The organism is Pedosphaera parvula Ellin514, assembly GCF_000172555.1.
Taxonomy (GTDB): domain Bacteria; phylum Verrucomicrobiota; class Verrucomicrobiia; order Limisphaerales; family Pedosphaeraceae; genus Pedosphaera.
Genome location: NZ_ABOX02000010.1, coordinates 1 through 57,671, shown reverse-complemented (window position 1 = coordinate 57,671; position 57,671 = coordinate 1). Strand labels below are relative to the sequence as shown.

The 57,671-nt window shown below is 51.4% G+C and carries 43 protein-coding genes (1 of these 43 running past the window's edge); 23 read left to right on the top strand and 20 right to left on the bottom strand.

All coding sequences use genetic code 11. The features are described from left to right. On the top strand, positions 1-489 hold the 3' portion of the coding sequence (locus CFLAV_RS09890) for a DUF3891 family protein (RefSeq protein WP_007414566.1). Its footprint begins 291 nt before the window's first position; the window shows 489 of its 780 coding nt (coding positions 292-780); its start codon lies beyond the left edge, outside the window; its stop codon occupies positions 487-489. Between the two features lie 32 nt (positions 490-521). Here CFLAV_RS09890 and CFLAV_RS09885 read toward each other — a convergent pair whose 3' ends face one another. Continuing rightward, positions 522-2,774: a protein-disulfide reductase DsbD family protein gene (locus CFLAV_RS09885; protein ID WP_007414565.1), complete on the bottom strand. Its 2,253-nt coding sequence runs from the start codon at positions 2,772-2,774 to the stop codon at positions 522-524. Between the two features lie 151 nt (positions 2,775-2,925). On the opposite strand from CFLAV_RS09885, the gene CFLAV_RS09880 reads away from it, so the two are divergent. Continuing rightward, complete coding sequence (locus CFLAV_RS09880) at positions 2,926-3,996, top strand: phospholipase D-like domain-containing protein (protein ID WP_160164548.1); 1,071 nt, start codon at positions 2,926-2,928, stop codon at positions 3,994-3,996. Between the two features lie 295 nt (positions 3,997-4,291). Here CFLAV_RS09880 and CFLAV_RS09875 read toward each other — a convergent pair whose 3' ends face one another. The 4 genes from CFLAV_RS09875 to CFLAV_RS09860 form a co-directional block, all read right to left on the bottom strand. Further along, positions 4,292-5,164 carry a SirB1 family protein gene (locus CFLAV_RS09875; protein ID WP_007414562.1) on the bottom strand — a complete coding sequence of 291 codons (873 nt, stop codon included), beginning with the start codon at positions 5,162-5,164 and terminating at the stop codon, positions 4,292-4,294. Between the two features lie 73 nt (positions 5,165-5,237). Continuing rightward, positions 5,238-5,507 carry a hypothetical protein gene (locus CFLAV_RS09870; protein WP_150107348.1) on the bottom strand — a complete coding sequence of 90 codons (270 nt, stop codon included), beginning with the start codon at positions 5,505-5,507 and terminating at the stop codon, positions 5,238-5,240. 77 nt (positions 5,508-5,584) lie between these two features. Beyond that, positions 5,585-5,866 (bottom strand): hypothetical protein, encoded by a 282-nt coding sequence (locus tag CFLAV_RS09865; protein ID WP_040547838.1) that lies wholly within the window; start codon positions 5,864-5,866, stop codon positions 5,585-5,587. Between the two features lie 17 nt (positions 5,867-5,883). Further along, positions 5,884-6,261, bottom strand: coding sequence for a hypothetical protein (locus tag CFLAV_RS09860; RefSeq protein ID WP_007414559.1), 378 nt, complete (start codon positions 6,259-6,261; stop codon positions 5,884-5,886). A 475-nt stretch (positions 6,262-6,736) separates the two neighbouring features. Between CFLAV_RS09860 and CFLAV_RS09855 the strand changes: the two genes are divergently transcribed. Continuing rightward, positions 6,737-7,651 carry a hypothetical protein gene (locus tag CFLAV_RS09855; protein ID WP_150107347.1) on the top strand — a complete coding sequence of 305 codons (915 nt, stop codon included), beginning with the start codon at positions 6,737-6,739 and terminating at the stop codon, positions 7,649-7,651. A gap of 193 nt (positions 7,652-7,844) precedes the next feature. Next, entirely contained in the window at positions 7,845-8,081 is a 237-nt protein-coding gene (locus CFLAV_RS09850; protein ID WP_007414557.1) for a hypothetical protein, read from the top strand. Positions 8,082-8,311: 230 nt separating this feature from the next. Here CFLAV_RS09850 and CFLAV_RS09845 read toward each other — a convergent pair whose 3' ends face one another. Continuing rightward, positions 8,312-9,346 (bottom strand): HEAT repeat domain-containing protein, encoded by a 1,035-nt coding sequence (locus CFLAV_RS09845; protein WP_150107346.1) that lies wholly within the window; start codon positions 9,344-9,346, stop codon positions 8,312-8,314. Between the two features lie 625 nt (positions 9,347-9,971). Further along, positions 9,972-11,111 carry a hypothetical protein gene (locus tag CFLAV_RS09840; RefSeq protein WP_083808748.1) on the bottom strand — a complete coding sequence of 380 codons (1,140 nt, stop codon included), beginning with the start codon at positions 11,109-11,111 and terminating at the stop codon, positions 9,972-9,974. Between the two features lie 168 nt (positions 11,112-11,279). Here CFLAV_RS09840 and gltB (CFLAV_RS09835) point away from each other — a divergent pair, with 168 nt between their 5' ends. The 12 genes from gltB (CFLAV_RS09835) (at position 11,280) to CFLAV_RS09770 (ending at position 35,233) form a co-directional block, all read left to right on the top strand. Beyond that, entirely contained in the window at positions 11,280-15,833 is a 4,554-nt protein-coding gene (gltB, locus tag CFLAV_RS09835) for a glutamate synthase large subunit (protein WP_007414555.1), read from the top strand. Positions 15,834-15,930: 97 nt separating this feature from the next. After that, entirely contained in the window at positions 15,931-16,323 is a 393-nt protein-coding gene (locus tag CFLAV_RS09830) for an ACT domain-containing protein (RefSeq protein ID WP_007414554.1), read from the top strand. A 43-nt stretch (positions 16,324-16,366) separates the two neighbouring features. After that, the gene (locus CFLAV_RS09825) at positions 16,367-17,863 is read left to right on the top strand and encodes an alpha-amylase family glycosyl hydrolase (protein WP_007414553.1); all 1,497 of its coding nucleotides are present in this window, start codon (positions 16,367-16,369) and stop codon (positions 17,861-17,863) included. A gap of 674 nt (positions 17,864-18,537) precedes the next feature. After that, the gene (gene gltB / locus CFLAV_RS09820) at positions 18,538-23,166 is read left to right on the top strand and encodes a glutamate synthase large subunit (protein WP_007414550.1); all 4,629 of its coding nucleotides are present in this window, start codon (positions 18,538-18,540) and stop codon (positions 23,164-23,166) included. Positions 23,167-23,223: 57 nt separating this feature from the next. Beyond that, the gene (locus CFLAV_RS09815; RefSeq protein ID WP_007414549.1) at positions 23,224-24,705 is read left to right on the top strand and encodes a glutamate synthase subunit beta; all 1,482 of its coding nucleotides are present in this window, start codon (positions 23,224-23,226) and stop codon (positions 24,703-24,705) included. Between the two features lie 384 nt (positions 24,706-25,089). Next, positions 25,090-28,899 (top strand): hypothetical protein, encoded by a 3,810-nt coding sequence (locus tag CFLAV_RS09810; RefSeq protein WP_007414548.1) that lies wholly within the window; start codon positions 25,090-25,092, stop codon positions 28,897-28,899. A gap of 123 nt (positions 28,900-29,022) precedes the next feature. Then, the gene (locus CFLAV_RS09805; protein ID WP_007414547.1) at positions 29,023-29,871 is read left to right on the top strand and encodes a type II secretion system protein; all 849 of its coding nucleotides are present in this window, start codon (positions 29,023-29,025) and stop codon (positions 29,869-29,871) included. A gap of 116 nt (positions 29,872-29,987) precedes the next feature. Beyond that, entirely contained in the window at positions 29,988-30,302 is a 315-nt protein-coding gene (locus tag CFLAV_RS09800) for a transposase (RefSeq protein ID WP_007414546.1), read from the top strand. A gap of 509 nt (positions 30,303-30,811) precedes the next feature. Then, entirely contained in the window at positions 30,812-31,591 is a 780-nt protein-coding gene (locus tag CFLAV_RS36090) for a prepilin-type N-terminal cleavage/methylation domain-containing protein (RefSeq protein ID WP_007414545.1), read from the top strand. Positions 31,592-31,692: 101 nt separating this feature from the next. Further along, entirely contained in the window at positions 31,693-32,022 is a 330-nt protein-coding gene (locus CFLAV_RS09790) for a hypothetical protein (RefSeq protein ID WP_040547832.1), read from the top strand. Between the two features lie 236 nt (positions 32,023-32,258). After that, complete coding sequence (locus CFLAV_RS09780) at positions 32,259-33,959, top strand: FlgD immunoglobulin-like domain containing protein (protein ID WP_007414543.1); 1,701 nt, start codon at positions 32,259-32,261, stop codon at positions 33,957-33,959. Between the two features lie 902 nt (positions 33,960-34,861). After that, positions 34,862-35,233 (top strand): hypothetical protein, encoded by a 372-nt coding sequence (locus tag CFLAV_RS09770; RefSeq protein ID WP_007414539.1) that lies wholly within the window; start codon positions 34,862-34,864, stop codon positions 35,231-35,233. A gap of 290 nt (positions 35,234-35,523) precedes the next feature. Here the strand turns inward: CFLAV_RS09770 and CFLAV_RS09765 are convergent, their stop codons facing one another. After that, complete coding sequence (locus CFLAV_RS09765) at positions 35,524-37,872, bottom strand: DUF3857 domain-containing transglutaminase family protein (RefSeq protein ID WP_007414538.1); 2,349 nt, start codon at positions 37,870-37,872, stop codon at positions 35,524-35,526. 841 nt (positions 37,873-38,713) lie between these two features. Between CFLAV_RS09765 and mnmA the strand changes: the two genes are divergently transcribed. From mnmA to rplI, 7 genes are all read left to right on the top strand, one after another. Beyond that, entirely contained in the window at positions 38,714-39,802 is a 1,089-nt protein-coding gene (mnmA, locus tag CFLAV_RS09760; protein WP_040547824.1) for a tRNA 2-thiouridine(34) synthase MnmA, read from the top strand. A 210-nt stretch (positions 39,803-40,012) separates the two neighbouring features. Beyond that, a complete protein-coding gene (locus CFLAV_RS09755) occupies positions 40,013-40,957 on the top strand; it encodes a ribose-phosphate diphosphokinase (protein WP_007414535.1) in 945 nt (314 codons plus the stop codon). 39 nt (positions 40,958-40,996) lie between these two features. Continuing rightward, positions 40,997-41,734, top strand: a complete 738-nt coding sequence (locus CFLAV_RS09750; RefSeq protein WP_007414534.1) for a 50S ribosomal protein L25/general stress protein Ctc — start codon at positions 40,997-40,999, stop codon at positions 41,732-41,734. 48 nt (positions 41,735-41,782) lie between these two features. After that, positions 41,783-42,376, top strand: a complete 594-nt coding sequence (pth, locus tag CFLAV_RS09745; RefSeq protein WP_007414533.1) for an aminoacyl-tRNA hydrolase — start codon at positions 41,783-41,785, stop codon at positions 42,374-42,376. Between the two features lie 14 nt (positions 42,377-42,390). Beyond that, positions 42,391-42,702, top strand: a complete 312-nt coding sequence (locus CFLAV_RS09740; RefSeq protein WP_007414532.1) for a 30S ribosomal protein S6 — start codon at positions 42,391-42,393, stop codon at positions 42,700-42,702. A gap of 8 nt (positions 42,703-42,710) precedes the next feature. Continuing rightward, positions 42,711-43,172, top strand: a complete 462-nt coding sequence (locus tag CFLAV_RS09735; protein ID WP_007414531.1) for a single-stranded DNA-binding protein — start codon at positions 42,711-42,713, stop codon at positions 43,170-43,172. 53 nt (positions 43,173-43,225) lie between these two features. Continuing rightward, a complete protein-coding gene (gene rplI, locus CFLAV_RS09730; protein ID WP_007414530.1) occupies positions 43,226-43,822 on the top strand; it encodes a 50S ribosomal protein L9 in 597 nt (198 codons plus the stop codon). A gap of 88 nt (positions 43,823-43,910) precedes the next feature. Here the strand turns inward: rplI and CFLAV_RS33680 are convergent, their stop codons facing one another. The 12 genes from CFLAV_RS33680 to nusA all read right to left on the bottom strand — a co-directional run bounded on the left by CFLAV_RS33680 (position 43,911) and on the right by nusA (position 57,156). Continuing rightward, positions 43,911-45,830 (bottom strand): VWA domain-containing protein, encoded by a 1,920-nt coding sequence (locus CFLAV_RS33680; protein WP_202796873.1) that lies wholly within the window; start codon positions 45,828-45,830, stop codon positions 43,911-43,913. Between the two features lie 50 nt (positions 45,831-45,880). Next, a complete protein-coding gene (locus CFLAV_RS09720; RefSeq protein WP_007414528.1) occupies positions 45,881-46,897 on the bottom strand; it encodes a vWA domain-containing protein in 1,017 nt (338 codons plus the stop codon). Further along, positions 46,894-47,469 (bottom strand): hypothetical protein, encoded by a 576-nt coding sequence (locus CFLAV_RS09715; RefSeq protein WP_007414527.1) that lies wholly within the window; start codon positions 47,467-47,469, stop codon positions 46,894-46,896. Before CFLAV_RS09715 ends, CFLAV_RS09720 begins: the two co-directional genes overlap by 4 nt. Continuing rightward, positions 47,466-48,422, bottom strand: a complete 957-nt coding sequence (locus tag CFLAV_RS09710; RefSeq protein ID WP_007414526.1) for a DUF58 domain-containing protein — start codon at positions 48,420-48,422, stop codon at positions 47,466-47,468. Before CFLAV_RS09710 ends, CFLAV_RS09715 begins: the two co-directional genes overlap by 4 nt. Before the next feature lie 57 nt (positions 48,423-48,479). Next, the gene (locus CFLAV_RS09705) at positions 48,480-49,469 is read right to left on the bottom strand and encodes an AAA family ATPase (RefSeq protein ID WP_007414525.1); all 990 of its coding nucleotides are present in this window, start codon (positions 49,467-49,469) and stop codon (positions 48,480-48,482) included. 191 nt (positions 49,470-49,660) lie between these two features. After that, complete coding sequence (locus tag CFLAV_RS09700) at positions 49,661-50,584, bottom strand: bifunctional riboflavin kinase/FAD synthetase (RefSeq protein ID WP_007414524.1); 924 nt, start codon at positions 50,582-50,584, stop codon at positions 49,661-49,663. 13 nt (positions 50,585-50,597) lie between these two features. Beyond that, entirely contained in the window at positions 50,598-51,308 is a 711-nt protein-coding gene (truB, locus tag CFLAV_RS09695; protein ID WP_007414523.1) for a tRNA pseudouridine(55) synthase TruB, read from the bottom strand. Positions 51,309-51,352: 44 nt separating this feature from the next. After that, positions 51,353-51,742 carry a VOC family protein gene (locus CFLAV_RS09690; protein ID WP_007414522.1) on the bottom strand — a complete coding sequence of 130 codons (390 nt, stop codon included), beginning with the start codon at positions 51,740-51,742 and terminating at the stop codon, positions 51,353-51,355. A gap of 20 nt (positions 51,743-51,762) precedes the next feature. Next, positions 51,763-52,749 carry a DHH family phosphoesterase gene (locus tag CFLAV_RS09685; RefSeq protein WP_007414521.1) on the bottom strand — a complete coding sequence of 329 codons (987 nt, stop codon included), beginning with the start codon at positions 52,747-52,749 and terminating at the stop codon, positions 51,763-51,765. Beyond that, entirely contained in the window at positions 52,724-53,101 is a 378-nt protein-coding gene (rbfA, locus tag CFLAV_RS09680; RefSeq protein WP_007414520.1) for a 30S ribosome-binding factor RbfA, read from the bottom strand. Before rbfA ends, CFLAV_RS09685 begins: the two co-directional genes overlap by 26 nt. Before the next feature lie 20 nt (positions 53,102-53,121). Continuing rightward, complete coding sequence (gene infB / locus CFLAV_RS09675) at positions 53,122-55,782, bottom strand: translation initiation factor IF-2 (protein ID WP_007414519.1); 2,661 nt, start codon at positions 55,780-55,782, stop codon at positions 53,122-53,124. A gap of 96 nt (positions 55,783-55,878) precedes the next feature. Further along, on the bottom strand, positions 55,879-57,156 hold the full coding sequence (gene nusA / locus CFLAV_RS09670) for a transcription termination factor NusA (RefSeq protein ID WP_007414518.1): 1,278 nt from the start codon (positions 57,154-57,156) through the stop codon (positions 55,879-55,881). Positions 57,157-57,671 lie beyond the last annotated feature (515 nt).

Sequence of the window (57,671 nt, the reverse complement as noted above, 5' to 3'; positions counted from 1 at the left end):
TATGCCGCGCTTTTGGTATCGATGCATTTCACCTGGCTATGTGAAAGCCAGCCTTCACAAGTAGACGAAGACAGGTCGCTCGAGAAAAAATTCAGAGGTGAGCAGGAGCAGTTGCAGACCTCCATAATTACCTCGCTGGAAAATGATTATTATTATGGACCACTGAGCGGAGAGGGGATGATTCAACGCAACCGGGAATTGGTTTCGTTGTGGGATTGGCTGTCCTTGCTTTTATGCATGGGATTGCAAGAGGAGCGGGTGATCGAGAATGTGCGTACGGCGGGTGGAGTCACCCATCTCAAACTCTGTCCAAAGGATGAAAGTGGGACCAGAGTGTCAGTGGAGCCGTGGCCATTCCAAGATGATTCAGTGAGCCTCAGATGTGAAGGGAGGCAACTTGTCCAAACCTATTCGCGTCGAGGCGAATTGCAGGAGGCACTTCGGGCAGCTTCACCGGTGACGCTTAAATTTGAGCTCGTCCGCAGATAGGGCAACGGCATTACCAGGCAGGAACTCTGTAATTATTTCTGAACGGCCTTATCCAGAGCCTTGAGCACGACGCCGGGGCCCAGCGCCCAAAGATTTTCAGGAAGGATTTCCGGTGGCCGGTTGGTATTGGCAGAAAAGACCAGGACCAAGGGCACAGCGCTACGTTCATAACGATTCAATTCCTCGGTGATTTCGGGAGGAGTTTTCGTATAATCGGCAACGAAAGCGAGCCCATTGAGCTGCCTCAACTTTTCGCGAACGCTGGGAACATCAATGCTGGCAGATTTGTTTGCCTGACAGGTGGCGCACCAATCGGCGGTGAAATCGACGATGACAGGACGGCCGGCGGCGCGTGCCTGGGTGACTGCCTGTGAACTCCAACGTTGCCAGTCAATTCCATCCGGGCTTTCCTTGAGCGAAGCTGTGTTGCCGGTTTCCACGATGGGGGAGCGCCATTGCAATTTGCCCTCAACGACGAAGGTATAACCGAAGATCAGGAGCGCGAGCGCCAGGGCCGCAGCGATTCCTTTTCGTTTGCGGCCTCGTTGGATAAAGTCACCGTAAATCCAGGCGGCCATTCCGACGAGCACGAGGAAGATGCCGAGCCACCAGACGCGCTTTCCATAATGTGTGAACGTCAGGCTGAAGAGCCAGAAAGCGGTGGCGAGCATAGGAAAGCCCATGGCAATCTTGAATTTTTCCATCCAGATGCCGGGCTTGGGGAGAAACTTCAACCATTGTGGGAAGAAGCTGAGGAGGACATATGGAAAGGCAAGTCCCACGCCGATCGTAAGAAAGAAAAGCACAACGATTAAGTTGGATTGTTGAGGTGCCAAGGCGAAACCGAGTGCCACGCTCAAGAATGGCGCAGTGCAGGGAGTGGCTAAGACCGTAGCCAGGATACCGTTAAAGAATGCACCCGAGGTCCCTTCTCGAGCGGCCAGGGTTCCCGCAGCACTCATGACTTTTGAACCGGGGGTAATCTCGAATAAGCCAAACAAATTTAGTGCAACCAAAGTAACCAGGATGGTCATTATGACGATGAATTGCGGGTTGCTGAATTGCATGCCCCAACCCGCCCGATGGCCGGCCAGCTTTACGCCAATGATCAAACCAGCAAGGACTAGAAACGAAGTCAGAACACCGGCGGCATAGACCAAGCCCAGCTTTCGGACCTCACGGGGATGGTCGTGAGCCTGACTCACGAAGCCCAAAATTTTCAGGGCAATCACTGGGAGCACACAGGGCATGATGTTGAGAATCATTCCTCCAAGAAACGCGTAGAATAGCTTCATCGGCATGGATTGAGTTCCGGGAGCGGCGAGCGCATCAGCATTGTCGGAATTACGAGTTCCAGAGGTAGTTGTCGGCGGTGGAGTAGGGGCAATTTGAGGGTTGGAAGAACTCGTGATGGCCAAATCGGCTTCGTAGGCGATAGGCGCTTCGCCGGTCTGTTCCACCAATAAACCTGAAAGTTTTGCAGGCCAATCGCCTGCTGTCTTTTTAAGAATCTTCTGAACCCTTAGTTTGCCCGCTGCTAGTGGCAGGATGTGTGCATTCGTGAGGAACTCGTATTTGGTGTTGTCGAAAGGAAAGAAATCTGGATTGGCGAAACCATTGTTGGAAGCCCATTCGAACACGATTGGACGGGTATTGGTGGTGACATTGGCTTCCCACGAAGCGCTGGCAGCAAGGTCGGGTTTAGATTGCGGGAGTCGCTTCTTGAAAGTTTCAATCAATGTGGCTTCGGGAGAAGGGGCGGACTCGCCGCTGATATTTAGAGAGGCTTCCACTGTTTTTCTGCCAGGAACGCAGGAGGTTTCACTGCATTCAAGCCAGGAGAGATCGGCTGCGAGTTTTAGGGGGCCGGGTTTAACGTCGGAGGAAATGGTGAGAGGAACGAGCAGGACGACATCATCGTTATAAACGTGGGCGGTAAGCGCCCCAATGAACATCTTCTCGGGAACCGGCCATTGTATTTCACCGACTGTGACTCCAGCGGGCAACTCCCATTTCTTGATTTTGGTGGGAATGCCGGAATCCCCGGGATTGCGCCAGTAAGTGTGCCAGCCCTGGTCCATGTGCAGGTGGATGCCGGCCATGATTGAGGAGCCGGGACGAGCGGTGCTTTCAGACAAAATCAAGGAGGCCTGAGTATGAGCTGCCTGAGCCTTGGTCGCGAAAGCACCCAGTAGAACCACCCCTATTAAAGCCAGTAATGTTCGCACATAGGTATAGATGCACGAACCAATGAAAAATTTGAAACTATTTCGCTTCTTTTGCACTTTCGTCCAATATAGGGCCAATTGCCCGCTAGCGCGATGGTTTGGCCGTATTGCAAACTAAGTGGACTGGGAATAATATTCTTGAAAGATGCTATTGCTTAACTCCAATTGTTACAACTGGTTATGCACTGGAAATGATGTTTTTCCGGCCATGTTGGAGGCAATCCATTCGGCCCAAAAGTCCATCCGGCTGGAAACGTACATTTATTCTGACGATTCAGTGGGCGAAAAGTTTCGACAGGCTTTGATCCAGGCATGTCAGCGGGGCATAAAGGTAAAAGTCATGGTGGATTCGCTGGGGTCGCAGCGACTTCGATCGGATTATTGGCAGCCACTGATCGCCGCTGGAGGAGAAGCGCGGTGGTTTAATCCGAACCGGCTTAAACGGTTTGGATTTCGCGACCATCGTAAAATGCTCGTGTGCGATGAAGAGGTCGCGTTTGTGGGAGGGTTTAATATTGCGAAGGAATACGAGGGAGATGGTATCAAGACAGGATGGTATGATTTGGGACTGCGAATCGAGAATTCCCTGGCTGCGGATCTGGCAGCCACATTTGATGAGATGTTCGGGCGCGCTTATACATCGCACAAACGGTTTGCTCAGTGGCGAAAATCTTCGGCCAAGAAAGACATCATCAAGCAGGATGGGGAATTATTGCTGAGCGGTCCCGGACGCGGAAGTCCTTTTAAGAGGGCGTTACGGACGGACCTGATGCACGCGAGGAGCGTTCAAATCATTGCCGCCTATTTTGTGCCGACGCGCAAGATTCGCAGGGATTTGTTTCGCATTGCGAGACGCGGTGGAAGAGTGCAATTAATCCTGGCCGGAAAATCGGATGTAACGTTGTCGCAACTTGCGGGCCAAAGTTTGTATCGACGCATGCTGAGGGCGGGAATTGAGATTTACGAATATCAGCCACAAATCCTGCATGCCAAAATGATTTTGGTGGATGACGTGGTTTATGTTGGGTCATCAAATCTGGACCCGCGCAGCTTATATATAAACTATGAGTTCATGCTGCGTTTTAAAAACGATGATCTGGCAGATGAGGCGAGAAGTTTGTTTGAGAATAATCTTCAAAACTGCCGGCAAATCGAGCTGGAAGCCTGGCGGAAATCGAGGAGTTGGTGGGAACGTTTCAAACAGAGATGGGCTTACTTCATCATCGCCAGAGCTGACCCAATTATCGCGCGATGGCAGGCCAAGTGGATTCCGAGTTGAGAGCCTGATTAAAGATTATGGAGGGTGCTGCGGCTGGGGATTTTGGCTGCGGCCAAGGCGGCGAGGTGCTTCCGCACGGGCACCAAGCATCCCCCCAAGCGGGCTGTGAGGGCCGAGCCAACGCAGGCTGCGGCCAAAAGCACTGCCGCCCGGAGGGTTTTCGCGCAAAAGGCCGCCTGGCGGCGTTGCTCCTCAGTCGAAGATCCACCAGGGATATTCTCCTTCGTCGCGCCTTGCCATCCAGCCTTTTGCCCGAAAACAGCACCCTCCAGAATTTTAAAACAGGCTCTGAAAGCTATTTTGCGAGAGCGATGAGATACCTTTGAAGACGGGTGGTTTCATCGTGCCGGTCCAGATTGTGATAAATCTGGTGAAGGTTTCCGCACATGCGTATTAACATCCGACGAGAAGTGACCGGGGCAAGGTGTTCATCGGAGACCGGATAGTTTCCGTAGAGGAGGTACTGGATGCAGTTGGCCTTGGTCCACAATTTCCCTTTATTAAAGACGTCGATGTAATATTCCTCGGATGAGGACTGGAAACGGCAGATAAAATGACCAGGCAGCCCGATGCCTACAATGGGGAGGCGAAGACGTTTCGCGAGCAGCAGATAAACCAGACAAAGATTTATGGGATTGCCAGTCCGACGATCCATGACCCGGTTTAAGTAGTTATTTTCGGGTTCGTAGTAGTTCTGTTCGTTTCCAGTAAAGCCAAGGACACCGAACAGGTAGTCGTTAAAATTACCGATGATATGTTCCGCCTCACCGCGTGGATCAATGCGTTCGCGAAGTTCACCGGCATAGCTGTCAAGCAGTGCCTGATAAGCCTCGAGGTTCGTATCAGGAAATTGAGTCTGAGTCAGGAGCCAGGCGCCTTGTTCCAAGTTTAAATCTTCTCCCTCCGTCAGGCAGAAAGCGAGAAAACGATTATCGGCCTCTTTACGAGCGAAATGTTGAACAATCTCCTGAACACGGCGGCGCAACGCGGGGTTGCTGCTCAAAGTATGGGGACGCAACCAGAAGAGGGATTCGTGGCCGAAGGATAGAATTTTATCGCGAATCGTTTGGTACACTCCGGGATCCTCATCTGACAGGAGGGTGATTAGGGCTGCTTTCTGGCTTTCCGAGGGCATCTCAGGTGTTTGGGCGGCGGTGGAAGAATTCATATGCTGCCAACTGCAAAAGGATGCTTCAGAATTTTACGAAATACAATCAGAATCAACGCTTTAAATGAACAGCCTATTCGAACTGATCCGGCCGATCCTTATGGCCGTCCCGATTGGTTTTATCCAAGTCCAGCAAAGCCTTGCGAAGCAGGTCCTTTTGTTCTTCCCGTGAGCGGCGGCGGACAGAACGCAAGTCGATCAGGGCGGCAATGAAAGTGAGGGCGGTGAAAGTGAAGCAAATCAACCAATAATAAATGAATGCCTGCTGTTGCAGATGCGATTTAAGGACGGTTTGACCAGCAATGAGCATGGTGGCCGTAATACCGAGAAAAATTAGACTCAAGCGCCGGCTTAAGTTCATGGCAGACAATCCCATGCCTCCAGATTAGCAGGCAGGTCTGAATTTTTCCACGGCCATTTTCAAAAGTTTGGGGAAAAGAGCTTAGAGCCTGCTTTAAAATTATGGAGGGTGCTGCGGTTGGGGATTTTGGCCGCGGCCAAGGCGGCGAGGCCGGAGCATCCCCCCAAGCGGGCTGTGAGGGCCGAGCCAACGCAGGCTGCGGCCAAAAGCACTGCCGCCCGGAGGGTTTTCGCGCCAAAGGCCGCCTGGCGGCGTTGCTCCTCAGTCGAAGATCCACCAGGGATATTCTCCTTCGTCGCGCCTTGCCATCCGGCCTTTGGCGCGAAAACAGCACCCTCCATAATTTTAAAACAGGCTCCTAAAGCCATTCCTCCCAATCGGTGGGTAGTCGACTCAAGGTTGCGGGCTCTTGCGGGTTGTTAATTTCCGTTTGCACGATTTCGGTTTGAGGCTCAAACATGCGCATAAACTCCATGGGTTCGGAGGTGCGCAGGAGAGGAAATCCATGCCTGGTCAATCTCATTCCTTCGATGTAATCCGAGTTGCGACAGGAGGCGATGGCTTCGATGCGTTTCACCAGTACAGTTTTATCTTTGAAGCCATGCCAGGTGAGCTCCTTCTTTAGCTCTTCGGGAACCTGTCGCCAGCAGATGGCGCAGACGTAATTGCCTAATGGCTTGGGATTGCCGCAGAGGCAAACTGCACTCAGCTGGCAAGCGTAAAACTCTTCGACCACAACGAAGCCCTTCTGCCCTTTCGAGGCGATTGGAAGAAAGTGGGATGTTCGCTTGAGGTACTTGGATAGCCGGGTCCATATTGGCCATGTTTTATACCATTGTTACCGTCGATTCTGGAATAGGGTGTTTACCTCAATTATTTCTAAAGTACGAAAAAGCGCGGAAAGCTGGAAAGCCCTCCGCGCAAAGTGTGATTCAGAAGTGCGCATGGCAACGAGACAAGGAGTTTAATAGGTTGGTTTACGGGTGACAGGGCAGACCGGCTGACGTAGTTTGGTGCCAATGCAACTGTCTCTCGTACGACTGTTTCGAAAATATTCACGAACTCGTCCTGTTGTCGGTAAGGCGGTTCTGTGTCTCTTCCTTTCCTGCGCCGTTTTTTGTTGCGGAGGTTGCAGCACAAACAAAGCGAGCGACAGTCCCATTGCGCCACCGCAACCGTATACGCGGATTGGGCACCCCGATACAAACACCGTGGCATTGCAGATTGCAGTCAGAAAACTTGTGCCGATGAGAGGCAAGGGTCCCGCGGTCTGGTTGGTGGGGACCTCGCATGTTGGAGAGACGAATTATTATGCGGATTTGCAAACACTACTGAATGGGAGCACGGTGGTGCTTTATGAAGGTGTGAATGCCGATGTCCATAAGCGACGTGTGCGGGGAGGCAACAATGAACTCGCATTAACCAATCCGCTGAAGGATAAGGAAGCCGGGTCTGGCAAACCGGAAGAGGAATCGATTCAACAGACACTGGCGCACTCTCTGGGATTGGTTTTTCAACTGGATGCCATCGATTATGATCGGTCCAATTTTTTCAATAGTGACTTGTCGATCCAAGAGATACAAAAACTGATGGTGGCCCAGGGTACCAACGCAACAACTTCAGTCGAAGGCGGAGGGCGGGGGAATTCCTCATTTGGTTACCTGATGCAAGTCATGGATGGGAGTTCCTTCCTGGGAACGGTGATGAAGATGGGCATGCAATTCATGGGGTCGAGTCCGAAATTACAGGCGATTGCCAAACTGACCTTGATTGAAACACTGGGGGGTTTAAAAGGAGAACTCACCGACGTCAAGGGGTTGCCGGAGGATATGAAGCAACTGGTGAAGGTGCTGATCGAGTCACGCAACAAGGTCGTGGTGGAGGATTTGCAGGCGGAGGCCAGGAAGGTGAAGAACTCCGGATCGCTCGCGGTTTTTTACGGGACCGGTCACATGCAGGACATGGAACGACGCATTACGCAGACAATGAAGTATAAACCGGCGGAGGAGATTTGGTACACTGCGTTCGCGGTTGATACCAAGAAGGCGAAGCTTTCTGAAACTGAAATACAGATGGTTCGGAACATGGTTAAATGGCAGGTGGATCAATTGCAGAAGGGGGAGTAGGGCGGAGGATTGAGGATTTGCGACTTTTGATTTTTGAATTGCGATTGGCGAACTTCGGGATGTGGTGAACTGATCGCGGATGGAGCAAATGGGAGTTTTGATTGGCGAGGGAGGGAATCAGTGAATTGGGGCGAACAACCCATTGAGGAGAATTCGGCTCAGAGTACATTCAAGCAGAGAGCGCACCCAACCAATGAAAATTCTTCTTCAAGATACCAGGACGGGACTCTACTTCAGGAGTCTGGATGCGTGGACGAACAGCATGGCGGATGCATACGACTTCAAATTTTCAGAGAAGGCGATTTCGTTTGCCGTGGAACATCATATTCCCGACGTTCAGATTGTGATGATATTCCGCGCCAGCGGACATGTGGAGACGGTGCCATTCCCAAAGCAATTGGCGGTTCATTCCGGATACTTGCGGCATTGAAATTTTCCGGTCGAAAGGTCAGGCGGGAGATTCCGGGCCAGCTGAATTGCGCCGGTGGGTTGTCCAGCTCTGGAATTCTAAAACCGGAGAGCCCATTCGTCACAATGAGATCGCTTAAGCCGAGGGTTGTGCGTGTCCGGTTTGATGAGGTTGCAAGTGATTCCCAAGTGGCGTTCCTGAATCATGTTCCGGAGCCACACCTTGCAGTTGTCTTCTGAGTTTGGGCTGGGTCAATTTGGATCTGCTTTTTGCGGAACTTCAAAGTCAATAGTGAGCAGGGCATTGGAGGATGCAGCGCGAACGCCGATGGACGGGTCTTCGCGCACGGCTCTTAGCAGTGCTGGAACTGCTTCGTGAGCGGGGTGTCCAATTTCACCAAGAGTAGCCGCTGACAGCTGTCGGACCGTCGGATCCTTCCCATTTTCGAGGCCTCCCATCAGAGCTGGGATGGCTGAACTGGAGTCCTTGCTTAACTCCTTCAGGAATTTGGCCGCCAAATGGGCGGAGCGGAATGGACCGTTTGATTTCAAAGCATCGGCGGCAACCGCAACAACGCCGGCTTTGGCGGCCAGTTGCGGATCGATTTTATTCAGGGAAACGGCAGCGCGAATGCGGATGTCGGCATCCCTCTCGTTCAAGGCTTTGGTAAGGACAGGAACCACTGTTTGGGCGTTGCTGGGAAAGTATTGCAGTGTTGCGGCTGCGTTCATCCTTACCTCTGTATGCGAATCGTTCATGGCGCGAATCAAGGCGGGGAGAAGCTTTTCCTTTTCGGGTCCCAGCGTTGGCAGGACGTTATTGCCTAAACAACTGAGGGCATTCATTCGCATCTCCCAATGGCTGTCTTCGAGTGCTTGAACCAAAGGTGGCAGGGGAACCCGGTGACGCCGCCCAACGGAGTTCAACATAATCAAGGCACCTATGCGAATCTGCGAGTAGTTCACTGGAGCGGGGAGTAGGTTCTGCGCTCGTGCCGGCAGCTTGTTCCAGTATTTGGAATAGGCTTTTTGCGCCGGGCTCTCCTGTAATTGCATGGCTTTGACCAGCAGTGGAACGGCTTCGGGACCAAACTCATTCCAAGTTCGCTGGTGGGCACTCCAGGCGGACACCAGTGCGGGATTAAAGGTGTTGGTCAGGCCATATAGCCAAAAACTTTCCGGCTTGCCGTGAAACATAGGTTCACGTGGATGCAGCACTGGCCACAATAGCCCGGCAACAAGCAGGGTGACCAGAGCGACGATGATGATTCCCGGTTTCTTCCTCACCGGCAAGGTATAGAACGCAGGCCGGTGACAGGCGAGAAAAAAGGAGGAAAGAAAAACGCAGTCCAAGAACGTCAATGAAGCGGCACCCTGGCCTTGATTGTCCGAGGTGCGGTGATGGGTTGCGAGTTAGCTGATTGGCAGGCTCGGGCGAAGACTTCGGGTTTTTCCCCATATCGGAATAGGGGAAAGCGAGCAATGGGTGTAATACGTAACATGAATCAGCCCCGCTATTCCAAGGAGGAGCGGGGCTTTCTTCTTAAGATGATCTGAACATGCTTCTTTGACTCCGAGTAAGTTAAGTAAAACTTCTGGCGGATCGACTGTGGAGTGAGTGGCAGAATGGAATTTACAAACCCGGGTTCCGTGACGACGAAGGAGGGTAAGAATAGGTGACAACTAAATACCCTCCGTTCAGAGCCTGAAAGCAGGATCAAACCTCAATCAAGAAGACACCTGTTGCCTCAAGGATAAATGACACCGGGGATTGGACCGGATTTGGGTATTCGTTGCCTCACATTAAATGACACCGACGTGTTTATTGTTTTTCCCTCCGTCAGGAGGGTCCTTTTGCCCCTGCTGCTGCAGCAGCAGGGGCAAAAAAATTTCTCATTCTTCCATCCCGTCCTCATTTTAAGATCGGTCTGAGTTGTTTATCCGTTTGCCTGGCCAGTTCAAAGGGATCGACGGCGTAATACCAGTCGCGCAACCGTTGCGCCTGTTTCCTACCCAGTTGTCCGCTGCTCACCAGCCGCTGGTAGGCCGTCTGCGGACGGTCGTGACGGCGAACCCAGCGGCTGCCTTCCCGATGCTTGGCCACCAGCTTGGCTGAGGGCAGAAAAAAGTTCTGCAATGGCCCCCAGGTTTCCTTGTAAAGCTGGTTGATCAAGGGCACCGCTGCCGGAGATTCCAACCGGGCATAGCCCAGAACCTGCCGCGGCCACATCCAGTTCTTCTGCTCCACATGCGCATTGTCATCTTTATGATAAGGGCGTGAGCGGGTGAGTTTTACGGGCACCACGCGCTCCTGCAGGTAACGCACCAGATGCCAGTTCAGCCATTCGCTCCCATTGTCAAAATCCATCCCCAGCAAAGGAAATGGCAGGTTTTTTTCCACGTCCCGGGTTTGCTCCAACACCCCTTGGGCACCCTTGTTCCACACGGCCCGACCTTCCGTCCACCCACTCCCCAAACACGTGTAGGTCAGGCTCCAAATGAAATCACCCGCCAGGCTGGAACCGCAATGCGCCACGCTGTCCGCCTCCAAAAATCCCGGACGTTGCTCATCCCACACTTCCCCCTGAATGGGAATCTGGGTCCGCAACAGCGTGCCGGGCCGGGTGCCACATAACCGGCGAGGGACTTCCGCTTTGAGCGGCGCCAGCAGCCGGTCCAGGGTCGCGGCACTGACCTTTCCCAAGAGCTTCTTCTGTGCTGGCAAAAGACTGCCGTAGTGCTTGCCATAATGCGGCAACCACAGGGCCAGCGCCGGTTCCAGCCGCTTGCCACAAAGCTGTTCACTGGCTTTCCAGATCCGCTCGACCACCTCACGCACCGGCTCATAGACCGGTTCGGCCCCGGGGCGCACTCCGCCCTTGGGCTTGGGCAATTGATCCCCCAACAACTTGATCGCATGCTTGCGATCATAGCCATGATGTTCACAAAACTCATCGAGCATCCGCGTTTTTCCTTCCCGCCCTCGACCGGCATACCGCCTCCGCAAACGTTCCAACTCTTCCGTCCGACAACTGCTCTTTGGCATCTTCATTCTCCAAGTTTGTCGGTGTCATTTTCCCGTGAGGCAACGTATTCCTTCAGTCCGGCTTCCCAACCTCTCTCCGGTGTCATTAATTATGAGTCAACTCGGACACTTCCGAAGGTATTTCGAAATCATTGCAGTAATAGTAAAATCTGTTAGTTTGGAGACGATTTGAATATGTATCCGAACCTGCCCAATTCACTGTATAATCCGAAGTTCGAACATGATGCCTGCGGCGTTGGTTTTGTCGCCAACATCCATGGCAAGCGGGAGCATCGTATTTTGGAATATGCGATTCAGGCGTTGTGCAACCTGGCGCATCGCGGCGCGCTCGACGCCGATGCGAAGACGGGTGACGGGGCGGGCGTGTTGACGCAGTTGCCGCGCGAGTTTTTCCGTCGTGAGGTGGAAAAGCTGGGTGGCAAGTTGATGAATGATGCGGACCTGGCGGTGGGATTTATTTTCATGCCACGCGGGAACAAGTATGCGATCAGCAACAGCCAGCGGATCGTGGATGAAGCGGTGGCGCAGTTTGGGATTCATAGTTTCGGCTGGCGCTTGGTGCCGACGAATGCGCGGTGCCTGGGCGACAAGGCGAAGGATACGATGCCGGAAGTTCAGCAGGTTTTGCTGGGACGCACACAGGGTTGGAGCGATGCGGAATATGAACGCCGCTTGTTCCTGGCCCGGAAAGTGGCGGAGAAACGCGCCAATGAGGAGAAGATCGAAGGATTTTACATTCCATCATTTTCGAGCCGGACGATTGTCTATAAGGGATTGTTTAATGCGCCGCAGTTGCAGAAATTTTATCCCGATTTGAAGGACCCGTTGTTCACGACGGCACTGGCGATTTTTCATCAACGATACTCAACAAACACGTTTCCAAACTGGCAATTGGCGCACCCATTCCGCATGTTGGCGCATAATGGTGAGATCAATACATTGCTGGGCAACAAGAATTGGACTCGGGCGCGGGAGAAGGAACTGACATCGAAAGTTTGGAAGGAGCAGGTGGATTTGCTCAAGCCAATCATTCAGCCCGGCGGTTCCGATTCGGCGGCGCTGGACAATGCGCTGGAAGTTCTGGAGTTGAGCGGGCGGGATGTATTGCACAGCGTGATGATGCTGGCACCGGAAGCCTGGGAGAAGATGACTGACATGAAGCCGGATTTAAAGGGCTTTTATCGGTTTCATTCCTGCTTGAATGAACCTTGGGATGGACCGGCGGCGGTGGTGTTTAGTGATGGACGTTTCATTGGCGCAACCTTGGATCGCAATGGACTGCGGCCGGCGCGTTACAAGATTTATGAGGATGGTTTGATGGTGATGGGCAGCGAGGCGGGCGTGGTGCATCTGAATGAAAAGGATGTCGTTCAGAAAGGGCGACTCGGGCCGGGCAAGATCATCGCCATCGACACCAAAGAAGGCAAGCTGCTCGACAACGATGAGGTGAAGGCATACGTGGCGGGGCTGAAGCCGTATGCAGATTGGTGCAAGAAGAACATGTTGCTGTTGACGGAGCATGCAAAACCTTTCGAGGTGAATCATAATCCGGTAAACATCCTGGACTTGACGTTGCAGCAGATTGTTTTCGGTTGGGACCAGGAAGAGTTGCGCGAGGTTTTGAAGCCAATGGCGACGACGGCGAATGAGCCGGTTGGTTCGATGGGTGATGACACGCCGCTGGCGGTGCTCTCGAAGAAGCCGCGTTTGCTTTACGATTATTTCAAACAGCTTTTTGCGCAGGTGACGAATCCGCCGATCGACAGCATTCGCGAGAAGATCGTGATGTCGTTGTCCACTTACATCGGACCGCGGAAGTCGTGGCTGGAGGAGAGTCCAGAGCATGCGAAGGTATTGCGCGTGGATAGTCCATTCCTGCTTGATTACGAGCTGAAGGCGTTGGAGAACATTCCTGATCCGGCGTTCAAAAGTGAGACGGTGTTTTGTCATTTCAGCGCGGAGCAAGGTGCCTCTGATTTTGAAGCAGCGTTGCAATCCATTTGTGAGAAGGCATCGCTGGCAGTGGAGAATGGCAAGGCGATTCTGGTGTTGAGTGACCGTTTTACCGATGCGGCCAAGGTGCCGATTCCCTTGTTGCTGGCAGTGGGAGCGGTGCATCATCATTTGATTCGCGAAGGAAAGCGCATGCGGATTTCCATCGTGGTGGAATCAGGCGCGGCGCGTGATGTGCATCATTTTGCGTGTCTCATGGGATACGGGGCATCGGCGGTGAATCCATATATTGCGATCGATACGATCCGGCAATCGGTGGAGAGTGGTGAATACGGAGATATTTCCCTAGAGAAGGCGATTGCGAATTTCCGCACGGCGATAGAAAGCGGGATGCTAAAGATCATGTCGAAGATGGGAATTTCAACTATTGCGAGTTATCGCGGTGCGCAGATTTTCGAGGCGATTGGATTGTCCGACGAAGTGGTAGACCGATGCTTCTTTGGGACGACTTCGCAGATTGGCGGGATTTCACTGGCGCAGATTGCGGAGGATGCGTTACGCCGTCATCAGCAGGCATATGGAACTCCTGAGTCTGCGTTCCTGGATGATGGCGGGAATTACCGGGTGGCCAAGGGCGGTCGCGGAGAATTTCATGCTTACAATCCGCAGGTCGTGCTGACGCTGCATCGTTTCATCAAGAGTGGCAAGCGCGAGGAGTTTTTGAAGTTCATGGAGACAGTGCAGAAGCGTGAGCCAGTGGCTCCTCGTGACCTGCTGCGCTTCAAACCGGGGATGCCGGTGCCGCTCGAAGAGGTGGAGCCGGTCGACAATATTCGCAGCCGTTTTACGACTGCCGGAATGAGTTTGGGTGCGTTGTCGCCAGAGGCGCATGAAGCACTGGCAATCGCGATGAACAGCATCGGTGGCAAATCGAACTCGGGTGAAGGCGGCGAGGATTCGGTCCGTTACTCGGTTCGTCCCAATGGGGATAATCCGAATTCGGCGATCAAGCAGGTGGCGTCAGGACGTTTCGGGGTGACCCCGGAATATCTGGCGAGCGCAACGGAGTTGGAAATCAAGATGGCGCAGGGATCGAAGCCCGGTGAAGGAGGTCAGTTGCCGGGGCACAAGGTATCGCCGTTGATCGCGCGGTTGCGTCACAGCGTGCCGGGAGTGCCGCTCATTTCCCCGCCGCCGCATCATGATATTTACAGCATTGAGGATCTGGCGCAGTTGATTTACGACCTAAAACAGGTGAACCCTCGCGCGAAGGTTTGCGTGAAGCTGGTTTCGGAATCGGGTGTGGGAACGATCGCGGCAGGTGTGGCGAAGGCGTATGCGGACGTGGTGTTGATCAGCGGACATGATGGTGGGACAGGTGCGTCACCGTTGAGTTCCATCAAACATGCGGGTGGGCCGTTTGAATTTGGTGTTGCCGAAGCGCACCAGACTTTGATGTTGAATGATTTGCGATCGCGAATCGTGTTGCGCACCGATGGCGGCATGAAGACCGGCCGAGACATTGTGATGGCGGCGATTTTGGGCGCGGAGGAATTTAATTTCGGCACGGCGGCATTGATTGCAGCCGGTTGCGCGATGTTCCGTGTGTGTCACCTCAACACCTGTCCCGTAGGAGTGGCGACGCAGAAAGAGGAATTACGGCTGAAGTTTCGAGGCAAGCCGGAAAACGTGGTTGCGTTTTTCAATGGCGTGGCGCAGGAAGTAAGAGAGATTTTGGCCAATTTGGGATTTCGTTCCTTGAACGAAATCGTGGGACGAACAGATTTGCTGGAGCGCAGGCCAGTGGAGGATTTTCCTGAAGAGATACGGGCGAAAGTGGCTAGTTTGGATCTGAGCAAACTGCTTTACCAGGTAGATCCGAGCGGGACGGCGACGCGCATCCATACACGCGAGCGGAACGAGCGATTTGGTGACAGCTCACTCGATGACAAGATCATGCATGCCGCCAAGGATGCATTGAATGGCAATGGCAAAGTAAAGCTGTCGTATGAAGTGACCAACGTTCATCGGAACATCGGCACGCGGATTTCCGGTCACATTGGTTTTACGGTGGGGGACAAAGGGCTCGAAGAAGGAGCGATTGATATTACGTTCAAGGGCAGCGCGGGACAGAGTTTCGGCGCGTTCCTGGCCAAGGGTATCCGGCTGCGATTGGTGGGCGAAGCCAACGATTATGTTGGCAAAGGCATGAACGGCGGCGAGATCATCGTGCGGCCATCAGACAAGTGCAAGTTTGTGTGGTCGGATAACACGATCCTGGGCAACACCATAATGTATGGTGCGACCGGCGGCCGGTTGTTTGCGGCGGGGCGAGCCGGTGAGCGTTTCTGTGTGCGCAATTCCGGAGGCGTGGCAGTCGTGGAGGGCGTGGGTGATCATGGTTGTGAATATATGACCGGCGGCCTGGTGATTGTTTTGGGAACGACCGGACGTAACTTCGGCGCCGGAATGAGCGGGGGAAGGGCGTATGTTTATGATCCGGAAAATATTTTTCCAAATCGTTATAATGATGCGATGATTGGTATTGAACGGTTGAGCGATGTGGAGGAAATCAAGCGGGTGCAGTCGTTGATTTATGCTCATTTGGAGAATACCGAGTCACCGCGCGCAAACGAAATTTTGAAGAACTGGAAGGGAACCGTGACCCGTTTCTGGCGGGTAGTGCCACATCCATCCGAAGCGAAGCCTTCCGGGCGGCCGGTGCATGAACCCGCGGAGGAAAAGACCGAGCCGGCGCCAAAGGGCGGCTTCTGACAGGTAAACGAACATTCAGTTTCGGATTGCGAAGATGGGAGAAGCGGAGCACTGTTTCCTTATCGTTCGCAGTTAAATTCGGGATTCGCAACTAATTATGGAAATCACCAAACAACTCGCTATTTTCCTTGATAATCGCCCGGGCACGCTGGCGCGTGTCTGTGAAGCATTAAGCAAGGTGAAGGTCAATATTTACGCCATCACCACCAGTGATACTGTGGACCATACCGTTATACGCATGGTGGTGAGTGATTCGCGGAAGGCGATCGATGTCTTCGAGGAACATGGAACATTGGTGGTTGAGGACGATGTCATCATGTTGGAGGGCGACAATAAGTCCGGGTCGCTGGCAAATATCGCGAACAAACTGGCGGGAGCTGGCGTGAACATCGAGTACTGCTACAGCGCGACCAGTCCGAATGCGAAAAAAGGGTTGATGATCCTGCGTACATCCAATGCGCAGAAAGCTCTCAAAGTTCTGAACACATAATTTCACGCCTCGCGTTGCAGAGGGTGAGTAGTGCCTGTTTAAGATGTTGCTCTCATGTATGGGCCATCCTCTTCTCCATGAAATTAATACGCGCTGCTGGTTGCGCTCATTAGCAGAAGAGCAGGGCAGGCCAGTTACACTCGAATCAGTTCCTGATTCCGAGTTTGATCGGTGGAAGCAGCTTGGGTTTACCCATATTTGGTTGATGGGCATATGGACCACGGGGCCGAAGAGCAGATCGCATGCTTTGCATAACCCGAGTTTGCGCCAGCGATACACGGAGCTTTTGCCTGGATGGCAGGAAGAGGATGTGCCGGGTTCACCTTATGCCATAGCTGATTATGAGGTGCCTGCAGATTTGGGCGGCGAAGCAGGACTGAAGAAATTTCGCCTGAGACTGAATGGACATGGGCTCAAGCTGGTTTTGGATTTTGTGCCGAATCACGTGGGCCTGGATCATCCGTGGGTCGAGTCGTGGCCGGAGTTACTCGTTCACAGCAGCGCCAGGAGGGATGGAACCTTTCAGGAACGGACCTTACGCGGAACGCTTTGGATTGCACATGGGAAGGACCCATATTTTGGGCCCTGGACAGACACGGTGCAGTTGGATTATCGGAATCCCGCGACCCGAACAGCAATGATTCAAGTACTGAGATCAATTGCCCGTCGATGCGATGGAGTCCGATGCGACATGGCGATGCTGTTGCTCAACGGGGTGTTCCAGAAAACGTGGACTCACTTTCCCGCCAATCATGCAAGCGCGGAAGGAGAGTTTTGGTCAGAGGCGATTTCAGCTGTAAAGGCAGACAATTCCGAGTTTCTGTTTATTGCGGAGGCGTACTGGGGATTGGAAGGAAAGCTGCAATCGCTTGGCTTCGATTATACCTACGATAAGGACAGCTATGATCTGCTCGTGGAACGGAGATACAGTGAGTTTCAGAGGCATTTGTTGGACAACCCGCCTGAGTATCTGGCCAGAAGTGTGCATTTTCTGGAAAACCATGATGAGAAGAGGATCTCATCGATTTTGTCTTTGGAAGAAGAACGTGCAGCGGCACTGGTGATGATAGGGTTGCCGGGGATGCGGTTATTGTACGAGGGGCAGATGCAAGGGGTAAAAATACAAACGCCCGTGCAACTTGGGCGTTGGCCACGAGAGAAAGCGGTTCCGCAAATTGAAGAGATGTACTTCAACCTCCTCACCAGCTTAAGGAAATCCGCCGTGGGAAAGGGAGAAGGCAAAGTGCTGCAACCACAAGCCGCCTGGGATGGGAATCCAACGATGCAAAACTTCGTCGTTGTGCAGTGGAAAAAGGTGGACTGGAAAATTGATGTGGTGGTGGTGAATCTGGCGTCACATCGCGGCCAGTGTCGTATCTGGCTCGAGGAGCCCGATTTGAAAAGGCACGATTGGGAGATGCGCGATTTACTTGGCAATGAATGTCATATGCGCAGTGGAGCAGAAATGGTGAGCCAAGGTTTGTATCTCGATTTGCCGGAATACGGCGCCCAAGTGTTCAGGTTTACCGTAAAAGCCTGAGCTTTGTATATACCCAATGCCAATATTAATTTCCGAAATGGGGAAAAGAACCGGAAGGAAGGCAGAAAATAAGTCTGCAGAAAGTGGAGACTGATGAGTCATGGGCTTGGGGACGGGGAAATTCATTAGTCATTGTGAGCAGGGTGCTTTTGATTTGAGGCGGCGTTGTCGGCCTGGTCGCTATCTACTGATAGCGCCTGCGGCCTCCGCCTTGCCTCAAATCAAAATCCCTCCTGCCATTCGGAAATTTCTTTTGACATTCGGTATAGCAAGCTGGCGCTCAGCTTGTTCGTTCCTTCGCCGGGCAGCACTTATTGGACTAAATAACTCTACACAAGCTCAGGGGGCGTTTGCGGCCATCACGACTTAATATTTTGCCCAAACGACTCCACTGGAATTGCGATAGGACGGTGAATCCGATAATCAGGCCAAGCGCCGGAGTCCGGTAAGGTTCTCTGAATGGTCAAGTCATGTAGCACTTTGATTTGTTTTCTTTCTCGAAAATCGTGCAAATTCGGCTCTCACAATTGTAGTTTGCAGGCAAGCAGGAGGACTAGATTAACCACACTGGCAAAATAGTAGCAAAAAAGTTTGAACAAACTATTGCACACCGCAAGCATTTCGGTAAAAACTTAGAGAATTACATTTTTTTGGTATTAACGATGAATTAGAAGATGGACAATCAGAACCATATAGACAGCCATATTACTACTATTGGCCTGCCGCAAAAGCAGGGCCTTTACGACCCACAGTTTGAACACGATGCCTGTGGCGTCGGATTCGTCGTCAATATAAAAGGCAAAAAGTCCCACGAGATTATCCGCCAGGCAATTCAGGTGCTCTTGAATTTGGACCATCGTGGCGCTTGTGGTTGCGAAGCCAACACCGGGGACGGAGCTGGAATTCTTATCCAGACACCCCATGGTTTTTTGAAAGCGGTATGTGCCAAGGAAGGCATAGACCTTCCTGAACCTGGCCAATATGGCGTTGGTTTGCTCTATCTGCCTCCCATTGATGGCGAACGCAAAGAATGCGAACAGATTTTTGGGAAAATTGTAGCTGAAGAAGGTCAACGAATCATTGGCTGGCGCGATGTGCCGGTGGACAACTCTTCATTGGGCAATACCGCGAAATCTTCCGAGCCGCTTATGCGGCATGTTTTCATCAAGCGCGATCCTAAAATCAAGGATGACATGGCGTTTGAGCGCAAGCTGTACGTCATCCGCAAGCGTGCCACGAATGAAATTCGTCGTGCCGGGTTTCCGGGCAGCAATTATTGGTATACGGCGAGTCTTTCGTACAAAACCTTGGTTTACAAAGGAATGTTGAACACCGAGCAGGTGGACAAGTATTTCCTGGACTTGCGTGATCCGGCGATGGATTCAGCTCTGGCGCTGGTACATTCCCGTTTCAGCACCAACACCTTCCCGAGTTGGGAACGCGGGCATCCTTATCGCTACGTGGCGCACAATGGCGAAATCAACACACTGCGTGGCAACATCAATTGGATGCATGCCCGGCAGTCGATGTTTGAGTCAGAACTTTTTGGCCAGGACCTGAAGAAGATTCTTCCCATTATCAATACCGATGGCAGTGACTCCGCCATGTTTGATAACTGTCTCGAGTTACTCGTAATGGCTGGGCGTTCATTGCCCCATGCCATCATGATGATGATTCCGGAGCCATGGGCAAACCATGAAACCATGAGCGACGAGCGCAAGGCGTTCTACGAGTATCATAGCTGTCTCATGGAACCATGGGATGGTCCGGCTTCAATTGCCTTCACTGATGGCAAGATGATTGGAGCCATCCTGGATCGCAACGGTCTGCGTCCGTCGCGCTATTACGTCACCAAGGATGATTTGGTGGTCATGGCTTCTGAAGTGGGTGTATTGGATATTGCGCCGGAACGGATTTTGCAAAAAGGCCGTCTGCAACCAGGACGCATGTTCCTCATCGACATGGAGCAGGGACGCATTGTGGCGGATGAAGAGATCAAGGACAAGGTCGCCAAACAGCATCCTTATCGTCAATGGCTCAATAAGTACATGGTTGAGATGGCAAACCTGCCCGGGGTGACGCATCTGCCGGAGCCGAGCCATGAAACCGTGCTCCGCCGTCAACAGGCATTTGGTTATACCTTTGAAGACTTGCGCATCCTGATGGTTCCGATGGCACGTGATGGTGTTGAAGCTGTTGGTTCCATGGGAACTGATACGCCCCTAGCCGTGCTCTCGGATAAGCCACAGCCGCTTTACAATTACTTTAAGCAACTCTTTGCGCAGGTTACCAATCCTCCCATTGATTGCATTCGCGAAGAAATTGTTACCTCCGCGGAAACGACCATTGGTTCCGAGCGCAATTTACTCAAGCCCATTCCGGAGAGTTGCCATCTGATTGAGCTGAAATCGCCTATTTTGACGAATGAAGAATTTGCCAAGTTGAAGCACGTCGATCATGAAGGCTTCAAGTCGGTTACCATACCAATCCTCTACAGGATAAATGAAGGTGAAAAAGGTTTGGAACGAGCCATGGGTGATTTATACGCCAAGGCGGATCGTGCCATTAATGACGGTGTCAACATTCTGATTCTTTCCGATCGCGGAATTGATCGTGAGAACGCCGCAGTTCCTGCTTTACTGGCCGTTTCCGGTTTACATCATCACTTGATTCGCCAAGGGACACGCACCCGTGTCGGGCTGGTATTGGAAAGCGGCGAGCCTCGTGAAGTGCATCATTTCTCGCTCCTGATTGGTTATGGCGCGGGAGCCATCAATCCTTATCTGGCGTTTGAGACCTTGGATGACATGATCCGGCAAGGGTTGCTTAAGAACATCACGCACAAGGATGCATGCAAGAATTTTGCGAAAGCGGCGGTGAAGGGTGTGGTGAAGGTCATCTCCAAGATGGGTATCTCCACGATTCAGAGCTACCGTGGTGCACAAATATTCGAAGCGGTTGGTCTCAAGAAGTCGGTCGTTGATAAATATTTCACCTGGACACCGACACGTATCGAAGGTGTGGGTATGGACGTCATTGCCACGGAAGTGCAGATGCGCCATCAGCATGCGTTCCCTGAGCGTCAGACGAACGGCCACACACTCGAAGTGGGAGGTAATTACCAATGGCGCGCGGAAGGGGAAGTGCATTTGTTCAGTCCGCAGACCGTGCACAAGCTGCAGCAGGCGGTTCGGGCGAATAGTTATAATGCCTTTAAGGAATACTCGGCTTTGGTCAATGACCAGACGCGCAAACATTGCACTCTGCGTGGATTGCTCGATTTAAAGCTGGCGGCCAATCCGATTTCCATTGAAGAAGTGGAATCGGTGGAATCCATTTTGAAGCGTTTCAAAACGGGTGCGATGTCGTACGGTTCCATCAGCAAGGAAGCGCATGAGAGTCTGGCAATTGCGATGAACCGCATTGGTGGCAAGAGCAACACCGGTGAAGGCGGGGAAGATTCTGCCCGGTATATTCCCGATGCGAATGGCGACTCGCGTAATAGCGCCATCAAGCAGGTGGCTTCCGGACGATTTGGCGTCACGAGTTTGTATCTCGTCAATGCCAAGGAAATTCAGATCAAGATGGCGCAGGGAGCAAAGCCTGGCGAGGGCGGTCAGTTGCCGGGTGGGAAGGTTTATCCGTGGGTTGCCAAGGTGCGCCATGCCACGCCGGGTGTGGGACTCATTTCGCCGCCGCCACATCATGATATTTATTCCATCGAAGATTTGGCGGAATTGATTCACGACCTGAAGAATTCCAACACACGCGCACGAGTCAGTGTGAAACTGGTTTCTGAGGTGGGTGTGGGCACGGTTGCTGCCGGCGTGGCCAAGGCTCATGCCGATGTGGTGTTGATCAGTGGTTTTGATGGAGGCACAGGCGCCTCGCCACAGACCAGCATCAAACATGCGGGTATCCCATGGGAACTCGGCCTGGCTGAAACTCATCAGACACTATTGTTGAATAATTTGCGCAGCCGAATCGTGGTGGAAACGGATGGTCAGTTAAAGACTGGCCGCGATGTTATTGTGGCTGCTTTGTTGGGAGCTGAAGAGTTCGGCTTTGCCACCGCTCCGCTCGTGGCGTTGGGTTGTATCATGATGCGCGTGTGCCATCTGAACACCTGTCCGGTTGGGGTGGCGACACAGGACCCTGAGTTGCGAAAAAACTTTACCGGCGATCCGGCTCATGCGGTGAATTTCATGCGGTTCATTGCCCAGGAAGTGCGCGAGTTGATGGCACAACTTGGATTCCGCACTGTAAATGAAATGGTGGGGCGCACTGACTTGCTCGAGCCGAAGAAGGCGATCGAGCATTGGAAGGCCAAGGGACTGGATTTGTCCAACATGCTTTACCAGCCCAAGGTGGGAAGTGATGTGGGGCGTTATGCGCAAATGGTGCAGGACCATGGCTTGGACAAGGCACTCGACAATACCACTTTGCTCAAACTTTGCGCACCCGCTCTGGAGCGGAAGGAAAAAGTCGTCGCTGACTTGCCGATACGCAACGTAAACCGGGTGGTGGGAACGATTCTCGGCAGCGAAGTGACTCGTCGCTACGGTGTTGAAGCGTTGCCGGAAGATACGATTCAGTTGAATTTCAAAGGTTCGGCTGGTCAGAGCCTGGGAGCTTTCGTGCCCAAGGGAGTCACCTTGAGGTTGGAAGGCGATGCCAATGATTACGTCGGAAAAGGTTTGTCCGGCGGCAAGATCATCGTTTATCCGCCAAAGGGTTCCACGTTCAACCCGGCGGAGAATATTATCATCGGTAACGTGGCGCTCTACGGAGCGACCAGCGGTGAGGTTTACATCGGCGGTATGGCTGGCGAGCGTTTTTGTGTTCGTAACAGCGGTGTCAACGCAGTCGTTGAGGCTGTGGGCGACCATGGTTGTGAATACATGACTGGTGGCCGGGTCGTGGTGCTCGGACCCACAGGCCGTAACTTTGCTGCTGGCATGTCTGGTGGTGTTGCCTACGTGCTGGATGAAACAGGTGATTTCAAGAGTCGCTGCAACCAGCAGATGGTTGGCTTGGAAAAGCTGGAAGATGCGACAGAGATCGAAGAACTGCAGCAAATGATCAAGCGTCATGCTGATTACACCCGCAGCCAGCATGCCTTCAAAATACTGGCGCTCTGGGATGAAACGGTGCCGAAGTTCGTCAAAGTGATGCCCAAGGATTACAAACGTATGTTGCAATCCATCAAGCGTGTGACCGAAGCCGGTCTGAGCGGTGAGGAGGCATTGATGGCGGCCTTTAATGACAATGCCAAGGACGCTTCACGCGTCGGGGGCGGCTAAGGCAATGTGTGATTGATCAGCACCAACGAACCTACTGAAACTTTACTGAATTGAGACATGGGAAAACCGACAGGCTTCATTGAATATTTGCGCGAGATACCGCTGGATCGTCCGGCGTTGGAACGTATTCGCGATTGGAACGAGTTCCACCTGCACATGGATGGCAAAAAACTCCAGGATCAGGGCGCTCGTTGCATGGATTGTGGCATACCTTTCTGCCATACTGGCACCTTGATCAGCGGCATGGCATCCGGTTGTCCGATTAACAATCTGATTCCGGAATGGAACGATTTGGTTTATCGCGGCTTGTGGAAGGAAGCTTTGGACCGGTTGCACAAGACCAATAATTTCCCTGAGTTTACGGGGCGTGTTTGTCCCGCGCCGTGTGAAGGTTCCTGCGTGCTGGGAATTCATTCCCCACCTGTGACGATCAAGAATATTGAGTGTTCGATCATCGACAAAGGTTGGGAAGAAGGCTGGGTCACGGCCGAGCCGCCGGCGATGCGAACTGGCAAAAAGGTTGCAGTTATCGGTTCAGGTCCAGCCGGACTTTGCGCGGCGGCGCAGCTCAACAGGGCGGGGCATTGGGTAACGGTTTTCGAACGTGCTGATCGCGTAGGTGGCTTGCTGATGTATGGCATTCCCAACATGAAGCTCGACAAGGACGTGGTGCAGCGCCGGGTCGATTTGATGGCCAAGGAAGGGATCACATTTACGACCGGCACAGAAGTGGGGAAAAATTACCCGACAGAGAAGTTGATGCAGGAATTTGATGCGGTCGTGATTTGCACTGGAGCGACCAAGCCGCGTGATTTACCAATCGAAGGCCGGCAGTTAAAGGGGATTCATTTTGCCATGGAATTCCTGCACAACAACACCAAAAGTCTGCTGGATAAGCATCGCAATGGCAGCTTCATTTCGGCAGAAGGCAAGGATGTGGTGGTGATTGGTGGCGGGGACACCGGCACTGATTGTGTGGGAACTTCCTTGCGTCATGGCTGCAAGAGTTTGGTGCAGTTGGAAATTCTTCCTCAACCGCCTGTGGAGCGGGCGAAGGATAATCCCTGGCCGGAATGGCCGAAGGTATATCGTCTGGACTACGGGCAAGAGGAAGCGGCTGCGAAGTTTGGTGCAGATCCACGCACGTATCTGACCACTTCGACTAAATTTGTGGGAGACGAGCAGGGGCACGTGAAGGAAGTGCATACCATCGAGATCCGGTGGGATAAGAACGAGAAGGGGCAGTTTGTGCCTCAGCCGGTAGCCGGCACGGAAAAAGTTCGCCCGGCGCAGGTGGTTCTTCTAGCCATGGGTTTCCTTGGGCCAGAACAGCCATTGCTGGAGCAACTTGGTGTCGAGCGCGATGGTCGCAGCAATGCCAAGGCCGATTACGGCAGGTACTCGACCAATGTTAAAGGCGTCTTTGCCGCTGGAGATGCCCGTCGTGGTCAAAGCTTGGTGGTTTGGGCCTTCAACGAGGGCAGGGGCGCGGCGCGCGAATGCGATCGTTTTCTCATGGGGCGGACCAATCTACCGTAGATTTTTGCCCGTTCAGAGTTAGCATGTCTTCATTTGTCAGTCACTAGCATTAGCAGGGCTTATAGGATTCGAAGGCAGGCTAAAAAGCTGTCGTATTTTGGCTTGCCTGAGCGATATTTTGCAGCTCGTAAAAACATTGTTTTTACGGGCTTTTTTTTATGGTTTTCATGGCTGTTGGCGAATTCTTGTCATCGATTCTTAAAATCCAAAATGCCACAGCAAAATTCATAAAATCAGCCATTTTTTTGATTGCGTTTTTAACGATAATTCCTAATCATTGTTATACCTAAAAAGTTCCATTTCACATGCCTTATGTTTTAAGAATTGGGCCTTTGTTCTGTGCAGCTGCAATTGGTCCAATGACTGGACCTGCTAAAAATACCTATGAAAAAACTCAAATTAGACGGATTACTTGCCCGCGGCGTTGCTGTGGGTGCGGCAATCATGTCATTTACGACGATGGTCGAGGCCACGCCGTATGCGACAAGTTTGACCAATAATGCTGGTACTGTTTCCTTCCGGCTTAACCAGACTACAACGACCAACGATACAGTGATGGTCATTTCCAGCGGTGGGTCGGTCACTAACATTTTGCAAGCGCCCGGAAATAACATCATCACTCGTGGCTTGGTGGTAACCAACCTGGCGATTGCCCCGGGTACTTTTAAGGTTCGAATCAAGCACCTCGGTAGTGGTGTGATCTCGCCGAACAGCCCGACGGTGCCGTTTGGCGCTCCGCGCGGCGTGGCCGCAAATCGAAATCCGGCCAGTCCTTATTTCGGTTGGGTGTATGTTTCAAACTCAGGGACAAACGCAGCACACGGGCAGGGTATCTTTGCACTTTCTTCAGAACTTGCCGATATAACCGGGCAGGGGAACGTTCCAAAAACTGGTGGTTATCCAAACTTTACACCAGCAAACGCCGGGTCCTCTCCTTTCACTCTCTCGATCGCTCCTGATGACTCGGTTCTGGTCTGCGACTGGACGGATGCATCGGGAAATTTAATTACGATGCCGCCGCTGCTTAGTTCTTTCAGTTACACGCTCAAGCAGCTTACTGGTGTTGCAGCAGCGCCAGTGGGTAGCAATAATAATCACGGCAGCGTTGTCAGTGCCTTCATGGTTGGCACGGGTGCTAACACCAAGCTGTATACGCTGGATGAAGATTATCAAAGAGACCCTGCTACGGGGGCAGCCACGGAGTGGAACAGTCTTTGGCAGTATAACATTGGCGCCAGTTACGCCGGTGTTGGCTCGCCGGAGTGGTCCAGCGCTCCTGATGCCAAATTAATGACCCCTTACATTAATAATTTTTCCGGTCAGAATATGAAAGTTGAAGTCGGGCCAAACGGGTATGTCTATGTCAACCAGCGCCGGTCTAATGCCGGTCAGTATGATTTATTCATTGTTGATCCTGCACACCCCGTCGATCCTAATTCCTACCCCGGTATTGGAGGTTTCTTCTGGGATTCCCAAACCGAAAGTCTCGCCGAAGGGTATAGTGATGACGTGTTGCGGGATATGATGAGGTTTTCCGTGAGCAAGGATGGGCGGTACCTGGCGGGAATTATTGCTGGCGGCAGTAACCCGATTACTGCTCTAGATGGTAGTTCCGCAACGACTGTGGCCAATGAAATTATTCTGATTCCACTTACAAACGGCATTCCCAACATTCCTGCACGGCAGATATTCAACTTTGGTGGAGCTGGCAGTGGTCGTGATATTGCCTTTGACGCCGCCGACAATCTGATCTGTGCGAGCAGCGGCCTTGGGTATATTCAGTCTTTGGACATTGGTGAAACCACCGATGCAACGACCGGCTCGGATGGCACCTTTAGCGTTGCCACACCACCAACGCAAACGTCTGTAGTTGCCACAACACCTTTGGCTTATGAGCAAGGATCGGTTCCGGGAATGTTTACCATCACCCGTACGCCCGATGACATTGGCAATCCGCTGACTGTGTTTTACACCATCACGGGTACTGCCACGCTTACCAACGATTATACAGTCGGTGGTGGATCGTTGATTACCACGACAAACTGCGTTATCGCGGCGGGTCAGACGAGCACGAACATAACCATTACTCCAGTGGATGATTCGATTCCTGAGTTGACTGAAACTGTTCTTTTAACCATCAAGGGCAGCGGAGGTTACTCGCTTGGCTTCCCCAGTTTCGCCCAGGTGGCCATCGTGGATAATGAAATGCCACAACTCCAGGTTCTCTCGCTCTCTACCAACCTTTACCAAGGGAATCTTAACGATTACGCAGCCCTGGCTATTCGCCGCCTTGGTAATACCAATATTGACGTAAATTTGAATGCAAGTAGTTTTGCCTTCACTGGCACGGGAGTATCCAACGTTGATTATTACCTTACCAACGTGCCCGTCACGATTCCGGCTGGTGTGGTTGACCTGACTGTACAAATCATTGCTCCTGGACCGAATGGCACAACAGCCGTGGGCAGCCGCAGCATCAATCTGAGTCTTGTTGCAGGAGCCGGTTACACCGTGACTAACAATACTGCCACCACGACATTGACACTGAAGGCTGTTCCACCCGAGAACATTCTCTTTTCGGACAATTTTGAGAACGATCCGAGCGGAAGCAACTGGAAAGTAGCGTTCGCTTCCTACACCAACGGCTCCACGGATTACAACCTGATATTCGGCTACGACTACACCAGTGGATCAGTTGGAAATCTGGCACCCATCCCCCCTGCACCGCATTCAACTAATGGCGACACAAAGGGTGTCTACATGACGGTGAATAAGAATGCCGGCATCTCGGCGGGACTGAACCTGTACCTTCAGAACCACACCTTTGGGAGCAATTATGCCCTGCGGTTCGACATGTTCCTGGTTCAAAACAGCGTTGGTTCGGCGCAGTCAAAGGTTGAGAATGCCATCTTCGGTATCGATCATTCCAGCAACATGACAAACTGGTTCCGCAACGTTGCCGTCCCTGTCAGTGACAGGAGCATTCCTGGTTCAATCTGGCAGAGTGATGGATTGTGGTTCGATGTTGGTGCCGATGGCAACGGAGGTGGCGGTGCAAACACTGATTACGGTGCCTGGAGCGGACCGACATGGACGAACGGCGTCAATGTTATTGGGCCTACCAACATGATTAACCGCCTCGCCAGTACCACGCGGCAGGTTTTCAAGAAGCCCCCATTCACTGCCGGTACTTCCCTGGGAGGAAGCATGGCAAATACAGTGCTGAGTGGCACGCCTACCTGGGTGGAAGTGGAAGTCAGCCAGATTGGCAATCTCATCACGTTCAAAGCCAACAATACGGTGCTTCTAAGTTACTACAATACCAACGGCGTTCCTTCAACCTTCACGAATGGAACGGTGATGCTCGGTTACAATGATCCATGGGACGACCTGGGAAATGGTTCGGCAAGCTCTGGTGAGGCTGGCGTGATCTATGACAACGTCAGGGTTGTCGCGATTACGCCCCCCACGATCATCACTCAACCGTCCAGCATTGTGGCTTCGGCTGGCACGACCACGAACTTATCCGTTGTGGCTTCGACTGTTACTGGTACGATCAATTATCAATGGACACTCAATGGGGCGAGCATAGTCGGGGCAACAAGTTCAACCCTGAATTTCGCGCCATTGGTATCCACCAACTTTGCGACTTATGCGGTGATTGTGAATGATGGAGCTTACTCGACAACCAGCTCGAGTGTTACGGTTGCTCCGCCAACTCCGATCATCATCACCAATCCCACAAGCCGTGCTGCCGTGGTGGGCAGCTCGCCTTCCTTCTCCGTGGTTGCTCAAACATTCTCTGGTATAACCAATTACCAATGGAGATATTACGGAACGAACCTGTCCGGTAAAACGACTGCCACACTCTCATTGCCCGGAGTACAGCCGATTAGTTTTGGCGGTCCTTATACAGTGAGCGTTGGCGACGGTACTACGTCGATCACCAGTGCACCACCGGCATTCCTGACTGTTGCCGTTGCTCAAACGATCACCAACTCAGTGAGTGGTTCAACGTTTAGTCTCCAGTTTGGAACCGAATTCGGCCCGAACTATATTGTTGAATATAAGACTAATCTAACGGACGTAAGCTGGACACCGATCAGTACCAACTCCGGAACAGCCAGTCCTGTGACTGTTACTGACAGCCTGTCGGCAGCTCCGACGCGGTTTTATCGCATGCGGTTGCAATAAGCATAGCGAAGTTTAAAAAGGCATCCGCCCAAGGGGGCGGATGCCTTTCTTCAATAACAGAAAAAATTGACTCTCATTAAAACGTGGTATAGTACTGATGTTTAGTATCACACGATTAGCATTATGAATCCCCAACATTTTCCGGTTTCACCTAAAAGAAGTACTAAAGTGATTCTTCGACGAGGATTTACCTTAATAGAATTGCTGGTTGTTATTGCCATTATTGCCATCCTGGCAGGGTTGTTGTTACCCGCTCTGGCAAAAGCCAAATCCAAAGCCGCTGCGACAAAATGTGTCAGCAATATGAAACAGCTGGCTCTTGGTTGGCAAATGTATGCGACCGACTTTAACGATGTCATGGTGCCGAACGCACCCCTAGATGCTGCTAACAGTGAAAATACCTGGTGCGGTAAGCAGCAAGAGGGTTGGGATAGTACATATGACGCGAATACGAATCCCATTCCTTATCAGACTTCAATAGTGGCTCCCTACATGGGGAAGCAGCTTGGCGTATACAAGTGCCCTGGAGATACCGTTCCTTCAGATAATGGAGACCGCATTCGTTCTTACTCAATGAGCAGTCAGGTGGGAAATCTTTACACGGCTACGGAGACCAAAGGCTATAATGCCGGCTATGGGGCTTATTCCAAGATAAGCGAAATTCTTTCATGTCCCGGCCCCACAGAGACGCTCGTTTTTCTGGAGGAGAATATGTGCAGTATGCAGGATGGTTATTTGCAGATCAGGTGTGACCCCGGCAATTCAGGCTTTCCTGATGTGCCAGGCTCCTATCATGACCTTACTTCATGTGGTGTGAATTTTGCAGATGGCCATGCTCAAATTCATAAATGGGTAACCCCCGTCATTAAAATACCTGTCAGAAAGCCGTTTCGTCAGAGCAGCATAGGAACTGGCCCCACTAATCCTGATTGGAGATGGTTAACACAACATGCAGCCTGTCCATCGTCGTAAGAATGTCCAGATAGCATCCGTAATACCGAAGGACAGGATTTTATCACGTTGAATTTAGAGGATTAGAAATAACTTACAAAAGCCAAGTGACGATCCTGTAAAGGGCATCCACGAATGTGGATGCCCTTTATCTGTTCCGGGAACTTAAAGACCTTAAACTTCACGAAGTGCCCGACCGCATACATCTGGTGCCGCTGCCGCCATACAGTCCGGAATTAAACCCAGTGGAAGCCATCGGCGATGTGATCAAGGACCGGATCGGCAACACCCTGTGGGAAACATTGGACGCCCTGGAGGAAGCGATTGCTGAGGAACTGTGGCCCATCTATGAAACCGCCGAACGGGTGCGGAGCCTGGTTTCACATGGCTGGCTGCTTGAACAAGTAAACGCTGTCGTAATGGAGAATAGTGCAATTACGAACTGGAAGTGATCTTACTCTTCAAAATGCCGGGAGTTACAGACGTACGAGCGGATAAGATACGCACGATTTAATTTTTAATTTTGATATCTTACTTAAGAAGCGGATCAGGATCCTATCAGTGCAGAATGATTCCGGACTGGCGGTCGGATCTGGCTGACGGCGGGGTGGGAGTGTCCGGAAAGACATTAGCGAGCAATGGCACCAGTTAAACGTGAGCTCATTGAGGAGAAATTGTGCTATATTCAAAGTCAGGAGCAAACGAGGTTTAGGAATTGATTGCGGGATAACAGACTGAGCAAGCGAAAGGCTGGTTATAGTAACTGGCTCGTTTGCCTGGTGGTAACAATCCATAAATAAGAACCAGGAATTTCAGGCTTTGTAACTGGTTTAGAATGCTCATTCTGTTCCACTCGAGACATTGGTGTTGCATTTTTAATTACATGAATGTGTAATTACAAAATGGAAGGAGCTGAGCACAATAAGAGTCCTAGGTCCTAGCTGTTATTCAACAAATTAATATGGTCGGGTCCAAAATATACGTTCCCCAAAGGGTGCCTTTCAAAAATAAGCGAACAAATGGTTTTACTTTGATTGAGCTTCTGGTGGTGATCGCGATTATTGCGATATTGGCAGGGTTGTTATTGCCTGCATTGGCAAGAGCAAAAGAGAAGGGGAGGAGGACGGTTTGTCTCAACAATCTGAAGCAAATGGGCTTGGGAAGCCTCATGTATGGGAATGATTATGCGGGTAATCTGACTGGTAATCTGACTTACTACGACGACAATGATAACTGGTTGTATGGGGATTACGTCAAAAACACTGGGTCGTTCATTTGTCCCAACACCAGGAATGCGATTCGGACTAATTCCGTGTTGAATACAGCCACAGGGCGCATCGATCTGGTGGATCTTCAGACCTTTGCCATCAGTAAAGATTCAACCAACGGTTATACATACGAGAATTTTGGGTGGTGGGCAGGTCACAGTGATTCGCCAATGGCCGGTGGTGCAACTGATGTGGCTACCCGAAAAACAGAGAACCTGGTGCAAACGAGAAAGCACGCGGCTGTATTGTTTGGACATGGTGAGGTTCCCGGGCCGAGCGGAACCTATCTGATCATCCATGCAGATAATTATTTTGCTGATCCTGCGAATTACGATAAACCGGATCCAAAAGACGGGCATGGCGCTGATGGGTTTCCGGCGGTTTTTTGCGACGGGCATGTCACATTTATCCAGCATAAAGCATGGTTTGTGACGCGCGAGATGTCGTGTGATACCTGGAGAGCGACGGAGTGATGCTGCTGCAAATTTTATTAACATTGTGGAGGCGTGGCAAGCCATGCAGCCGCAGAGCTGTAATGAGTACGGGCTGTTTGATCCTTAGTTTAATACTTGGGATGACCAGTGGTTGTGGAAAGCACGAAGCAACTCCAGGAGTCACCTCGGCTTATAGCGGCTTCGTTTGCGCGGCGTGCGGGGCAAAATTCTACGTGTCCGGTCCAGTGTCTGGGGAATCCTGTCCGCAGTGTAAAAGAACTGAAGTTCAACCCGTGCTCGCCTTCGTGTGCGCGACTGATGGTCACACGACGATTGATGTGCGCAGAAGCCGGTTGATCCCCTGCGAACAATGCAAAGCTCAGACGACCTCATTTCGCGATCCGACAGAAGGTGAACTTCAAGCCTGGGGAGCGGTTCAAAAGCCGAAGGCGGATGTTGCTGGAAAATAATTTATTCATTCAGAGCGGAAGTAAAGCTTGGAAGGTTTCAATTGGCGATGGGTATCCAAAGAGTGGGAGTTGTCTGGAGACCTGCGCTGATTGACACGGGAAACTGCTGAACGAAAGCGTGGTGTTGTTGCGCCATTTGCCAGTGCTTCTGTGACTTCCGTGCTGTCCATGGAATTTCGTCCAACAGGGTGACGAAAAGTAAACCAAACTGCGCATAAAAAAACCACGAAAACTGCATGAAATATAGACTAAAAAATCAGACCGTTGGAGGAATGGCGTTGGCGCTCGTAATAACCGCGGCTACAGTTCATTCCGCGCGGGCGAATGTTTATGCGACCAATATAAAATTGAATGGCGCTACAAACGATGTCACGACTGGTGCAGGGGGCAATGTCTCGATCAGCTACATTTTGAATGAACCTGCTTCCGGCGGGGTTGCGGTCAGAATCCTGTCCGGCAACACCACGGTTCGAGTTATAAATGTTGCTGCCGGAAGTGCGGGAACATTGCGTGGTGCAAATAATATGGTTTGGGATGGAAAGGATGGTGTGGGTGCCAATGTTCCGGGTGGCACTTATACTGTGAGTATTACTGCAGCGTCCACCGGTTATACCAACTGGACACAGATTACTGATGATACCAATATCGGAAACGCAGTTTTCAGCTGTCGAGGTCTCGATGTTAACAAGAATACGAACAGCCCTTATTATGGGCGGGTCTTCGTGGGAAATGCGGGTGTAGGACCAGGATATCCCTCAGTTGTCGCCGATACGCCGGGGATTCAAAAGCTGAATGCTGATAGCAGTCCGGCGGATGAAGGTGGGTTTGCGGATGGGGGTTATGCCTGGGTCGGCGACGGGTATAGTCCATGGCGGATCAAGATAGGGGCGGACGACAAGGTCTACGTCGAACACTGGTCGGGAAATGGAAACATTTTTGCGTGGGATCAGCAACTGAGCGCAGGTTCGATGCAGAACATCATGCGGGACGATAACAATCCCACCCCTGAACCAGCGCCGCCGGTAGGACCGGTAAACTATCAAGGCCTGATTCGGCCAAGCACTCCACAGGGTAACCTGGGTGGATTCTTTGTCACTGGTAGCGGGACGAATAATCAGGTGTGGATGTCTGATAATAATACGGGCGGGTGGGGGATTATGCATTGGAATGCGCAAGCCGATGGAACGTTAGCCGTGGGGCTTTCGCCTGACATTGCCGTGCGCGCCACTGCGGCTCATTTTGCGATCACCAACTCTGATCTGGATGACTCCGCCTTTGATGTGGCTCTGGACAATGCCGGAAATATTTATGTGGCACAACAGCCGTGGAATAATGATCAGTTCAAAATCTTTAAGTTTTCGCCTTATACAGGAGTTTCGCTGACCAATGCGATTTGGAAGGCAGGCGATACTTTGACGAACGATGCCAATGATGTTACCTCCATCGCGGTTAACCCGGCAGGGACGCTCGTAGCGGTTTCACTTGGCACAGATCAACAGGTCCAAGTGCTGGATGGAAACACCGGGACGAATGTGGTCAGTCTCAGTGCGGATGGACATGCCCAGATGGCTGTTGCATGGGATAATGCGGGTAATCTTTATAATGCCTTTGATGGTCTTGCGGGAAGTGAGGGTAACTGGCGCGCTTTTTCGCCTCCGGGAGCAAATCAGGCTACAACCGTAGCCATCGAGAAAGTGGTGGTGAATGCCCCGGTCCTGCCACATATTACCAGCATTAAGAGCAGCGGTGGAACGGTTACGATCGACTTCACCGGCTCGGCCAGCGATGACGCATCCGCTTATGTTCTTCAAAGTGCTGCGACTGTGAACGGAACTTTCACTGATGTGGCAGTAACTCCAATACCACTGAGTCCTGGAGTCTTCCGCGTCAGCACTGCTGCCAGTGGAGCGATAAAGTTTTACCGCATCAAAAGATAATCGGGGCTCGGTAATTTTTGCCGACGAACAAGAATTCCTCCAATGGGCATCCACAAATGTGGATGCTCTTTTTGTTTCGTTCATTTTGAAGTGCGCTATAAAAACGCCCTTAAATCCCATTTCCACTTTACTTCCCCGCAAACCAGTTCCATTCTGCCGCGTAGCAGCCGGGGCTGGATGGATTATGGAGTTATCAAATACAGAACCAATCATTGCTGACCAGTCGGAGGTGGAAACCACCGTCACCTTGAAGTGGATCGTCCAACGCCTGCGCATGGGCACCTGGACCCACATCAGCAACTGCCCTGGGCCCAAAGAAAACCAAAATGACCGAAAATAAGTGTCATTACTTTGGTTTGACCCCCTTAAAAAATGAAGATATTACCATACAGCGCGGTGCCGACCAGAGTCGAGTTTTGGCGACGCTGTCAAGAGGACCGTTGGAGTAAGAATGACGACGGTTCGGCTTTTAATAATAAAGGTGGAATCCCTCCTGAACATGTTGCAGAGGATGAAATTGTGCTCTCCGATCCCAACTGGTGTTCAGAATGCTGGACTGAATTTCATCGGCCGCTACCTTTGAAATGCCCCAAATGTAGTACGCCTATAGATTGCCTCGACAAACTGAAGAGCACGATTACGGATTGGACAGGTAACCGAAATCCACATATTTAAGCAACTACGCCTATGGGAAAGTTGGATTGCTTATTATGCTGCGATGTTCTTGAATTTTTCTTCAGGAGGTAATCTTTAATTCATCAGCAACTGCCTTTACTGGGCCCAAAGAAAACCAAATGACCGAAAATAAGTGTCATTACTTTGGTTTGGCCCCTTTAGAATATGATGGAATGACCATGGGGCATGTCGCTCAACAGGGAACTAAAAAACGTCAATAAAATATCATGGCTTTCTATTTAATTAAGTGCGTTCCTGAAAAGCAAACTGATCAGCCTGACAGGATTTTGAAAATTTCAGAAATTAAAGCTGCCGTGAAGCGGGATACTGATTTGGATTGGGGTAAAAAGTTTAAGGAAAATCAACTTTATCGCCGTAGGGATGGTTCTTTCGTGAGTATTCCCTCCGACGAGGGTTTCTTTTTCAAACTTGATCCTGAAGCAACCTTTGCCGTCTGCAGCGAGTTTTTTGATGGAATTTCCATAATGACGAGCGGTGACCCAAGCGTAGCCAACAAATGCCAGGCTTTGGCAGATGCTATGGGGGCAAAATTGTTCAGAATCCGAAGCGTCCGGGAAGATCAAAGCGAAAGGCAATAACTTACAAGTGGTTAAACTGCGCATTTATGAAAGCTCTACAATGTAGTGGATCCACTTCCTGAAAAGCGCATGAGAAGAGTGATGGAGTTGAACGAGCGTGGATGTGTGAGCTGGCAAAGGGGAATGAATTCGATGCGATGCGTCAACGGGCGGTTCCGCTTTTCTCTCTTTTACACTCATAAAGTTATCCGAAAACATCCAAATGCTTAATAGTTGCCTGAATGTTTTATGGCTTGTATGCCCAGAGCGGTGGGATTGGGTCGTAGAGCTATGACCTGCGGGTCGGCGTGCTACTGTGGGGGGCGGCGGAGAGCGAAAATGAAAACAATGATGAGGGAAATAGTTATGACACCGATAATGATTGGCCAGAGGAGGCTGCGTTTCTTCTGTTTTCTTTTGCGTTGAGAACGGTGTTCTTCCGGGGATAGAAGCGGCTGGGCGTTTGTTATGCGAGAGGAGGATTCCTTTGGGGAAGAAGGTTGGTCGGTTTTTGGAATTTCAGTTTTTGAGATTATTTCCACAGGCTTCGAAATTGACTCAGCTTTAGAAACCAGAGCCATCGCGAGTGGTGAGGAGGTTGGGGTGGCGGTGACTTCTTTTGATGCTGTGGTGGCGACGGGCTGTTTCGCCGACGGGACCTGAGTTGAGCCTGTCCTGGTGGCGGGTTTGCGTGAGGGCAAGGGCAGTTCGCCAAAATCGCGTCGCTTCTTAGGATGGGCATATCCAATCATGAGGTGGATGCGTCCGGAGGATACTGCCCAGATTTCTTCAACAGTTTTTCGATAATCAGCTACTTGATCTGCCGGAACCGAATCGACGAGGGTGTTGAAGGAGAATGTGAGCAGACAATAAGTTCCCAAGCCTTTGTGTGCCCGGGAGAAGTAGACAAAGCGGCTTTGAACGCGGTGGGCCGGCAAAATTTCCGGATGCAAGCCAGGGGATTGGACTTCGAGGGTGTGGACAATTTTATATGGATGAGGAAGAGCAAACGGTGTTTGCCGCTTGGTGCCGGGTTTGATTTCAGGTCTGCCGAGAAAGTCTGCCGCGTAACTCGGTCGTAAATGAAAGATACAAGTTTCGGGGCGCGGACCTTCGGTCAGAAAACCGTTAATGGCAAAAACCTCAGCCACCACAAATTCGCCGGCATCACGGTCATCGCGGTATTTGAGAGAACCAATTCGACCGGCACGAAAGAATCTATTAGCGCATGCCTGAAGTCTTTTTTCCTCAAGCACCTTGATGTCCTGGGTTTCGAAATCGTGACGGAGGAGATCCGCGTGCCGGCCGTGTGCAATGGTCACGACGGAGAGCAGGGAATCCTTCCCGGTGGTATCCACCAAGATGGTTTCCTTTACTTCATACAGACTGGCCTGAACGGAAGCGGGCGGGGGAGCAATCAGGCCAGAGGCTGCGGTATCGACGGGGAGGCCGAGAGCGAAATCGAAGATGATCCTGTTCAAGGGGCCGCCTCCTTGCTTTTTCAAGGTTGCATCCACCCAGCGGGTTTCGCCCTGGACCTGATATTCCACTACTGCGTGATCGAATAGGACCATTGGCAAAAGGCTGGCAATGGACTTGCGAAGCCTGGTGTTCACAAGGATTGGGCGGGCAGGAATTCCCAGGCGTTTCAGCAGGTGAGTCAAAAGGAAGGAAAGATCCTTGCAATCGCCGTATCGACGTCGAAGCACGGTTTCTGGTGCAGTCGGGACCTGGCCGCCGAGTTCGAGATTAACGCTTAGATACCGGTGTTCGTCCTGAACCAGTCGGATTGCTTTTTCGATTTGGCGTAAGAGGTCCGTTTCCTCCTGTTTGATTTGCTGAATGATTTCGCTGAGCCTGGGATTCTCGGGTTCCTCTTTCCAAGCGTTGCAGAATGCGGTGGCAATCGTCGACCAATCCGGGCAATTTGAAATTTGTATCCAGAAATTCGGCAGGTGCCATTCGGGGGTGTTATCTTCTGGTTCCGGAGTTTCCAGGTTTTCTCCCTGCCAAACCCAGGTGGTCGACTGGTTTTCAGTGTTTTCGGCAGGCTTCCGGTCTGGAGAGGCAGATTTCCACTTCATTTGACGGGACTCATGGAATTGCAGAGAAAAGTGGAATTTTCCGACGGGTGATCCGATGGGCAGAGTGAAAAAGGCCGTGCAATGTTCCGGGAGCAGCCGTGGTTGATTTTCAATGGTATAGCTCCATTCCAGGATGTCGCCGGGACGGACATCTTCCAAGACCAGCAAAAGGGTGACCGCGCCATCGATGATAAAGCCTTCCAAGCCTGACTCGCGCTGTAAAATGCGGATTTTGTCGAGGCCTGCGTGTTCGACTTCCACGTTTTCCCGGCGGATTTTTATCGAATGAATGGTAACGAATTGCGTTGCTGGCTCAAACTCGAGTCGCCATTGAGATGCGTGCTGGACGGCCTGCATGGTTTCCAGGCGCATGGCGTAGTGATAGTAAGTCCGGCGATGCTCGGCCTGGGTCTGGCGGTCGATAAGGAGATAGGTCGTTGGGGCGGTCTTTTTTGCTTTGAAATCGGTCGGAGTTGGTAATGGAATTACCCAGGAAGAAACAGGGCCAATCTGTAGGCGTTCCCTGGCATCTTTCAGAGTATTGGAACCCTGAGGGACGGATGAGTCAACGGGCATCGGGATTGATTACTGAGAGATGTTCTGAATGGCAAACTAAAATTCTACTGCTGCCGGGCGCGGTAGAAGGTTGCGGGGAAATTGGAGGCGGTGAGGTCGATGAAAGTTGCGGGTGGGTTGGAGGCGACGAGGGTGGCCCAGAGGGAGATATCGGTGGAGTGCTGGATTAGGTATGACTGGCCGACTTCGCCGGAGAGTTGGAGGATGGATGGGACGGATTAGATTTAAAAAGTCAATAGTATTATAAAAAAGTGTTGACATTGAGTTAATATTCCTTTAAAAGAAATATATTAATGCGTAATAAGTGTGTCTAGTCTAGGTAGAAAGGAAGCTTATATGGGAACTGATAGGGTTGGTTATGTCGAGCTTGGTTTACGGGCTGGTCCCCCGCCTCTTTCCTCTCCCAAGGAGTGGGCGACGTCCTGCGGGCCTTGTCCTTTCGGTGTGGTGGCACGATTGCCAGTATGGGCGGCTTTGGAGAAAGGACTGAATGTGGATTTTCGGAAGGTATCGGAAGGCCAAGGAAATTGCGAATGCCGAATTTCGAATGTCGAATGGAATCCAAGGTTACAGGTTATATGAATGGCAATTGTTGAGTTTTGCGTGGTCGGTTTGGACAGGTTGTCTGCCACATATGATATGGCAGTTGGACTGTGAGTTAACACGAGCTAACACGAGTTACCGGCAGTTAACGGCACATCTTTTATTTTATGAATGGAGATGAAGAATGAAGACTCTTTTTGGGTGAGACTGAAAGGTTTCGGGCCGGCAGATTAAATCGCATCGCGCCCTTTTTGTATCGCTTTACATACCTGCATTCGGGCTCTATTTTGTTAATCTTGTGTCTGAAGTAAAAACGAAAACACGTGTGGTGGTTGGCATGAGCGGAGGAGTTGATTCTTCCGCGGCGGCGGCGCTTTTGCTGGAGCAGGGGTATGATGTCATCGGCATCACGTTGAAGTTGTGGCCCCAGGATTGCGTTAATCGGGCGGAAGACAAGTGTTGCGGTCCTCAGGCAGTGATGGATGCTCGAAGTGTTTCTAACAAGTTGGGGATTCCCTATTATTTGGTGGATGAATCGGCGGATTTTCAGAAGCAGGTCATCGGCTATTTTGCGGAGGAATACAAGGCTGGTCGGACGCCCAATCCATGCGTGATGTGCAATGAGAAGCTGAAGTTTGGGACGCTGATCAGTCGGGCGCAGCAGTTGGGTGCCGAGTATATTGCGACGGGTCACTTTGCGCGGACCGAGAAAAGCGCTGATGGGAGCCGGATGTTGCTGAAGCGGGGGCGTGATCCGCGCAAGGATCAAAGCTATTTTTTGTTCTCGCTCCGACAGGATCAACTCGCCCGAACCATCTTCCCATTGGGACAACTGACGAAAACAGATACTCGAACGGTCGCGCGGCAGTGTGAGTTGAAAACTGCTGATAAGGAGGAAAGCATGGAGATTTGCTTCGTGCCAGACAACGATTACGGCAAGTTTTTGCAGCAGGCGAATCTGGTCAAAAAGCATAAAGGGGAGATTGTCAACGTCCACGGGCATGTGCTCGGCCAACATGATGGGATCGAGTTTTATACGATTGGCCAGCGTCGTGGATTGGGAATTTCTTCAGCCAAACCGCTTTACGTGGTCGAACTGGATGCCATCAATAACCGGGTGATGGTGGGGGATGAATCAGCGTTGGACCGGGATGAGTTTACGGTGGAGCGCTGTAACTGGATTCCATTTGCGTCGCCGCCTGAGACTTTCGAAGTGAGCGCGAAAATTCGGTATAACCATCCTGGGACAGGGGCGACAATTACTCCGCAACCGAATGGGACTGCCAAGGTAAAGTTGCACGTTCCGCAACGGGCAATCACCCCCGGTCAGGCCTGCGTTTTTTATCAGGATGATCTGGTTGTTGGCGGGGGATGGATCGGAAGATAGGTTGGGGGATGAGGAGGCTTAATGATTCCACTCCTGTTTCAGTGTGTAAGACTGGTTCATTTGTCAGATAAGAGAATATGCATCTGCGGTTGCGGCACGATTGCGCTTGCGCCTATGAAATCGATTGTTAAAGTCCTCAAACCTTTTGGAAAGTCCACCGGCTGGTCGGTGGCTTTTTAGTTTATAGCAATTGGTAAAAATAAGCAGCCTGTGAAAATTTTCAGCGGCACTTCAAATCAGCCTTTGGCACGCGCCATTTGCGCGAACGTTGGCATCGAGCTTGGCAAGTGTATCGTCAGTGCGTTTCCTGATGGTGAGACGTTTGTCAAAATTGAAGAAAATGTTCGCGGCGAGGATGTTTTCCTCGTGCAATCCACTTCGCCGCCGACAAACCATCATTTGATGGAAATGTTCATCATGATGGATGCGTTGCGTCGTGCCAGTGCATCGCGCATTACCGCGGTATTGCCTTTCTATGGGTATGCGCGACAGGACCGCAAAGACCAGCCCCGAGTTCCGATCACGGCGAAACTGGTTGCCAATCTTTTGGTGGCGGCTGGTGCAAGTCGCGTGTTAACCATGGATTTGCATGCGCAGCAGATTCAGGGCTTTTTCGACATTCCGGTGGATCATCTTTATGCCGCGCCGGTTATGTACGATTATCTCAAGAAAAAGCAGATAGAAGATCTGGTGGTCGTCAGCCCGGATGTTGGGGGATTAAAGATGGCGCATGCGTATTCCCAAGTGTTGGGATCCGGATTGGCGATCGTTGCCAAACGGCGAAAAAATGCCTTGGAAATTGAATCCATGACGGTAATAGGTGAAATTAAAGGGCAAAATGTGCTGATGGTCGATGACTTGACTGAGACGGCCGGAACCCTGACCACAGCGGCGGCGCTTTTGAAAAAGGAAGGCGCCAAGAAAATAATAGCGTGCGTTTCCCATGCTATATTGAACGAGATCGGGATCGAAAGATTACGAAAATCTAATATTGACGAACTGATTACAACTGATACTGTCCTTCGCCCCGCTATAGAAGGGATTAATGTTAGCACCATTTCGGTGGCGGGGCTGTTGGGTGAAGCCATAAAACGGATTCATAGTAATTCGTCGGTAACTTCACTATTTGAATTTAAAGGCGGGCGCACCAGTTGACCGGTGCGTCCTAAGTGCTTTAAAAGACATAATTTAAAAATGAAATCTGTAGCATTGAATGCATTTCCCCGCGTGATGGCCCGTCGCGGTGGCGCAAAAAAACTGCGTGATTCCGGGCGTATTCCTGCTGTCATTTATGGACGGCAACAGCAAGCTCAGAATCTCGAGGTCAACTCCAAAGACATCGAGAACCTGATTCACCATTCTGTTTCTGAGAATTTGTTGGTGGATCTCGCCGTGAAGGACGATTCCCGTCCGAAGCGCCTGGCTCTCGTGCAGGAGGTTCAACATCATCCTCTCAACGGCAAGATGTTGCACGTTGATTTTCATGAAGTTGCAGAAAATGAGCGGGTAACCATTATGGTGCCTGTCGAAGCAACTGGCGAAGCTGTAGGTGTTAAAACCGGCGGTGGCGTTCTCGAACACGTCTTGTTTAAGATCAAGGTGCGCGCGTTGCCGAAGGATCTTCCGGAAGTCATTGCCGTGGATGTGAGCAATCTTGAGATTGGTCAGGCGATTCACATCGGTGACATTAAGGCTCCTGAAGGCGTTGAAGTGCTGGGTGATAAGCACATTTCTGTGATCGCCGTCGCTGCGCCTCTGACTGAAGCCCAGGAAGCTGCCGCTGCTGCTGAAGCTGGCGCTGGCACGGCTGAAGTTGAGATGATCAAAGAGAAGAAAGAAGAGGGTGCTGAGGCTGGTAAGGCTGCTCCTGCTGCGAAAGCCGGGGAGAAAGCTCCTGCTGCTGAGAAGAAGGCTCCTGAGAAGAAGAAGTAATTTTGACAGGCAGTCGGACGTTGTCCGGCTGCCTTTCCCATTCCCGGAATGGAGAATTTGCGTCTCATCGTCGGTTTGGGAAATCCGGGTTCCAAGTATGCCCTGACGCGCCATAATGTGGGCTTCCGGCTGGTGGAATGCCTGGCCGAGCGCTGGAAGGCATCCTGGGTCGCTGAGAAAAAGTTTGACGCAATGCTGGCCAGGACGGAACGGAATGGTGAGCGGATACTGTTGTGCAAGCCGCAAACTTTCATGAATGCCAGTGGCGAAACTGTCGGTGCGATGGCATCCTTTTATCGATTGCCCTTGCCACAGCTGGTGGTTGCGGTGGATGATGCTGATTTGCCGTTTGGGCAGATTCGAATGCGAGCCAACGGCAGTAGTGGTGGCCATCATGGACTGGAGTCCATTGAGAAGCATTTGGGAACTCGTGAATTTGCCCGCTTGAGACTTGGCATCGGGCGGGCGGCAGATGATAGAAGAGAGATTACGGATTATGTTTTGGCACCGTTTAGCGGAGCCGAAGCAAAAACGGTTGATAAAGTATTAAACACTGCATCAGACCAGATTGAGTGCTGGTTGGATGGCGGAATACAAAAGGCAATGAGTCAATTTAACGGAGCCATAAGAGGTTCCGAGTAACAAAGGAAAACTGAGTGAAAAGATACGAAGGTCTGTTCATATTGAACACAGCGGGCAAAGAAGAGAGTCTGAAAGAAACCATCGACCAGCTCTCGGATGAGATCAATGCTGCTGGCGGCAGGGTGGAAACCGTGCAGAAGATGGATAAGCGCAATTTTGCGCGTGTCGCGGATAAGCGCAACAGTTCCGGCTTTTACGTGAATGTCATTTTCGAGTGCAAACCTTCAGCGATTACCCAACTGCAAACTCGCTTTGCCTTGAATGCTGACGTGTACCGCGTCATGTTTAGCAGTGCGCCGACACCGAAAGTTGTGGAAGCCAAGTAATTCGATTCATGGCCAATTTCAACAAAGTCATACTTGCTGGAAACCTTACGCGGGACCCAGAGTTACGTTATACACCCAAAGGTGTAGCCATCGCCAAAATTACATTGGCGATCAACCGTACCTGGCGAAACGAGGCTGGTGAGAGCAAGGAAGAGGTTACTTTTGTTGATGTAGATGCATTTGGTCGCCAAGCAGAAACCATAGGCCAGTACTTAAAGAAGGGCAGTCCTTTCATGGTGGAAGGTCGCCTTAAGCTGGATCAGTGGGACGACAAGCAAACGGGACAGAAACGGAGTCGCTTGGGAGTCACGCTCGAAGGTTTTCAATTTCTGGGTAGCGCTGGCGGTGGTCGTGGCGAAGGCGGCGTCCCTGATGCTCCTGCTCCCCGCAGCCGTCCGGCACCCGCCCCCAAAGCTGAAAGTGCCGACGCTGATGTGCCACCTCCTGAAGACGACGACGTTCCATTCTAACTTGCAGCGGCTTATTCACTTTACCTTTATTTAACTTTAACTCCAATTTTCGTATGCCAAAAACTGAAGTCATTCTCACCCACAATATCGTCGGCTTGGGCGCCGAGTCCGATCAGGTTAAGGTCGCAGCGGGCTATGCTCGCAATTATTTGATCCCCCAAGGTCTAGCCATCCCCATGACCGGTGCAAATAAGCGCCGTCTGGAATCTTTGAAGCAACGGCGTGCTGAACGCGAAGCCGAAGAGCTCAACCACATGACCGAGCTTTCCCGCAGCTTGGCCAAGTTAATTGCCGTCGTCAGCGTCAAGACTGGCGAAGATGGCAAGATGTTCGGTGCTGTCACCGCAGGCACGATTGCTGATCAACTTAAGACCCAATTCGACGTAGCCCTCGACAAGAAGAAAATTCATCTCGAACAGCCGATTCGTTCCCTCGGCGAACACGGTGTCGAATTGCGCTTGCATCATGGCGTTACAACTACGCTTAAGGTGCGAGTTGAAAGCAGCAACCCTTTGCCAACGGCGGTTGAGGCTCCGGTTGCCGACGCAAGGAAGGACGATAGGACTGAGAAGCGTGGAAAGCGTTCTGAAGCTCCCGCCGCTGAATCAGCGCCTAAGAAGTCTCGCGCTGCGAAGAGTGACAAGGCTTAATCAGAGTTTTACGGTTTAATCAAGGCAGGCCATTACGGCCTGCCTTTTTTATTTAGTTTCACGAGGCAACCTGTCGCAATAGTGTTGGTCACCAGTTCTTTAGTGAGCGGTTGCGCCCCAGCTGTTTTTCAGAGGAAGGGCCTAATCTGAGCACTTCTTCTTCGCCTTTTTGTGAGTCGAGTAATTGCTTCGCCTGCTGGGGAGTCATTTGTCCCGCAGCCATCATTGCTGCTTCGCGCTGCTCCTCTTCTGATTTCTCCTTGGACTGTGCAGCCTGATTTTGAGCCGCCTGATCCTTTTTCTCGGATTGCTCTTTTTGATTCTTCGCCTGCGACTGTGATTTCTCCTGATCTTGCTTATTGGACTCCTGCCCCTGATCCTTCTTTTCCTGACCGTTTTTGCCTTGTTGAGATTTGTTCTGCGTTTGTTGATCGGACTTGGACTGAGAATCCTTTTCCTGATTCTGTTGATCTTGCTTGTCCTGGGATTCCTGATTCTTCTGATTCTGATCCTTGGAATTTTGCTTCGACTGGTCTTTTGATTGATTCTGCTGTTGCTGTTGCTGCTTTTTCTTGAGTTCTTCCAACTGGGTCTGGACAAACTGGTGGTTAAACTGTGCATCCTGATCTTGCTGGTTAAGCTTCAAAGCACTTTCGTAGTGCTTGAGGGCATTCTCCCAGGCCTCCTGCTTTTTCTTCTCATCCTTATCACTTTGTCCCAAGCGAAAATACGTATTGCCTAGATTGTAATATGCTTGTTGCTGCAGCTGTATGTCTTGAGAGTTCAGGGTATCGTTAAATTGTTTGGTAGCTTCATCATACTGTTGGGTTTGGTAGGCAGCGGTGCCGGCATTGAAATGCAATCGCGGATCATTGCTTTTTCTCTGCAAAGAGTTTTCATAGTCTTTCAGAGCATCCTGGTATTTACCTGCCTGGTATTCACGGAACGCTTGGGAAGGACTCGCAAACGTGCTCAAGGGCAGGGCCAGCAAAAGCAAAATGGCCACGGTGCTCGTTGGCATAGCGGAGGAAGTTTGTGATCTCATTCTGGATTCCTCCGGACGAGTTCGCTTTCGGTCTGGTAGAAAAGTTTCCGCAATCAGGAGGATTATCGCGATCGACAATGGCCAGTGGTAGCGTTCATGGAAGCGCTTAAGTAAAGTGGAGGCCTTGTCGGACTTTGGCAAAGGAGCGATACCTTGCTCATAAAGCATATCCATGGTTTTGGTTCCTCGCAGTGGCAGGTAAAAGCCTTTTGTCGCTTCGGCAATCTCTTGCAGCAATTTCTCATTGAGCCTGGACTTCACAGGCTGGCCTTGTTCATCCCGTATATAATCGACCCGGCCTCGTTCGTCCTTGATTCGCAGGAGTTCACCGTCAGGCGTGCCTATGCCGATGGTAAAGATCAACATGCCCTCTGCAGCAGCTTTTTCAGCCGCAGAAACAGCGCCCATATCCTGATCTTCGCCGTCCGTAAATAGGACCAGAACTTTATGGTTATCCTTTTCGTTCTTAAACGTTTCACGAGCAGTATTGATCGCCTCAGCCAGAGCGGTTCCTCCCTCAGAAATCGTTCTGGTATCCAGTGAATCGATGCTTTGGCTGAAAGCCGCATCGTCCAAGGTCAAAGGACACTGCAAGAATGCTGTCCCGGCGAAGGCCACCAAACCCATCCGATCAGTTCGCGCACGATGCATTAGATCCAAGGCAGCCAGCCTGGCACGAGCTAAACGGTTCGGTTGAATATCCTCAGCCAGCATACTGTTCGAAGTGTCAATGGCGACGAGGATATCGAGTCCTCGCTGTCTGGCTTCTTCCAACGTGAAGCCCCATTGTGGTCGAGCCAACGTCAGAATCAAAAACACAACTGCGGCCACTACGAGGGCCATTCGGAATTTCTGACGGGAAGGGGAGACGCCGACTTTTAAGTGCCCGAGCAAACGTGCGGACGTGAACTGTGTCATGAGTTGCTGGCGCTTGCGCCATGCCCACCAGAAAAATGCGATCAATGGCAGGATTAAAACCAGCAACAGCCAAAGCATGGGTTTCGCTGCAAATGTCATGGCAGTTTCCTCCAGATCGTGTGACTAAGAATCACTTCCAACAGCAACAAAAACATGCCCGGGATCACGAACCAGGCGAATAGTTCCTGAAATTGTGTGTACTTCTTTACCTCGGCTTCGGTTTTTTCCAGCCGATCGATGTCAGCATAAATTTTCTCCAAAGTGGCAGTGCTGTCTGCGCGATAATACTTCGCGTTTGTCATTTTAGAAATGGAGGTCAAAGTACCTTCGTCAATGTCGACCGGCACCTGCTGGTAGATTTTTTGTCCCGAGAACGGATCTGTCCCGACCGCCATGCGTGCAACGCCTTTGGTGCCCACGCCAATTGTATAGATCTTGATTCCCAATGCTCGAGCTGCTTCTGCGGCGGTGAGCGGAGGAACTTTGCCGGCGTTGTTTTGCCCGTCGGTCATCAGAATGATAATCTTGCTCTTTGATTTCAATTCACGGAGCCGGTTCATGGAAGTGCTGAGAGCCGAGCCAATTGCGGTCTGATTTCCATTGATGGATCCGATTCCAAGTCGTTCCAGATTTTTCAGCAGGAACTCATGGTCCAAAGTCGGAGGGACAGCAACGTACGCCTGGGTTCCGAATACCACCAAACCGATGCGATCACTTTGACGCTTGTCTACAAATTTCTTCAACACATCCCGGGCGATAATGAATCGGGTTGCCTGCTGGCCGTTGAGAACAAAGCCTTCATCCTCTGCCAACATGCTGCCGGACATATCCAAGGCAACCACAATATCCACACCGCTGGCGCTCACCTTGGTTTCGCTCTGAACGAAGCGCGGTTGGGCAAGGGCAAATATAAAGAGAGCGAGGACGAACCAGCGCATTTTGGGGAGAATGCTGCCCGCACTTGATTTGGTGATGCCAATGATGCCTTTCACCAGTTGCACGGAGGAATAGAGAAACGCTGGTTGACGCCCGCGCTTGCCTCTAAACCATGCGAGAACCGGTATTACCAGCAGCAGCAGCAACAACCATGGATGAGCAAAGGTGAAGTTCATGCCTGGGCTGCAGATGGAATTGGGTCCTGCGGATTGGCTGGCTCTGGCTCAGTTTCATCAATCAGCCGGAGCGCTGAATTATGCAACGCCTCCAACTCAGTCGGGCCTGGTTCGTAACGTGCGAATTTGACCATGTCGCACAATGATAGGAAGTCGCCCAAGCTTTGCTTTTGATCGGGGAGAAGGAGTTGCGTTGATTGCAGTTCGTGCAAGAATTCCTCGGTAGTGCGTTCTGGTGCATGAAAATTAAACCGTTCTTCGAGGTAAACGCGGACCGTATCTGAAACCAAGGTGCAGAAAGGCCTTGGTTCATTAATCAACGCCAAGGCATCCTGCAGCTTTTGTCGAGCCCGTTCGTGGGGAGGTATGATGCGAATTGCTGCCGGCTCTGCCGATTTCCTCAGGAAATAAATGACCGCAAAAATAATGATGGCGAATGCGGCAAGTATCCCCAGTCCAATGAAAACCCATAGCAACACATCGGGGATAAGGACCGGTGGCCTGATGCCGCGAATGTCGTTCGTGGAGGGCAGGGCAGGCGAGTTGGTGAGCAAAAGCGAATTAGTCTTCATCCGTGCAATCGACGCCTTTCGCGAGTTTCAAAGAAGCGCCCCAAAGCGACACCATAAGGCACGTCCGTCCGCAACTGTATGGAGTCAATTTTCGCAGCCCGGAACACGCGCAGCAGCTCCGCCTGTGCTCGCGCTTGTCTTTGCGCAAACGCTTCTCTTTTCCTTGGGTCACCCGTATTGACTTCAACTACCTCGCCTGTCTCAGCATCCTTAAGTACCAAACGGCCCAAGGGCGGCAGTTCGACTTCGTAACGATCGGTAATCTGGATCGCCACTACATCATGACGCCGGTTCGCCTGACGAAGAGCAGTAAAGGAGGCTTGAGCCAGTGATTGAGGGAGCATCAGCCCTGCTTGACGCCGGGGATTAGCTTGAAGATTGGCGGTGATATTCTGGCCCAAAAAGTCTGAAACCACCACCGCAATCGCCTTGTGTGGAGTTACACGCGTGAGAAACTCGAGTGCGAGGTTTAAGTTCGTGCCGCGCTTTTTCGGTTCATAGAAAAGAATCTCTCTAATGACCCGCAGAACGTGCCGCCTGCCCTTGCGTGGCGGTATGAACTTTTCCACTTCTTCGGTGAACAGAATCAGCCCAACCTTATCATTGTTTCGAATGGCTGAGAATGCCATGACCGAAGCAATTTCAGCAGCCAGTTCCCGTTTCGACTGATCGCCTGAGCCGAATAATCCCGAACCGCTCACGTCCACCAGCAGCATGAGCGTGAGTTCTCGTTCCTCAACAAACTTTTTGATGAACGGATGGTTCATCCGCGCAGTGACGTTCCAGTCGATGGCGCGAACCTCATCTCCAGGTTGATATTCGCGCACTTCCTCGAAATTCATTCCCTGGCCTTTAAACACGCTATGGTATTGGCCCGCGAGCGATTCGCTCACAAGTCGATTCGTGCGCAACTCGATTTGACGAATTTTTTTAAGGATCTCGCGAGGAATCATGGGAATGTCACGCTCAGTTTCCTTCGGCTTGAACTCTGTTGGGTATCAATGGGCGGGTTAGGGCACTGGCAGCTCATCAAAAATCTTTTGAATGATCGTTTCACTGGTCTTGTTCTCGGCCTCGGCTTCGTACGTGATTGTGACGCGGTGACGCAAGACATCCATCCCAATGCTCTTTACATCCTGTGGCGTAACATAACCCCGCCCTTTCAAAAAGGCGTAGGCCTTGGCCGCCAGGGTCAGCGAAATTGTTGCGCGCGGTGAGGCCCCCAACTGGATGAAATCCTTGGCCTGTATCTTGTAAGCTTCCGGGTCACGTGTGGCACAAACGATATCGACAATATAATCCTTTACCTTGTCATCAATATAGATGTCATTGATAACCTGACGTGCCTTTAAAATCTGGTCCGAAGTTACCACTGCATTTGCTTTAGGGAGGTTGGATGTGTGCGCCATCAGGTCCAGAATCGATCTTTCTTCCGCTCGTGAAGGATAGCCAATCTTCAGTTTCAGCATGAAACGATCCACCTGAGCCTCAGGAAGCGGGTAGGTTCCTTCCTGCTCGATCGGGTTTTGGGTGGCCAGAACAAGAAAAGGCTCTTCGAGTTTAAAGGTCTGGTCTCCAATGGTGACCTGCTTTTCCTGCATCGCCTCCAACAGTGCGCTCTGAACTTTAGCGGGAGCACGATTAATCTCGTCGGCCAGAACCAAATTGGCGAAAATAGGCCCGCGGCGGGTGGTGAAACCACCTGATTGCGGGTTATAAATCTGAGTGCCAATTACGTCCGCAGGGAGCATGTCCGGCGTGAATTGCAATCGTGAAAATCGGACGCTCAGGCAGGAGGAAAGGGATTTAACAGATAAGGTCTTCGCCAACCCGGGCACGCCTTCCAGCAGAACATGGCCATTGGCGAGCAATCCAATGGTCAGCCTTTCCACCAAATAGCTTTGGCCGATGATTACTTTTCCCAATTCGCTAAACAATGGCCTGACAAAGGCACTGGTTTCTTGAACGGCTGCGTTAATAGCGCTAATTCCTGTGTTCATCGTAATTTGATTCGAATTCTACTGTCCCATGGACAAAAAAACGAGGAAATCTGTTCAGATAAATCTTATCGAATTTTGCCAGGACCTGCATATGAATTGCTCTTCAGGTCCATTAAAGTGATGTCTTACTCAATGGGACAAGCCTTTAAGGACATAGGACTCCCTTTGGAGTCTAAACCAATTGAACTGGTTCAAAAACATTTCGCGGCATCTTCAATATCCTTCGCAATTTGGAGCTTGAGCGCGTCAAGAGAAGGAAACTTCTGTTCGTCTCGCAACTTCTCGACAAACGCAATTTCCATTGCTTTGCCATAAAGATCACCAGTGAAATTGAGGATATGAACTTCGATGCGCCTTTCCGGTGCTGGATTCCTTAAAGTGGGACGCAATCCTATATTCACCACCGCACGATAAGATTCACCTTCGACAAAAGCATGCACCGCGTAAACACCGGTTGGAGGGAGTACCAGACCGTCCAACTTGAGATTGGCGGTGGGAAATCCAAGCTTATGACCAAGTTGATCACCCTTGATCACCGGCCCGCACAAAGAGTAGGTCCGCCCGAGCATTTGGCTGGCGGCGTCCAGTTCACCGGTTCTGATGGCTTCCCGAATGCGTGTGCTGCTTACAGTTTTTCCATCCAGAGAGACGGCTGCCATGCCGTGAACCGTAAATTTCAACTCTTCACCGAGAGTTTTAAGCAGCGCGACATTTCCGCTCCGTTTATATCCAAACGTGAAGTTGCTGCCCACACACAAGCTCTCGATATGGCCCAAATCGTTAGCCAAATTGCGTATGAAGGCCTCACCGCTCAGTTCGCTGAAGGCTTTATCGAAATGAATCAGGAAAAGTGCTTCACTACCCAGGGACCCAATGGTTTTGAGTTTGTGGGGGAGCGGATAGATCAGCGGAGGAATCCGATCCGGCGCCACGACGGTGCTGGGGTGTTGATCGAAGGTCACCACCAATGACACCGCCTCGTGCTTTATCGAATCCGCGATGGTCTGACGGATGATTTGCTGATGTCCAAGATGTACGCCGTCGAAGAATCCGATTGCCAGACAAACCTTCCGGCCATTCGCCTTCAGTTCGCTGGCGCTTCGGATGATCTTCATTTTGGTGGGTAAACTAGGCTGCGAGCTTCAGAAATGGAATAACCCGCTTCTCCAGTTCGGCGGCAGAAAGTTCCAAGGCCTGGTCGAGCCGAATGGCATTCGCGACATCAAATTTTCCAGAAACGGTTCTTCGTAACGTGGCCAGGTGCCCTCCGCAGCCAAGCTTTTGACCCAAATCATGCGCCAGACTTCGGACGTAAGTGCCTTTGGTGGCAGCGACCCGGAAGCGACCAATGGGTTCATTGTACTCGGCGAAACGGAAATTATATATGTGGATAAAGCGAGGTTCGCGTTCGACCTCCACACCCTTTCGCGCAAGTTTATAAAGTGGAACGCCGCCTTTTTTGATCGCCGAAACCATTGGCGGGACCTGCATCTGATCACCCACGAAGGCTGCCGCCGTCTCATTCAGCTCGCCCAAAGTCATGGGAGGAACGGGCAGGGAAGTGACTAGTTCTCCATCCGCATCATAGCTATCCGTGGTTTCGCCAAATTTTATTGTCCCTTCGTACACCTTGTCTGAAGACATCAGTCTTTCTGACAATTTCGTTCCCCTGCCAAGCACGATGATCAATAGGCCGGTTGCGTTGGGATCAAGTGTTCCACAGTGGCCAACCTTTTTGATTTGGAATCGACGCCGTATGGCATCAACAACATCATGGGAGGTGTAACCAACCGGTTTGTCGATTAAAAGTGCTCCGTCGAAAACATCAAATTCGTGCATACAACAAGTTTCTTATTACTGCTTCATTTACCTGGCTAAAATGACTATTTATCTCCGGTTGAGGAGCCTTTGACGGATCGCTCCGTTATCTCGACTGCACGGCCGTCGGGATCAACAGCCACGGCACGCCTTCCCCAAGGTGATTCTTTCGGAACTAATTGCGAATCTGGTTTAATTGCATTGAGCAACGCAAGAGTTGCATCCAGTTGATCCACGGTGAACCCCAGCATTGTAGCGCCACCTGTTTTCCTTTCGGGTGCTGAGCCTGGCTCTCCTGGATAAATTTCGAAAACCAAATCGCCGACAACTGATGAATAGTGTAACGGACCTGTTCCGTGCTTCTCTTCAGTAAAGTGAAGTCCCAACGCCTTATAAAACGTAAGCGTTGCTTCCATCGTTGCCGTGCGTAACACCAGTAGAGCAAGCGTTGCCATCTTGGTAGGGGATACAGAAGTCAGCTCTGTGCTGCGTTGAGCGCCCTCTTCACCGCCGAAATAACCCGCCGTTGCACAGATAGAGGAGAACCTGGAATGCGAGCCCCGGCTGCGGCTTTGTGTCCACCTCCGCCAAAGATCGCCGCAATTTCGTTCACGTTTACTTTGACGTTTTTGGATCGAAGGCTGATCCTGGTAAGCTCCGGCTCAAGCTCTTCGAACAGGCATGCAACCTGGACGGGTTCAATATCACGAATGTGATCGATCAATCCCTCTGAATCGCTGGTGTCTGCTCCTGTGCGGGTGAAGTCGGCTTTCCTCAACCAGAAATAGGCAATCTGGTCGTCATCCGTCAGTCGAAACTTATTATACAAATGCTTCAACAGGCGAACACGCGAAAGAGGATATGATTGATAAACCTCATCGCAAATCTTGGCCAGGTTGGCTCCACGTTTAACCAGCTCCCCGGCGACGTTGTAGGTGCTTGGCAAAGTGCTGGGGTATTGGAACGAACCAGTATCCGTGGACACCGCCGTAAATAAACAATCAGCTATTTGCGGAGTGATCGGCCAGTTGGCTGACTTGAGGAGCTTGAAAATGATCTCGCCACTCGAAGGTTCCCTGGCGGAAATCCAGTTGATATCCGCATAGCGGGTATTGCTCTGGTGATGATCAATATTAATGAAAAGTTTGCGTTTGCCAATACAGTCGCCCACTTTGCCAAGCCGTTCAAAACTGGCGGCGTCCGTGGCGATGACGCAATCAAACTCCATGCCGGGTCGGGGACGCTGAACAATCTTTTCAGGATCCAGGAAGGCAAGCTTGGCAGGAACGATGTCCTCATTCCAACACCAAACTTTTTTGCCCTCGTTTAAGAGGGCAAGCGTGAGGCCGAGTTGAGAACCAATGCAATCACCATCCGGACGAATGTGACCGACAACACAAAAGGTACGACTTTCGCGAATCCCTTCCAGGATGCGATCAATGATTTTCGGGCGTTGTTTCATTATTAGGGCCGGATTTTTCCAGTTCGTCAATGATTTGAAGCACTTTGTTCCCTTCAGCAATTGATTCATCGAGTACGAATCGGAGTGTGGGAGTATACTTCAAAATGACAGCCTGGCCTACCAGGCCCTGAATGCGTTTACGATGATGGTTGAGCTGCGCGAACCCTTTTTTCTTCTGCTGATCAGTGCCGAGAATGCCGATAAACACAGTGGCGGAATGCAGATCGCTGCTTACTCCCACCTCATTTACCGTGATCAAGCCACTCTCACCCACGGGAATCTCCCGGCGAATCACTTCGCCGATTTCCCGCTTTAATAGCTCGCGCACCCGTTGAAGTCTGAGCGAAGGCATAAGAAAACTCCTGAAAAAAATTAGAGTTTCTGAGTGGTCTTCTCGACCGTGTAACACTCAATCGTATCACCGATTTGAAAGTCCCCGAAACCATCGAGTCGAATGCCGCATTCCATGCCGGCGCGCACTTCATTCACTTCGTCCTGGAACCGGCGCAACGATTGGGTAACGCCTTCGAAGATTAATCCCTTGCGGCGCATCACGCGCACTTTCCCACGAACAATGCGTCCGTTGGTGATCATGCAGCCAGCAACCGGAATTCCTTTGGAAAGTTCGAAGATTTTCCGCACTTCAGCCGTTCCAACGACAACATCCTTGTAAAGAGGATCCAACAGACCGGCCATGGATTCCTTCACCTGATCGATAAGTTCGTAGATGATCGCGTAAAGCTTGATCTGAACGCCTTCGCGTTTCGCCTCATCGGATACACCATTATCAATACGGGTATGGAAACCGAGAATTACAGCGTTTGAAGCTGAGGCCAGAGCGACATCCGATTCGGTAATCGTGCCAACCGCGCTATGAATGACTTCGAGGCTGACTTTATCAGATTCAATTTTCTTTAATGCTTCGACGATGGCTTCAACCGAGCCTTGAGTGTCAGCCTTGACCACGAGCTTCAACACCTTCGCACTGGTTGAAGACATGGTGGCGAAAAGATTTTCCAAGGTGACCTTGGCGCGTGCTTCCTGCCCCATGGCTCTGGCTTCCATCGTGCGCTTTTCAGCAATATCACGAGCTTCCTTCTCGTTCTCCTCAACGGTAAATTCCAGTCCAGCTTCAGGAACGCCATTTAAACCGAGCAACTTGACAGCTACAGAAGGACCTGCCTCCTTGAGACGTTTATTTTCCTCATTAATTAGAGCGCGAACCTTGCCATAGAAGGGACCGCAAATAACCACATCTCCCAAGTGCAATGTGCCTTTACGTACCAACACAGTTGCCGTGGGACCGCCAGGTTCCAAACCGGATTCAATAACGTTGCCTTTGGCGCGACGATCTGGATTCGCCTTAAGCTCCATGATTTCAGCCTGGAGCAAAATGGCTTCCAACAACTTGTCCACGCCCTGCTTGGTGATGGCGGAAACATCCACGAACAGGGTCTTGCCACCCCATTCTTCACATACCAGGCCTTTTTCCTGCAATTGCTGGCGAACCCTCATTGGATTCGCATTAGGATGATCAACCTTGTTCACCGCCACCATGATTTCCGCTTTGGCTGCTTGAGCATGACTCAAGGCTTCCAGTGTCTGCGGCATTACGCCATCATTGGCAGCCACGACCAACACCACAATGTCAGTCACATTTGCACCGCGTGCCCGCATCGCGCTGAACGCGGCGTGACCCGGAGTGTCCAGGAAGGTGATCTGTTGCAGTTCGTTCTTCCGCTCAGGGTGTGGGAATGAAATTGTATAAGCACCAATGTGCTGCGTTATGCCACCAGCCTCACCCGCCACAACGTCAGACTTTCGAATCACGTCCAGCAAAGTAGTCTTGCCATGGTCCACGTGACCCATGATCGTTACAACTGGAGCGCGCGGCTTCAACTGCTCCGGCTTGTCCTCGATGTCGACTTCGATTTTCTTTATCGGGGCATGAATAATGCCGCTGCCACGTTCGCGTTTTTCAACTTCAAAACGATAACCGTACTTGGCACAAATTCTCTGGGCGACAGATTCATCAATCGCTTGATTAACGTTCGCAAAAACGCCCAATTCCATCAGGTCGGCAATCAACTTGAACGGCTTTAATTTAAGCTGTTCCGCCAACTCACGCACCACGATCGGTGGTTTTACCGAAATGACCTGAGCATTGTCCGGCGTTACGAATCTGGGCCCGCTTGGAGCGGCAGGTTTCGCCGGTTCATTGCGGTTACCGAAACCAGGCCTGCCTCCAGGCGCTTGTGGGCGTCCTCCATGAGGAGCACCGAAACCAGGCCGTGCATTTCGATTGTCAGGCCGGTTGCCACCACGGGAAAAATCTGGACGATTTCCGCCTGGCTGCTGGCCAGGACGGCTGGGTGGCAGCTTTGCTGAGCCGACCTTCTCGGCGGTCCTGGGAGCTGGTTTCGAAGGCAGCTGGATAAAGCCGACCTTATCACCTACCTGAGGTCCCGCAGGACGCGCTGGAGGGGCAGGCGGTGGCGGAGGTGTGGCCGCAATGGGTGTTGCAGGAGCAACGGGGACTTCAGGCTTGGGAGCAGGAGCCACTGGCGCTGCTTCAACTTTCGGAGTCTCTTCGACGACAGGCGCCGGCTTCACTTCGGCCACGATAACCTGCGGAGCTTCTTTTACGGGCTCAGGGGCTTTCACTTCCACTGGAGCTTCCTCTACAATTGGGGCAGGGGACACAATCGGTGCTTTGACTTCTTGTTCGTGCACTGGAGCCGCCGGTGCAGGCACCTTGGCCTCAACCAAAGGAGCAGGCTCAATGACAGGGGCTGGAGCTGGCGGTGCCGTGACGATCAAAATCTTTTCGGGTTCAGCGGGTGGCGCTGGAGGGGCTGCTGTCGCTACGGGTTTTCCACCCGATAGCTCTTGTTCAAGATATTCAGCGGTGATCTTATCAAGCGAACTGGAAGGGACCTTGGCGGCAGTAATGCCCAACTCTCGTGCCTTGGCTAGAACTTCCTTGTTCTCCAAGCCGAGCTTCTTTGAAATGTCGTAAATACGAACGGGCATAATTTATTTTATCTCTAACTTCTGGCCGGTATTGCCACAAAGCATTCATACGCTAGTAGCTTAACATAAGACCATTTTTGGTGCCAGCCATGGTGATTAACCTGCTGAGTCTTCACCCAATTTTAATCTGTGCCGCGCGGCTTCTGCCTTTGCAGCTTCCAAAATGGCGGCCGCCTGGTCGCCAATTTGCGGTATTCCAGACAGATCACTAATATCCGCCTGCAACAAATCTTCCAATCGCGTCAAACCTTGATGAACCAGAGTGTCAGCCTGCTCCTGTGTAATCCCAGGAATCGCTGCCAAAGTCTTCACCGCCTCCGCGACCTTCTCTTCAAATCCCATCCGGTGCACTACTTCGGGCTCAATGTCCACCTGCCAACCGGTCAGCTTCGATGATAACCGCGCATTCTGACCGCGCTTGCCGATCGCCAGCGAAAGCTGGTCCTCGCCCACCACGATCTTCACCCGCTTGTTGGCTTCATCGACTTCAAAAGTCTTCAACTGCGCCGGAGCCAAGGCATTTGTTAGGAAGCCCTTGATATTAGGCTCCCAACGAATGATATCCACCTTCTCATTGTTCAATTCGCGAACAATGTTCTTCACCCGTTGACCACGCAATCCAACGCATGCACCCACGGGATCAACTTTTTCGTCACGCGTATAAACCGCCAGCTTCGTGCGGAAACCAGGTTCACGGGCAATGCCCTTGATCTCGATCGTGCCATCATTGATTTCCGAAACTTCCAACTGGAACAACTTGATCACAAACCGCGGATCAGCACGGGACAGGATGATCTCAGGTCCATGCGGACCATTTTCCACGGCCTTGACGTAACAACGAATCCGTTCGCCAATCTGATATTCCTCAGTTGGTACACGCTCCCGGTTGGGGAGCAAAGCTTCATACTTGCCTAAATCCACACTGACATCCGATCGATCAAACCGGCGCACGACGCCGCTGATGATATCACCAACACGATCCTTGAACTCCGTAAAAATCAATTGCTTCTCCGCACGGCGAATGTGTTGCATCAACGACTGCTTCGCATATTGTGAGGCAATACGTCCGAACCCGGCTGGCGTCACTTCCACTTCCACTTCCTCGCCCAATTGCGCGTCCGGCTTTATTTTCTTCGCATCCGGCAGGGAGATATGATCATGCTTCGAAACCACTTTCTCCGAAACAATCAACTTCGCAAAAGCCTTGATATCACCCGACTTCGGGTCAATGATGCAGCGCAACTCACGGGCCGGCCCGACCGCCTTCTTGGCAGCAGACAACAGGGATTCCTCCACGGCAGAAATGAGCACCTGACGGCTTATGCCCTTTTCCCGTTCCCAGAATTCCAATACTGTTAAAAAATCTGCATTCATAAGATCTTGCCCGGCACCCCTTGCGGGGAATAAAAAAGTCGGCAGATTTGATTCTTCCGACTTTGGCGCGCTGGTCTAACCAGCAAACTTTACCGTTCTGTTCAGAGTAATTTCCGTTTCAAAGGACGTCAAGTTCACAATTCCCGACACAAAAAACCACGAGCCGGTTGTTTACCAAAGTTTTAACCGGACCGAACTCACTGACGATTGCCCGTCCTCTCGTAGTGCATACTATACTCTTACTACTCCTTGTGGCAAGTCTCTTTACTTTAATTAACTTGGAAAGAACCTGACAGCCGATAACTGCTGTGAGCTGCCGTTAACACCCATTTTCATCTTTCATTCAAAATGGAATGTTTTTACCTTCCGATACCTTCCGATACCTTCCGATACCTTCCGATACCTTCCGATACCTTCCGATACCTTCCAACATTTCCTTTCAAAGTAGGAAATTTGACAATCGTAATTCCCTGGGCCTTCATCCGCCTTCCGAATGCATCTGTGCAAGTCGCGCT

Coding starts and splice junctions, on each gene's coding strand:
- CFLAV_RS09880 (WP_160164548.1), top strand. CDS start 2,926: ATGTTGGAGGCAATCCATTCGGCCCAAAAGTCCATCCGGCTGGAAACG.
- CFLAV_RS09875 (WP_007414562.1), bottom strand. CDS start 5,164: ATGAATTCTTCCACCGCCGCCCAAACACCTGAGATGCCCTCGGAAAGC.
- CFLAV_RS09865 (WP_040547838.1), bottom strand. CDS start 5,866: ATGGAGGGTGCTGTTTTCGCGCCAAAGGCCGGATGGCAAGGCGCGACG.
- CFLAV_RS09850 (WP_007414557.1), top strand. CDS start 7,845: ATGAAAATTCTTCTTCAAGATACCAGGACGGGACTCTACTTCAGGAGT.
- CFLAV_RS09840 (WP_083808748.1), bottom strand. CDS start 11,111: ATGAAGATGCCAAAGAGCAGTTGTCGGACGGAAGAGTTGGAACGTTTG.
- gltB (WP_007414555.1), top strand. CDS start 11,280: ATGTATCCGAACCTGCCCAATTCACTGTATAATCCGAAGTTCGAACAT.
- CFLAV_RS09830 (WP_007414554.1), top strand. CDS start 15,931: ATGGAAATCACCAAACAACTCGCTATTTTCCTTGATAATCGCCCGGGC.
- CFLAV_RS09825 (WP_007414553.1), top strand. CDS start 16,367: ATGTTGCTCTCATGTATGGGCCATCCTCTTCTCCATGAAATTAATACG.
- gltB (WP_007414550.1), top strand. CDS start 18,538: ATGGACAATCAGAACCATATAGACAGCCATATTACTACTATTGGCCTG.
- CFLAV_RS09815 (WP_007414549.1), top strand. CDS start 23,224: ATGGGAAAACCGACAGGCTTCATTGAATATTTGCGCGAGATACCGCTG.
- CFLAV_RS09810 (WP_007414548.1), top strand. CDS start 25,090: ATGAAAAAACTCAAATTAGACGGATTACTTGCCCGCGGCGTTGCTGTG.
- CFLAV_RS09805 (WP_007414547.1), top strand. CDS start 29,023: ATGAATCCCCAACATTTTCCGGTTTCACCTAAAAGAAGTACTAAAGTG.
- CFLAV_RS36090 (WP_007414545.1), top strand. CDS start 30,812: ATGGTCGGGTCCAAAATATACGTTCCCCAAAGGGTGCCTTTCAAAAAT.
- CFLAV_RS09790 (WP_040547832.1), top strand. CDS start 31,693: ATGACCAGTGGTTGTGGAAAGCACGAAGCAACTCCAGGAGTCACCTCG.
- CFLAV_RS09780 (WP_007414543.1), top strand. CDS start 32,259: ATGAAATATAGACTAAAAAATCAGACCGTTGGAGGAATGGCGTTGGCG.
- CFLAV_RS09770 (WP_007414539.1), top strand. CDS start 34,862: ATGGCTTTCTATTTAATTAAGTGCGTTCCTGAAAAGCAAACTGATCAG.
- CFLAV_RS09765 (WP_007414538.1), bottom strand. CDS start 37,872: ATGCCCGTTGACTCATCCGTCCCTCAGGGTTCCAATACTCTGAAAGAT.
- CFLAV_RS09750 (WP_007414534.1), top strand. CDS start 40,997: ATGAAATCTGTAGCATTGAATGCATTTCCCCGCGTGATGGCCCGTCGC.
- pth (WP_007414533.1), top strand. CDS start 41,783: ATGGAGAATTTGCGTCTCATCGTCGGTTTGGGAAATCCGGGTTCCAAG.
- CFLAV_RS09735 (WP_007414531.1), top strand. CDS start 42,711: ATGGCCAATTTCAACAAAGTCATACTTGCTGGAAACCTTACGCGGGAC.
- rplI (WP_007414530.1), top strand. CDS start 43,226: ATGCCAAAAACTGAAGTCATTCTCACCCACAATATCGTCGGCTTGGGC.
- CFLAV_RS09720 (WP_007414528.1), bottom strand. CDS start 46,897: ATGAACTTCACCTTTGCTCATCCATGGTTGTTGCTGCTGCTGCTGGTA.
- CFLAV_RS09715 (WP_007414527.1), bottom strand. CDS start 47,469: ATGAAGACTAATTCGCTTTTGCTCACCAACTCGCCTGCCCTGCCCTCC.
- CFLAV_RS09710 (WP_007414526.1), bottom strand. CDS start 48,422: ATGATTCCTCGCGAGATCCTTAAAAAAATTCGTCAAATCGAGTTGCGC.
- CFLAV_RS09705 (WP_007414525.1), bottom strand. CDS start 49,469: ATGAACACAGGAATTAGCGCTATTAACGCAGCCGTTCAAGAAACCAGT.
- CFLAV_RS09700 (WP_007414524.1), bottom strand. CDS start 50,584: ATGAAGATCATCCGAAGCGCCAGCGAACTGAAGGCGAATGGCCGGAAG.
- truB (WP_007414523.1), bottom strand. CDS start 51,308: ATGCACGAATTTGATGTTTTCGACGGAGCACTTTTAATCGACAAACCG.
- CFLAV_RS09690 (WP_007414522.1), bottom strand. CDS start 51,742: ATGGCAACGCTTGCTCTACTGGTGTTACGCACGGCAACGATGGAAGCA.
- CFLAV_RS09685 (WP_007414521.1), bottom strand. CDS start 52,749: ATGAAACAACGCCCGAAAATCATTGATCGCATCCTGGAAGGGATTCGC.
- rbfA (WP_007414520.1), bottom strand. CDS start 53,101: ATGCCTTCGCTCAGACTTCAACGGGTGCGCGAGCTATTAAAGCGGGAA.
- infB (WP_007414519.1), bottom strand. CDS start 55,782: ATGCCCGTTCGTATTTACGACATTTCAAAGAAGCTCGGCTTGGAGAAC.
- nusA (WP_007414518.1), bottom strand. CDS start 57,156: ATGAATGCAGATTTTTTAACAGTATTGGAATTCTGGGAACGGGAAAAG.